The organism is Aureimonas sp. SK2 (assembly GCF_029813115.1).
Lineage (GTDB): Bacteria > Pseudomonadota > Alphaproteobacteria > Rhizobiales > Rhizobiaceae > Aureimonas.
In genome coordinates this window covers 56999-114052 of the sequence record NZ_JAPZDS010000005.1, presented here as the reverse complement: position 1 = coordinate 114052, position 57054 = coordinate 56999, and the positions used below count along the sequence as shown (strand labels likewise).

Sequence of the window (57054 nt, the reverse complement as noted above, 5' to 3'; positions counted from 1 at the left end):
CTGGAGTCCTGCGGCACCCGCGGGCGCGCGCCCTACGACGCCGTGCTGACGCACGGCTTCGTCATGGACGAGGAGGGACGCAAGATGTCGAAGTCCCTCGGCAACGTCGTGACGCCCCAGGAGGTCATCAACCAGTCCGGCGCCGACATCCTGCGCCTCTGGGTCGTGTCGTCGGACTATTCGGAGGATCTGCGTCTTGGCAAGACGATCCTCCAGACCAATGTCGACGCCTATCGCAAGCTGCGCAACACGATCCGCTGGATGCTCGGCACCCTGGCGCACGACCGGGGCGACGATGTCCCGCTCGCCGAGATGCCGGAGCTGGAGCGGCTGATGCTGCATCGCCTCGCCGAGATCGAGACTACGGTGCTCAAGAGCTACGACGCCTTCGACTTCAAGCGCATCGCCCGGACGCTCCTCGACTTCATGGTGGTGGAGCTTTCGGCCTTCTACTTCGACATCCGCAAGGACGCGCTCTATTGCGACGCGCCCTCGTCGGTGCGCCGCCGGGCGGCGCTGCAGGTCGTGCGCATCCTCTTCGACCGCTTGGTCACCTGGCTGGCGCCGCTCCTGCCCTTTACCATGGAGGAGGCCTGGCTCAGCCGCTACCAGCAGGCGCGCTCGGTGCATCTGGAGGCCTTCCGGCCCTGCGATCCGGCCTGGAAGGACGAGGCGCTCGCCGACCGCTGGCGGCAGATCCGGCGCGTGCGCCGGGTCGTCACCGGAGCGCTGGAAGAGGAGCGCCGCGCCAAGCGGATTGGCTCCTCGCTGGAGGCCGCGCCGGTGGTGCATGTGGAGGACGAGGCCCTTCGCGCGCTCCTCGGACAAATCGACCTGGCGGAGATCGCGATCACGAGCGACATCGCCCTGTCGGGCGAAGCCGCGCCGGAGGGAGCCTTCACCCTGCCGGACACGCCGGGCATCGCGGTGGTGCCGGCCAAGGCCGAGGGCCGGAAATGCGCGAGGTCCTGGAAGGTGTCGCCGCTGGTCGGCACCGACCCGGACTATCCCGACGTCACCCCGCGCGACGCCGACGCGTTGCGCGAGCTGAAGGCCGAGGCGCTCGCCGCCTGACGCGGCGGAGCGGGGAGGGGCGCTCGCCGCCCCTTCCCTGGCGCGGATGCGCCTCGCGTCAACCGAAACGTGACCGTTTCTGGACTCGAAGGCCGCTCTCGCCTAGAAGCTTTTCGTAAAATCGCCGGATTGTGCGGGATATGGCTGCGCGGATGACACCTGCGCGGCCGTTCGGAACGCTTGGCGGTGCACCAAAGGGGAATGGCCCGGCATGAAACACTCCACCGTTCGAGCGAGCCTTCGCACGTTGGCCATCGGCGGCGCGGCGCTGAGCCTGGCCGGCTGCATGGGGCCGACCTACGGCACGGGCACCAGCCAGGGCCAGCAGCTCTTCAACGACCTCGACGGCATCCTGACGCTCGGCTCCTCCAACAAGGCGCGCGTCGACTACGCGCCGCGCCCGGAGCTCGTGAAGTCGGAGAAGCGCGACGTGCTGCCGCCGCCGCGCGAGGCCGCCTCGGCGAGCGCCGACGCCAACTGGCCCGAAGCGCCCGAGCAGCGCCGCGCCCGCCTGCGCGCGGCCGCTCCCGACCGCGACGGCGCCCTGCCGGTCGGCTTCATGACGGCCGACAAGGAAGGCATGGAGCGCGAGACGCCGACCGTCGTCTCGACCGTCGGCAAGCGGGCCGAGATGGAGAACAGCTGGCTCTCGTCCAAGACCATGGCGGGCCAGCGCGTCGCCGCCAACGATCGCTCGCGCGTCGGCCGTCAGGGCGATCCCACGCAGCGTCGCTACCTGTCCGAGCCGCCGCTGGCCTACCGCCAGCCCGCCGCCACGGCGCCGGTCGGCGACCCGGGCGTGGACGAGGACGTCAAGCAGCGTCGCTCCGGCGGCACGGAATCGGTCGGCTCCAAGCTGAAGAGCCTCTGGCCGTTCTGATCTCGGCTCAATCGCGCCGAGACCGGAAGAAGTCGCGAAGGAGCGCGGCGGCTTCCGTCTCGCCAATGCCGGAATAGACCTCCGGCGCATGGTGGCAGGTCGGCTGCGCGTAGAAGCGTGGCCCATGCTCCACCGCGCCGCCCTTCGGATCGCCCGCCCCGAAATACAGGCGCCGGATGCGCGCGAAGGAGATCGCCGCCGCGCACATGGCGCACGGCTCCAAGGTCACGTAGAGGTCGGCCCCGACGAGCCGCTCCGATCCCACCGCCTCGCAGGCGCGCCGGATCGCCAGGATTTCGGCATGCGCGGTCGGGTCGAACAGCGCGCGGGTCTCGTTGCCGCCGCGCCCGACCACAGTGCCGTCGAGGACCACCACGGCGCCCACCGGCGTCTCGCCGCGCGAGGCCGCCGCCCGCGCCTCGGCGAGCGCCTCCTCCATCGAATTCAAGCGCGACATAGAAGGTCCCTCGTTTGATGGGCGGGAGTTTGCTATGCGTGCCGGAGAACACAAGGCATAGCGAAAAGATGAGCGACGAGAACCAGGGCGGCCGATCCGGCCGTGGCGGCGCGGGCCGGGGTCAGGGCGGCGGCAAGGGCGGCTCCGGGCCACGCGGGTCCAAAGGCGGCGGCTTCAAGGGCGGCTCCGGCGGCAAGCGGCCGGGTGGTCCGGGCGGCGGCGAGCGTCCGGTCCGTGCCTTCAAGCCTCGCGGCGAGCGCACCGAGGGCGGCGATCGTCCGCCGCGCGGCGACCGTCCGTTCCGTCCGCGCGAGGAAGGCGGCGGCGATCGTCCGGCACGTGCCTTCAAGCCCCGTGGCGAGCGCACCGAGGGCGGCGATCGTCCGCCGCGTGGCGACCGTCCGTTCCGTCCGCGCGAGGAAGGTGGTGGCGATCGTCCGGCCCGTGGTTTCAAGCCGTTCCGCGATCGGTCCGAGGCGGGCGATCGTCCGCCGCGCGAGCGCAGCGAAGGGGGCGAGCGTCCCGCGCGTGCCTTCAAGCCTCGTGCCGAAGGCGGCGAGCGCGGCGACAAGCCTTTCACGCCCCGTTCGCGCGGCATGTTCTCCCATGCCGGTGCGAAGCGCGACGGCGAGGGGGGCGAGCGTCCCCGGTCCTACGGCCGCCTCAGCCACGACGGTGCTGCCGCCGAGCGCCGTCCCCGTTCGCTCGGCGAGCGTCCGCGCAGCACCCGCCCCGAGGCGGAAGGCGAGGACGGCGCGTCCGGCACGATGCGCATCGCCAAGCGCCTCGCACGCGCCGGCATCGCCTCGCGCCGCGATGCGGAAGGCATGATCGCCGACGGCCGCGTCACGCTGAACGGCAAGCGCCTCGACAGCCCGGCGCAGGACGTGACGACGGCGGATCGCATCGAGATCGACGGCAAGCCGCTGCCGCCGATCGAGCGGACCCGGCTCTGGCTCTTCCACAAGCCGGCGGGCGTCGTCACCACCAATCGCGACCCCGAGGGGCGGCCGACCGTGTTCGACCGCCTGCCGGAGGACATGCCGCGGGTCCTCACCGTCGGGCGCCTCGACATCAACACCGAAGGCCTGCTGCTCCTGACCAACGACGGCGGCCTTGCGCGCATTCTGGAGCTGCCCTCGACCGGCTGGCTGCGGCGCTATCGCGTGCGCGCCCATGGCGAGATCGATCAGGCGAAGCTCGACGAGCTGCGCCAGGGCATCGCCGTCGACGGCGTCTTCTACGGCGCGATCGAGGCGACGCTCGACCGCACACAAGGCTCCAACGTCTGGCTCACCGTCGGCCTTCGCGAAGGCAAGAACCGCGAGGTCAAGCGGGTGCTCGGCCATCTCGGCCTCGACGTGAACCGCCTGATCCGCCTCTCCTTCGGGCCGTTCCAGCTCGGCGAGCTGGAGGAGGGCGCCGTGCAGGAGATCAAGGGCCGCATGCTGCGCGAGCAGCTCGGTCCGACCCTGATCGAGGAAGCGGGCGCCGACTTCGACGCGCCGATCGTCAACCCGTTCTCCAACAAGCCGGTGGTCGCCGAAAAGCGACGCGCCGACGAAGGCGAGGAGGCGCCGAAGCGTTCGGGTGCGGCCAAGAGCGAGTGGGTCAGCAACTCGCCCGACGCCCCGCGTCCCAACCGCAAGAAGTTCGGCATGGCCAAGCGCGAGGAAGCCCTCGGGCGCCTCGACACGCGCGCGCCGCGCGGCGAAGGCCGCTCCTTCGAGAAGCGCGGCGACAAGCCGGCGGGCGAGCGCAAGCCGCGCGCCTTCGGCGACAAGCCGCCGCGCGAGGGGGCGGAGGGAGCCGAGCGTCCGGCGCGCCGCCCGGCCTCGGCGCCCCGGCGCACGGCCAATGTCTGGATGGCCCCCGGCGCGCGTGCCGTCGGCGAGAAGACCAAGGCCGCCCGCGAGGAACGCGCCCGCAAGCGCGCCGAGGAGGACGAGGCGCGCGGCGCACGGCCGCCCCGGAGCGAGGGACGCGGCGGCGGCGACCGGCCGCGCATGGGCGACAAGCCGTTCCGTCCGAAGGGCGACGGCCCGCGCACCGGACCCCGCTCCGGCCCGCGCAAGGGCTGATCACGCGTGGCCATGCGCATCGTGGCGGGCGCCCTGAAGGGCCGCCCGCTCGCCACCCCCGCGGGCAGCGCCATCCGGCCGACCTCGGAGCGCCATCGCGGCGCCTTGTTCGACATCCTGGCCCACGGGCTCGGGGTCCGCTTCGAGGATGGGCGCGTGCTCGACCTCTTCGCCGGCACCGGAGCGCTCGGGCTGGAGGCGATGTCGCGCGGCTGCCGTTACGGCGTCTTCGTGGAGGAGAGCGCCGAGGGGCGCGGCCTGATCCGCACCAATATCGAGGCGTTCGGGCTCGGGGGGCGCACCAAGATCCTGCGGCGCGACGCGACGCGTCTGGGCGATGCCGGCACGATCGAGCCCTTCGGCCTCGTCCTGGCCGATCCGCCCTACGGCAGACGTCTGGGCGAGGCGGCGCTCGCCGGCGCTCTTGCCGGCGGCTGGCTAGCTCCGGGTGCCACCATCGTCCTGGAGGAGGCGCTGGACGCCCCCTTCGAGCCGGTGGCGGGTCTCGACCTCCTGGACGAGCGCCCGATGGGCGAGACGCGCCTGCGCTTCCTCAGGCCCGCGGGCTGACGGCCGCCCTTACAAAATCGTAATTGGTGCCTTTCCTCGCGCTCCGCCATATCCGGACCCAACCGGACCTCTGCGCCCAAGGATACCCGCCTCGATGAGCCTCTCGATCCGACGTGCCGGCATTTCCGCGATCGCGCTGGCGATCGCCCTGTCGACCCCTGTCTTTGCGCAGGGAACCCAAGCCCCGCCGGCGCCCGCCACCGCCGCCGCCAGCCCGGCGGGCGAAGCGGCCGCTGAGAAGGCCGAGGCGAAGCGCCCGGCGATCGAGAGCTTCACGCTCGACAACGGTCTCAAGGTCGTCGTGCTACCCGATCATCGCGCCCCGATCGCGACCCAGATGATCTGGTACAAGGTCGGCTCGGCCGACGAGCCGAAGGGCGTCTCGGGCATTGCCCACTTCCTCGAACACCTCATGTTCAAGGGCACCAAGACGCACAGCCAGGGCGAGTTCTCGGCCGCGGTCTCCGCCATCGGCGGCGAGGAGAACGCCTTCACCTCCTACGACTACACCGCCTACTTCCAGCAGGTGCCGGTCGAGGCGCTGCGCGAGATGATGGCGTTCGAGGCCGACCGGATGGAGAACCTCGTCCTCACCGACGAGGTCGTTCTTCCCGAGCGCGACGTGATCCTCGAGGAGCGCCGCATGCGGATCGACAACGAGCCGGGCGCCCAGCTCTCGGAAGCGGTCGATGCCGCGCTGTTCCAGAACCATCCCTACGGCACGCCGGTCATCGGCTGGCGCAACGAGATGGAGAAGCTGTCGAAGGAGGACGCCATCGCCTTCTACGACCGCTTCTATACGCCCAACAACGCGACGCTGCTGATCGCCGGCGACGTGACGCTGGAGCAGGTGAAGCAGTATGCCGAGGAAACCTACGGCAAGGTGCCGCGCCGCGCCGATCCGGGCGAGCGGGTGCGCCCGCAGGAGCCCGAGCCGCTGGCCGCCCGCACCGTGACCCTGACGGACGCCCGCGTCACCCAGCCGAGCGTCCAGACGACCTGGCTCGTGCCCTCCGACAACAACGGCAAGCCCGGCGAGTCCGAGGCGCTGGACCTTCTCGCCGACATCCTCGGCGGCGGAACGACGAGCCGGCTCTACCGCGCGCTGGTCGTGGACCAGGGGATCGCCGCCGGCACCGGCGCCTACTACCAGGGCACCGCGCTCGACGACGGTCAGTTCATGACCTACGGCACGCCGCGCGGGGACGCCACGCTCGATCAGGTCGAGAAGGCGGTGAACGCGGAAGTCGAGAAGATCGTCCGCGACGGGGTGACCGAGGCCGAGCTGGAAGCGGCCAAGAACCGCGTGCGCAAGGCGCTGATCTACCAGCGCGACAACCAGACCTCCATGGCCCGCCGCTACGGCGCGGCGCTCTCGACGGGCCGTTCGATCGAGGACGTGGAGTCCTGGCCCGACCGCATCGAGGCCGTGACCGTGGCGCAGGTGAACGCGGCAGCCAAGCAGTATCTCCAGCCGCCGCGCTCGGTGACCGGCTACCTCCTGCCGGCGGGGGCGCAGACCAGCGCCGACGCCAAGGCTCCCGAAGGGTCTCCCGAGGCGGCTGGCGCCGTCAGCCCGACTGACGGCGCCCCGGTCGCCGGCGACACCCGCTCCTGAATTCCAGCGACGACGGATCCCCGCTCATGAACGCGATGATTTCGACCTTCCGCCGCGCCAGCGCCGTCTTCGGCCTCGTCGCCGGCCTGTCCTGCAGCCTCGTCTCGCTGGCCCACGCCGTCGAGATCAAGGAGGTGACGAGCCCCGGCGGCATCCACGCCCTCCTGGTCGAGGACTACACCAACCCCTTGATCGCCATGCGCTTCGCCTTCAAGGGCGCTGGCTCGACGCAGGATGCGGCCGGCAAGGAGGGTACGGCCAATCTTCTGTCCGGCCTCCTCGACGAGGGCGCCGGCGACATCGACAGCGCCGCCTTCCAGAGCAAGCTCGACGAACTCGGCGTCTCGCTCTCGTTCGATTCCAGCTACGACAACTTCTCCGGCAACTTCCGCACCATCGTCGAGAACGAGGACGCGGCCTTCGACCTCCTGCGCCTTGCCGTCAACGAACCCCGCTTCGACCCGGAGCCCGTCGAGCGCATCCGTGGTCAGATCGCGGCCGGCATCGTCGCCAACGAGCAGGACCCGCGTACCCTTGCCGGCAAGGCCTTCCGCAACACGGTGTTCCCCGGCCATCCCTATGCACGCCCTGCCGAGGGCACGGTGGACACGCTGAAGACTGTCACCGCCGACGATCTGCGGGCCTTCCGCGAGAAGACCTTCGGCCGCGACAATCTGGTGGTCGGCGTCGTCGGCGCGATCGACGAAGCGACGCTGAAGACGCGTCTCGACGAAATCTTCCTGCCCCTTCGCGAGAAGGCCGAGCTGACCGAAGTGCCGGACATCCAGCCGGTGACCGGCCAGCGCGACGACGTGGCCCTGGCCTTGCCGCAGACGCAGATCCAGTTCGCCCTGCCGGGCGTGAAGCGCGACGCGCCCGAATTCTTCGCGGCCTATCTCGCCAACCACATTCTCGGCGGCGGCACGTTCGATTCGCGACTCTACAAGGAAATCCGCGAGAAGCGGGGCCTGGCCTACGGCGCGGGCTCGTATCTCACCAACTACGACCACGCCGCGATGCTGGCGGGCGCGACGGCCACGCGCGCCGACAAGGCCAAGGAAAGCATCGACATCATCCGCGCCGAGCTGAAGCGCATGGCCGAGGAAGGGCCGAGCCAGGAGGAGCTCGACCGCGCCAAGGCCTTCGTGAAGGGCTCCTATGCCGTGCAGAACCTGTCGTCCTCGCTGTCCATCGCCTCGACGCTGGTCGGCATCCAGCTCGCCGACCTCGGGACCGACTATATCGACCGGCGCCAGGGCCTGATCGACGCGGTGACGCTGGACGAGGTGAAGGCGGTGGCCAGGCGGCTGATGTCGGTGGAGCCGACGATCGTCACGGTCGGCCCAGCCGACGCCTGAGACCCCGACCGGAATGACCATGGACGAAGCCCGGCGGCCGCCCCACGAGGGCGGCCGACCTGCATCCGAACCTCATGTCGCTCTCGCTCTTGGCGGCGGCGGGGCGCGGGGACTTGCCCATCTCCATGTCCTCGCCGCCCTGGAGGATCTGGGGCTTCGTCCCGCGCGCATCGCCGGCGCCTCGATCGGCGCGATCGTCGGCGCGGGCGCGGCGAGCGGCTTCTCGGCCGCCGCGATCGAGGACCACGTCCTGTCGGTCCTGTCGACGCGCCGCCATGTCGCCGGCACGCTCTGGCGCACGCGCCCGCCGACCTTCGCCGAGTTCCGCGCCGAAGGCGGCTTCCGGCTCGGCCAGCTCAACGCCGAGCGGGTGGTCGCCGCCTTCCTGCCGCTCGGACTGCCCACCCGCTTCGAGGACCTCGCCATCCCGCTCACCGTGATGGCGACCGACTTCTACGGCGGGCGGGAATGCGCGCTCGATACGGGCGATCTCGTCAGCGCACTGGCCGCCTCGGCCGCCCTGCCGGCGATCTTCCGCCCGGTGTGCCGCGACGGACTGGTGCTGGTGGACGGCGGCATCACCAACCCCCTGCCGTTCGACGTGTTCGGCGCCCCGGCGGGGATCGTCGTCGCCTGCGACGTGACCGGCGGCCCGGAGCGGGGCGTGTTGCCGCTCCCCACCCCGATGGAGGCGATGTTCGGCGCCTCGCAGCTCATGATGTCGGCCGTGATCCGCGCCAAGCTCGCCTGCACGGCGCCCGACATCCTGGTGCAGCCACCGGTTTCCGCCTATCGCGTGCTGGATTTCCTTCGGGCGCGAACGATCCTCTTGGAAACGCGCGGCGTGCGGGAGGAGGTGAAGCGGCGGCTGGGCGCCCTCCTGGAAGCCGCTACTGCGTCGCGGTCTCTTCCAGAAAGCGCATGAGGCCGGTCTCGACTCGGCTGAGGCCCTCGCGCCCGCGACCCTTCATCAGGTCGGCCGGCAGGCGCTCCTCCTCGAAGGCGGCGACGATCTCGGGGTGCACATAGGAGGCGCGCGCCACCGTCGGCGTGTTGCGCAGGAGTTCGGCGACCGACTTCATCGCCTTGGCCACCGCCCGCTTGCGCTTCGGGGCCGTGTCGGCCTTTTCCGGCGGCACTTCCTCCAGAAGGAAGCGCAGCGCCTCGGCCGAGCCGTGGAAGGTCCGGAAGTCCTTAGCCGAGACCTTCTTTCCCGAGGATTCGCGCAAGTACTCGTTGAGGAGGTTGGCGGTCAGGTCCTTCCCCGCCGCAGCCCCCTTCTCGCGAAAGCGGAACAGGCGCTTGGCGCCGCGCTCGCGGCGCATCCGGTCGAGCGAGCGGACGAGCGCCGGCTCCTGGATCTCGATCACGTGCGCCTTGTTCGACTTGCCGACGAATTTCAGCACCGCCCGCTTCTTGGCGATCTTGAGGTTCTCGCGCCGGAGCGAGGCGACGCCCCGGCCCCCGTCCTTGGCGTACTTCTCGTGGCCGGGGCGCATGGCCGCGACGTCGATGAGGCGCGCGGCCACCGCCGCCGTGCCGCGCCGGTCCGTGCCCTGCCGCTTGAGGTCGCGGGCGATGCGCTTGCGCAGCTTCGGCAGCGCCCGCCCGAAACGCAGGAGCCGCTCCGTCTTCACCGCGTTGCGCACGTTCACCCAGTCGTCGTGGTAGCGATACTGGAGCCGGCCCTTCTCGTCCCGGCCCGTCGCCTGGATATGGCCGTTCTCCTCGACACAGATCTTCACGTCGCGCCAGGCGGGCGGCAGGACCAGCGCCTTGATCCGCGCCTTGAGCACCTTGTCGGTGATCGTCTCGCCGTTGGTGAAGCAGATGCGCTGCCCCCGCCCATGGGGATGGATCTCGACGCCGAACTCGGCCGGATCGACGATGGTGAGGCCGAACCGTTCGGCGTGGAAGTCGAGGCGCTTGTTCATGGGAGGGGCGTCTACCTGCGTCATCAGCCCTCGGAAACGCCGGGCCGATCCGGGCGGTTCCGGGTTGCCGAGGTGCGACCGAATGCCCGTGGACAAGGCGTGGCGCTGCGGAACGCTCTGCGCGCCCCGGCCCTTCACCGGTCACCGAAACGAATGAGCGGAGCGCAGACGATGAGCGGAGTTTCCAAGGGCGATACGGTCGAGTGGTCCTACGGCAAGGGCAAGGCGGAGGGCACGGTCGAGGCGCGCTTCACCAAGAAGGTGACCAAGACGATCAAGGGTAAGGAGATCACGCGCAACGCCTCCAAGGACGAGCCCGCCGTCCTCGTGAAGGCCAAGACCGGATCGAAGGCGCTGAAGAGCGAGAGCGAGGTCCACAAGAAGAAGGCGCACTGACGCGCCTTACGTCGGCGGATTGCCATCGGCGTTCGCCAGATGCGCGGGTGCCGCGCCGCGCGGCTGGCGCACCCGGGCGCCCTCCTTCGGCTTGGTGAGCGGCTCGGGCGACATGCGACCGCGCCCGAGCACCGTCGAGCCCGTACCGGCCGCCCGCGCGCCCTGCAGTGCCAGGCGTTCGGCATCGCGCCGTCGCACGTCCTCGACGATCCGCCGTGACTCGTCGCGTTCCACCCCCAGCGCCTCCAGCGTATGCCCGCCGAAGCGGAGCGCCGATTCCAGCGTCTCGCGCAGCTCGAAGGTCACACCGCGCTCGCGCAAGGAGAGCGAGTGGTTGCGGTCGTAGGAGCGGGCGAAGATCGACACGTTCGGGAACTCCGAATGGATGAGATCGACGATCGCGTTGGTGGTCTCCGGCTTGTTGGTGCAGACGGCCACGATCCTGACGTGCCGGATGCCCGCCGCCTCCAGGACGGAGCGGCGCAGCCCAGAGCCGAAATAGATGCGGAAGCCGAACCGCCCGGCGGCGCGGATGCGCTCTGCCGAGGAATCGATGATCGTCATCTCCAGCCCGCTCGACAGCATGACCTGCGCCGCCATCTGGCCGAAGCGCGAGAAGCCGATCATCAGGACGTCCGACTGTCCGGCGCCGGAGAAGTCCTCTTCCATCTCGTCCGGCCGCTCCTGATCGGGCGTCAGGCGGCGGGCGAGCCGGTCGGCGAGCGGGGTCAGCGCCATGGAGAGCGTGACGATCGACACAAGGATCGAACCCGTCGCGCCGTCGAGGATCGCCGAGGCGGTGGCCGCCGAGAACAGGACGAAGGCGAACTCGCCGCCCTGCGGCAGAACGAGTGCCGTGCGCAGCGAGTCGGCCCGGCTCTCGCCGAACAGGCGGCAGAGGGGGAAGATGATCGCGGCCTTCACCGCCATCAGCGCGGGGGCGCCCAGAAGCACGATCCAGGCGTTCGCGGCGATGACCGAAAGGTCGAGCGTCAGCCCGACCGCGATGAAGAACAGGCCGAGAAGCAGGCCGCGGAACGGGTCGATATTGGCTTCCAGCTCGTGGCGATAGGAGGATTCGGCGAGCAGCACGCCCGCGATGAAGGCGCCCATCGCCATGGAGAAGCCGGCGAGCCCCATCAGGAGGGCCGAGGCCAGGACCACGAAAAGGGCGGCCGCGATCATCACCTCGCGGGCGCCGGAATTGGCCAGAACGCGGAACAAGGGGTTGATGAGGTAGCGCCCGACCGCCACCAGCGCGATGAGGGCGGCGAGCGAGCGCGCCATGGCCCAGAGGTCGAAGGCCGCGCCGTTGTCCACCCCCGGCGCGAGCACCGGCAGGATCGCCAGAAGCGGCGCGATGGCGAGGTCCTGGAACAGGAGGATGGAGAAGGAGGTCTGGCCGAAGCGCAGGTTCATCTCTCCCGATTCCTCGAGGAGCTGCAGCGCGAAGGCGGTGGAGGAGAGCGCGAGGCCGAAGCCGATCACGACCGCCGCGTTCCAGCCGGGCAGGATCAGCGCGAGGCCCCCGGTAAGGATCGCGCCCGTGACCAGAACTTGCGCGAGCCCGAGCCCGAAGATCTGGCGGCGCAGCGCCCAGAGACGCGAGAGCTTCAGCTCCAGGCCGATGATGAACAGAAGGAACACGACGCCGAGTTCGCCGATGTGGAGGATCTCGTCCTGCCCATGTTGGACGAGGCGCAGGATCGGCCCCATCACGATGCCGGCGAAGAGATAGCCGAGGATGGTGCCGAGCCCGATCCGCTTGAACAGCGTCCCGGCCACGATGCCGCCGCCGAGGATCAGGAGGATCTCGAGAAACAGCGGGGCGGTCTCTTCCATGGACGTCTCCGGGGCGAGCCGGCGCCGCGCGCCCGGCGGCGCCGCTTGACGTCGGCTTGAAGGCAGCCAATGGCATAATAGATGGTGCGGATGCAAAAGGTTCGGCGGTTTCCCCATGAATGACGACATCGGACGGCTCGAAGACCTCGGCGCGCGCCTGATCGAGGCCGCAAGGCGCGCCGGGGCGGACGCCGCCGACGCCGCCGTGGTGCGCTCGCGCTCGCAGAGCGCGCAGGTGCGGCTCGGCAAGCTGGAGGAGCTGGAATCGTCGGAAAGCGACGACCTGTCCCTGCGCGTCTTCGTCAGCCGGCGGGTCGCCACCGTCTCGGCGGACCTTCGCGCGGACATGGACCGCCTCGCCGAGCGGGCCGTCGCCATGGCCCGCGTCTCGCCGGAGGACCGCTATGCCGGGCTCGCCGACCCGGCGCTCCTGTCCCGGGACGCTCCGGACCTCGATCTCTTCGATCCGACGGAAATCTCGGCCGAGAGCCTGATCGAGACGGCGCGCGCCCTGGAAGCGGCCGCGCTCGGCGTGCCCGGCGTCACCAACACCAACGGGGCCTCGGCCGGCTACGGCGTCACCGGCCTCGTCCTCGTCACCTCCACCGGCTTTTCCGGCTCGCGCCAGCGCTCCGGCTTCTCGCGGCAGGTGAGCGCGGTGGCGGGCGAGGGCACCGGCATGGAGCGGGACTACGACTTCGATTCGCGCATCCACGCCGCCGATCTCGAAGACGCCGCCACGATCGGCCGGCGGGCCGGCGAGCGCGCGGTGCGGCGCCTGAAGCCCGCCAAGGTCGACACCGGCCGCTATCCGATCGTGCTCGACCCGCGCGTCTCGCGGGGGCTGATCGGCAGCCTTCTCGGCGCCATCAACGGCGCCTCGATCGCGCGCGGCACGAGCTTCTTGAAGGACCGGATGGGCGCCCGTGTCCTGCCCGCCGGGCTCGACCTCGTGGACGAGCCGAGCCTCAAGCGCCGCGCCGGCTCGCGCCCCTTCGACGGCGAAGGCGTCGCGGGCGAGCGGCTGGCGCTGGTCGAGGACGGGTTCCTTCGCCACTGGCTGCTCGACAGCGCCACGGGCCGCGAGCTTGGCCTTCCCACCAACGGCCGGGCCTCGCGCTCCTCCTCGGGCGTTTCGCCGTCCTCCACCAACGTCACGCTGACGCCCGGTGCGCGCTCGGCGGACGAGCTGATCCGCGACACCCATTCCGGAATCTTCGTCACCGAGATGATCGGCTCGGGCGCCAATCTCGTGACGGGCGACTATTCGCGCGGCGCCTCCGGCTTCATGATCCGCGACGGGCAACTCGCCGAGGCGGTCTCCGAATTCACGGTCGCCGGCAACCTTGCCGACATGCTGCTCGCCATCGAGCCGGCCAACGACGGGGACGAGCGCTTCTCCGTGGTCGTGCCGACACTGCGGATCGGCGAGATGACGGTGGCGGGCCGCTGACCGTGGCGGAAGCGCCGGACGATCTCGCTCTCCTCCGGGAGGTCGCGGCCGAGGCGGGGCGGATCGCGCAAGCGTTCTGGCGCAAGGACCCACGCGTCTGGTGGAAGGGGCAGTCGCCCGTGTCCGAAGCCGACCTCGCGGTGGACGAATACTTGAGTTCCGCGCTTCTCACGGCTCGGCCGGGCTACGGCTGGGTCTCGGAGGAAACGGCGTCCCGCCCGGCGGAAGGCGGAGAGGAGCGCTTCTTCGTGGTGGACCCGATCGACGGCACGCGCGCCTTTCTGCGCGGCGAGCCGACCTGGTGCGTCTCCATCGCGGTGGTGGCGGCCGGGCGCCCGGTGGCCGGCGTCCTCGACGCGCCCTCGCTGGGGGAGGTCTTCACCGCCGCGGCCGGCGGCCCCGCGCTCCTCAACGGGGCGTCGATCGCGGTGCGCACGGGGCACGGGGCGGGCGAGACCCTGCATCTTGCCATGCCCGATCCGATGCGCCGCCGGCTCGCCGACGAGCCGGGCCACGCCATCGACTTCTCACCCAACATTCCCTCGCTCGCGCTGCGGCTCGCCATGGTGGCGAGCGGGCGCCTCGACGGCACGCTGGTCGGCGCGCGGGCCAACGATTGGGACATCGCGGCAGCCGACCTGATCCTGGAGCGGGCGGGCGGCCATCTTGCCGGGCTCGAGACCGGACCCCACCTTTACAATCCCGTCCCCAGAAGGCATGGCGTTCTGGTCGCCGGCGCGCCGGACATCGTGCAGCGCCTGCGCACCTACGCCGCCCTGGCGGCCTGACGTCCCCTCCCGGCGGAAGCCTCGCCGCCGCAACGATCGGATCCCTCCCATGGCCAGCGAAGCCGAGCCCCGCCAACTCCTTCATCTCGTCTTCGGCGGAGAGCTTTCCTCCCTCAAGGGCATCGATTTCCGCGACCTTTCGGCGCTCGACATCGTCGGCATCTTTCCGGACTACGCTTCGGCGCTCGCCGCCTGGCGCGGCAAGGCGCAGGCGACGGTGGACAACGCCTCCATGCGCTACTTCATCGTCCACCTCCATCGCCTGCTCGACCCCGAGACGGCCTGAGGAGGCGGGCGGGATTTCGGCGCGCGTGGACGAGATCGCGGGTTCGGCTGGGACCAAAGGCCCCCGCAAGCGGCTGCGCGTGCGCCTGCAGCGACGCTCCAAGGCCTGGCTGCGCTCGCCCGCGGCGGTCGGCCTCGGGGCCGGGCTGATCCACGGCGCGCTGCGCTTCATCCGCCGCACGCAGGCCCTCGCCGCCGGATCCAGCGATTACCGGGCGATCCTGACCCGCCACCATCCCGCGATCGTCGGCCTGTGGCACGGGCAGCACCTCCTCGCCCCCTTCTTCCGTCCCGAGGAGCTGCCCTATGTCGCGCTCCTGTCGCGGAGCGCCGATGCCGAGCTGAACGCGGCGGTCGTCGCGCGGTTCGGCATCGGAACGATCCGCGGCTCGGGCGGGCGCGTGCGCGAGGCGGTGCGCGAGAAGGGCGGGGCGCGGGCGCTGATCCAGCTGAAGCGCAGCCTCGATCGCGGCTCGGGCGTCTGCATGATCGCGGATGTCCCGAAGGGCACCCCGCGCGAGGCGGGCCTCGGCATCGTCACGCTGGCGCGGCTGTCCGGCCGGCCGATCATCCCGAGCGCCGCCGTCACCAGCCGGCGCCATGTGGTGGAGCGGAGCTGGGACCGGACGACCCTGCCCCTGCCGTTCGGCCGCATCGCGGTCGTCATGGGCGAGCCGATCACCGTGCCGCCCGACGCGGATCCCGCCGAGATGGAGCGCCTGCGCGCCGAGATCACCCGCGCCATCGAGGCGGCCAACGCGCAGGCGCTGCGGCTTGCCGACGGAGGCCGGCCATGAGCGACTTCTGGGCTCGCCGGGCGCTCGGCGCCTATCGCCTCGCCGGTTCGATCGCCTATCCCGTGATCGGCCCCTATGTCGCCTGGCGGGCGTCCAAGGGCAAGGAGGAGCGGCCGCGCCGCCGCGAGCGCTACGGCTTCGCCTCCGAGATCCGCCCGCACGACCGGCCGCTGGTCTGGATCCACGCGGCGAGCGTCGGCGAGAGCCTCGCCATCATGCCGCTGGCCCAGACCCTGGCCGGCGAGGGGATCGGCGTCCTGGTGACCACCGGCACCGTCACCTCGGCCACGATGATCGCCGAGCGGCTGGTGCCCGGCATGATCCACCAATACGTGCCGCTGGACCTTCGCCCCTGCGTGTCCCGCTTTCTCGACCATTGGCAGCCCGACCTCGCGCTGGTGGCGGAAAGCGAGATCTGGCCGGTGACCCTGAACGAGCTCGGCCTGCGCCGCATCCCCCAGGTGCTCGTCAACGCGCGCCTGTCGGACCGCTCATTCCGGCGCTGGCGTTCGGCGCCGCGGCTGGCCGAATCCATCATGGAGCGCTTCGCCCATGTGGCCGCGCAGTCGGAGGTGGATGCGGAGCGCTACCATCTCCTGGGCGCCCGCTCGGTCTCGACCGTCGGCAACCTCAAGGCCGACATCGCCGCACCGCCGGTCAATCGCGAGGACCTCGACGAGGCGCGCCGCATGATCGGCCTGCGCCCTGTCTGGGCCGCCGTCTCCACTCACGAGGGCGAGGAGGCGATGGCGGCCGACATCCACCTGCGCCTCTGCCAGGACCGGCCGCGTCTTCTCACCATCATCGTGCCCCGCCATGTGGAGCGCGCCGACGCGCTGCATCGCATGCTGTCGGCCAAGGGCCTTTCCGTCGCGCGCTGGAGCCGGGGCGAGCTGCCCGATCCGACGGCGGAGGTGCTGCTCGGCGACACGATCGGCGACATGGGCTTCTATCTCCGCCTCACCGACATCGCCTTCATCGGCAAGTCGATCCATGCCGAGGGCGGGCAGAACCCGCTGGAGGCCGCCCGGCTCAACACCGCGATCCTGTCGGGCCGGCTGGTGCAGAACTTCCGCGACATCTACGGCCGGCTGATCGAACGGGGCGGGGCGCGGATCGTGCCGGATGCGGCCGCCCTCGAAGCCTCCGTCGCCGAGCTCTTCGCCCATCCCGAGACGCGGCGGGCCATGGCCGCGGCGGCGCGCGACAGCGTCGAGGAAATGGGCGGCGCGCTGCGCCGCACGCTCAACGCGCTCGACCCCTATCTCCTGCCGCTCAGGCTCGCGGTCAGCATGGATCGGCAGGGGGGGGATCGGCAGGGCTCAGAGCGTCCGGGCGACCGCCGGAGCGAGGGACGATGATCCGGCCGCGCGCACCCGGCTTCTGGTTCGAGCCGGCCGGCTGGCAGACGGCGCTCCTGGCGCCCGCCGCCATGGCCTACGGCCGCGTCGCGGCGAAGCGCCTGGCCGAAGCGCCCCGCCGCCCGGCCGGCATGCCCCTGATCTGCATCGGCAACTTCACGCTCGGCGGCGGCGGCAAGACGCCGACCGCCATCGCCCTGGCCAAGGCCGCGCGCCGCCTCGGGCTCCGGCCCGGCTTCCTGACGCGCGGTCACGGCGGCGCGGCGCCTCTGCCGCTCCTGGTCGATCCCGAGCGCCACGGCGCAGGCCTTGTCGGCGACGAGGCCCTGCTTCTGGCCGACGAGGCGCCCACCGCCGTCACGCTCGTCCGGGCGGCCGGCGCGCTTCTCCTGCGCCATGCCGGCTGCGACCTGTTCCTGATGGACGACGGGTTCCAGAGCGCCCAGCTCCGGCCGGACGTCGCGCTGCTCGTCGTGGACGGCACCCGCGGGCTCGGCAACGGCCGGTGTTTCCCCGCCGGCCCCTTGCGCGCGCCCCTTTCCGCCCAATGGCCGCTGGCGGACGCCCTGCTCGTGGTCGGGCCGGGCGCGGCCGGCGACGCGGTTCTCCATCGGGCGAAAGCCGAGGGCAAATCGGCCCACCGCGCCCGACTGGCGATCGCGGACGATGCCGGCCTGTCCGGCGCACGCTGCCTCGCCTTTGCCGGCATCGCCGATCCGGCCAAGTTCCACCGCTCGCTGGAGGAGGCCGGGGCCGTCGTCGAGGTTCGACGCGACTTTCCCGACCATCATCCCTTCGGCGAGGCGGACGCCGCCGCGCTTCTGGCCGAAGCCGAGGCGAAGGGTCTCGTGCCCGTCACCACGGCCAAGGACCACGCGCGCCTGAGGGACGCCGGCCCGCGTGCCCGGGCGCTGGCGGAGGCCGCACGCGTCCTCCATGTCGAACTCCGCTTCGAGGAGGCGGGCACGCCCGATGCCGTCATCGCAGCGGCGCTGTCGGGCTTCGCGCGTCGCGGCGAAGGGTCCTATCCGCGCCCGCCGGCCGATGTCTCGGCGGCGAGCGAGGCCGCGGCGTCGGCATAGGGTTCCTGGCGCTCGACGCTCCAGTATTTCAGGAGATCGAGGGCGATGGCCTCGCCGGTCACCGCGCAGCGCACGAAGGCGCCGGGGCGGATCACCTCGAAGTCGCCGTCGCCATAGCGCAGCTTCGCCTCGCCGCCGCCGTCCATCCGGTTCATCATCGTCGGTCTTCTTTCGCAAATTCCCGGCCGTTGTTCGGACCAACGGCCCGGCTTGTCAACGCCGGCCGAACAGGCGCTCGATGTCGGCGAGCTTCAGTTCGATGAAGGTCGGGCGTCCGTGGTTGCACGTGGCGGAGGCCGGCACCTGTTCCATGCGGCGCAGCAGCGCGTTCATCTCGGGCGCCTGCAGCCGGCGCCCGGCCCGCACCGAGCCGTGGCAGGCCATGGTGGCGGCGACATGGTCGACCCTGCCGCCGAGTCCGGCGCCCGAGCCCGTCTCGGTCAGCTCGTCCGCGATCTCGCGAACGAGGGCCGGGGCGTCCACCTCGCCGAGGATCGCCGGCGTCTCGCGCACCATCACGGCGCCTGGCCCGAACCGCTCGATATGAAGCCCGAAGCGCTTCAACACCTCGTCCTCAGCGACCAGACGCTCGACCTCCGCCTCCGTGAGGTCCACGACCTCGGGGATCAGCAGCATCTGGGTCGGCAGGGGCTTGGCGTGAATCGCCTCCTTCAGGGCTTCGTAGACCAGGCGCTCGTGGGCGGCGTGCTGGTCGATGAGGACGAGGCTGTCCTCCGTCTCGGCGACGATGAAGGCCTTGCCGATCTGCGCGCGCGCGGCCCCCAGCGGAAACTCGGCGCGGATCGGCGCGGGCGCCGTCTCCTCGAACCGCTCGGCGCGGGCGGAGGGCTGAAAGGCGCCGAAGTCGGCGGGCCGGCCGTCCAGCGGGCGGGACGGCGAGCGCGCGGGATCGTAGGGCGCGGCGGGCCGCTCGGAAAAGGCGAAGGACGGGCGCGGGGCATGGGCCGGCGCCGGGGCGGCGGGCTCGCCCGCGCCGCCCGCCCGGAACCGCACCAGGAGGCCGTCCGCCCCTTCCGTCGAGCCGCGCAGCGACAGGCGCGCGAGCTCGGCCCGGATCGCGCCGACCACGAGTCCGCGCACGAGGCCGGGATCGCGGAACCGGACGTCGGCCTTGGCCGGGTGGACGTTGACGTCGACGTCGCGCGGATCGACCTGGAGGAACAGGACGCAGACCGGGTGCCGGTCGCGCGGCATCACGTCGGCATAGGCCCCGCGGATGGCCGAGAGGATCAACCGGTCGCGCACCGGCCGGCCGTTGACATAGACATACTGGTGCTGCGCCGTGCCGCGATGGAAGCTCGGCAGGCCCGCATGGCCGGCCAGGAACACGCCCTCGCGGCCGGCATCCAGCGCGAAGGCGTTGTCCGCGAAACTCTCGCCGACGATCGCCCCGATGCGCTCCATCGCTTGGGTTTCGTCCACCGCCGGCAGGACGAGCGGGCTCCGATCCTCGCCGGACAGCTCGAAACGCACGCCGGGAAAGGCGATGGCGATGCGGCGCACCACCTCGGTGATCGCGGCCGATTCCGCCCGGTCGCTTTTCAAGAACTTCAGCCGCGCGGGCACGGCATGGAAGAGGTCGCGCACCTCGATCACCGTGCCGGCGGACAGGGCGGCCGGGCGCGGCCCGTCCTGCCGGCCGCCATGGACCAGGATCTCGTGCGCGCCCGAAGCGCCGCGCGCCCGCGAGCGCAGCGACAGCCGCGCCACCGAGCCGATCGAGGGCAGGGCCTCGCCCCGGAAGCCCAGCGTCTCGATGCCCTGGAGCCCGCCCTCCATCTTGGAGGTGCAGTGGCGGCGCACGGCCAGCGGCAGCTCGGCTTCCGGAATGCCGCAGCCGTCGTCGGTGATGCGGATCAGGCTCTTGCCGCCGCCCGCCGTCGCGATCTCGATGCGCCGGGCGCCGGCGTCGAGCGCGTTCTCGACCAGTTCCTTCACGACGCTCGCCGGCCGCTCCACCACCTCGCCGGCGGCGATCTGGTCGATCAGGGTCTCGGAGAGCTGGCGGATCGGCATGCGCGGGCTTTCGGGGGGCGGGTCTGTCGCCGTCACATAGGCCTCATCCCGCCCGCGAGCAAACGGGCCGGCTTCAGCCTTCCCTGAGGATCGCGACGGAGCGGGGGCCGACATTGAGCGGCATGCCGGGGTCGAGCGGCGCCTCGGCCTCGTCCGGCCGATCCGAGGCGAGGGCGAGGCGATAGGCGCGGCCGGGCGGGGGAGGCGGCAGGTGCACGGCGAGCGCCTCGCGGCCGGCGTTCAGATAGACCAGCGCTGCCGAGCCGTCCGCCGCCAGCCGCGCGCCGAGCCAGTGCCGGCCACCGTCCGTCCACGCGCCGGGCGTCATCGCCGCGCCGTCGGTTCCGAGCCATGTGACGTCGGGCGCGCCGTCCACCGGGGCGCCGGTCAGGAAGGCAGGCGCATTGAGCGCGGGCGTCTCGGCTCGCAGTCGGGCAAGACGGGCGGTGAAGGCGATCAGCGCCTCGTCGGCGCCGCCCCAGTCCATCCAGACGGTCTCGTTGTCCTGCGCATAGGCGTTGTTGTTGCCGCCTTGGCTGCGGCCCATCTCGTCGCCCGCGACGATCATCGGGTTGCCGCGCGCGACGAAGAGGGTCGCGAGGAGGGCACGGATGTCCTGCCGGCGGGCCTCGATGATCGCAGGATTGTCCGTCGGCCCCTCCACCCCGTTGTTCCAGGAATGGTTCTCGTTGTGCCCGTCGCGGTTGCCCTCGCCGTTGGCCTCGTTGTGCTTCCCCTCGTATGCGACGAGGTCGTGGAGGGTGAACCCGTCATGGGCGGCGATGAAGTTGACGCCCGACGCCGCATCGCGGCCCGACGCGGCGAAGAGGTCGGGCGAGCCGGAAAGGCGCGTCGCCAGCCCTGACAGGAGTCCGTTCTCGCCGCGCCAGAAGCGCCGGATATCGTCGCGGAACCGGTCCTGCCATTCCAGGAACGGCGGCGGAAAGGCGCCGACCTGATAGCCGCCGGGGCCGATGTCCCAGGGCTCCATGACGTGGAGCCGGTCCTTCAGGACGGGATCGGCGGCAAGGCGCCGGAGAAAGGGCGCGTCGGGCCGGAAGCCCTGCGGCGTGCGCCCGAGCACCGTGCCGAGATCGTAGCGGAAGCCGTCGATCCCGCCGAACTCCACCCAGGCGCGCAGGGCGTCGATCCCGAGCCGCATCACGGGCTCGTGCCAGAAGGCGAAGGTGTTGCCGGTGCCCGTGTCGTTGACCAGTCGGTCGGGCTCGTTCGGGTCGGCGGCGTAGTAGCTGGCGTTGTCGAGCCCGCGGTAGGACAGGGTCGGCCCGCCGTGGTCGCTCTCGCCCGAATGGTTGAGGACCATGTCGAGAAGGACGCGGATGCCGCGCGCGTGGAGCGCCCCGGTGACCCGCCGCACCTCCGCCCAGCCGCCCGGCACGAGGCGCGGATCGGGCGCTATCTGGCAGACGGGATTGTAGCCCCAGGCGTTGGACAGGCCGAGATGGACGAGATGCCGCTCGTCGATCGCCGCCGTGAGCGGCATCAGCTCAACCGTCTCGACACGCAAGCGGGCGAGGTGGTCGAGGACGGCGGGCTCGGCCAGCGCGCCGAGCGTGCCGCGCAAGGGCTCGGGCACACCCTCGTGGCGCTGCGTATAGGCGCGCACCAGAAGCTCGTAGGTGAAGCCGGGCGCCCGCTTCGGCAGGACCTCGGCCCCGCCCTCCGGCCGGCAGACGACGGCCCGCGGCACGAGCGGCGCCGTGTCGAGCTGGCGCTCCGGGGGAGCGCCGAGCGCCGCGTGATAGACGAAGGGCCGGTCGAGCCGGAGCGCATAGGGGTCGACCAGGAGCTTGGCCGGATCGAACCGGTGGCTCCGCGACAGATCATAGGGTCCGTGCGCGCGCAGGCCGTAGAGCGCGCCCTCCCTCAGCCCCGGCACGAAACCAAAGTGAATGTCGCCGTCGCGCCCGGGCAGCGCGAGGCGCTCGCGCTCCACGATCCCGGCGGGATCGAACAGGCAAAGCTCGACCCGCTCCGCATGGGCGGAGAACACGGCGACATGGACGCCGTCCGCCGCAACGCTCGCTCCCAGCCGATCCGGACACCCGCGCTCCGCCGTGATCCCTGCCATCACTTCGCTCCCTTATAATCCGCCCTGCCAGTCGCGCACGGCCTGAACGGGGTAGAGGAGCATCAGGACGTTCAAGATGAGGTTGTCGCGGATCAGCCAGGCGGTCAGGATCTCGAAGACGACCGCGATCGCGACCGTGGCCCAGACCGGCAGGCGCGAAGCGAGCAGGAAGCCCGCGATCATGAAGCCGATGTCGGCGACCGAGTTGAGGACGCTGTCGCCGAAGTAGTCGAGCGCGATCGTCGCCTCGCGGTAGCGGTTGATCACGGCGTCGGTGTTCTCGGCGATCTCCCAGACCGCCTCGATGACGGTCGCGACCACCAGCCGGCCGCCGAGCGACCAGCGCCGCATCAGGAGATGCGTCAGACCGTAGAACAGGAAGCCGTGGATGAGGTGCGAGGGCGAGTACCAGTCCGACAGGTGCTGCGAGTTCTCCGAACTCACCACCTGCCCGTGCCAGAGCTTCACATAGCCGCATTCGCAGATGGGCACTCGGCCCATGGACAGGAGGATGACGGCCGTCGCGACCACGACCAGGGCGACGAGGAGGGAGGCGCGCGGCGAGATGCGCCGCGCCGGAGTGACGGTCACGGTGCTCAGGTGCGCACGTCCGGCTCGGCGCGGCCCGTGCGGGCCTTGATCTCGCCGATCGCGTCGGCCGTCTCGACCAGCTCCTTCAAGGCCACCTCGACCGGCAGGTCGTGGCGCGCCGGATCGGGCTCGAAGCGCTCGAGATAGACACGCAGCGTCGCGCCCACCGTGCCGGTGCCCGAGAGGCGGAAGACGATGCGCGAGCCGCCGGAAAAGACGATGCGCACGCCCTGACCGGTCGAGACCGAGCCGTCGATCGGGTCCTTGTAGGAGAAGTCGTCCGCCTCGGACACGACGAGCGTGCCGAAGCGCTGGCCGGCCATGGAGGCGAGGCGCCCGCGAAGCGAGTTCATCAACTCCTCGGCGGCTGCCTTGTCGACCTCCTCGTAGTCGTGGCGCTGGTAGTAGTTGCGGCCGAACTCGGCCCAGTGACCCTTGACGATCTCGGCCACCGACTGGCCGCGCTCGGCCAGGATGTTGAGCCACAGGAGGACGGCCCAGAGCCCGTCCTTCTCGCGAACGTGGTCGGAGCCGGTGCCGGCGCTCTCCTCGCCGCAGATCGTCACCTTGCCGGCGTCGAGGAGATTGCCGAAGAACTTCCAGCCGGTCGGCGTCTCGTAGATGCCGATGCCGCGCTTTTGCGCCACGCGGTCGGCGGCCTGGCTGGTCGGCATGGATCGGGCGATGCCGGCGATGCCCTTGGCGTAGCCGGGCGCCAGGTGCGCGTTGGCCGCGAGAACGGCGAGCGAGTCCGACGGGGTCACCACGATGCCGCGGCCAAGGATCATGTTGCGGTCGCCGTCGCCGTCCGACGCCGCGCCGAAGTCGGGCGCCGTCGGCCCCATCAGGAGATCGACGAGCGGCGCCGCCCAGACGACGTTGGGATCGGGATGGCCGCCGCCGAAATCCTCCGACGGTACGCCGTTCAGCACCGTGCCCTCCGGCGCGCCGAGGCGCCGCTCCAGGATCTCGGTGGCGTAGGGGCCGGTGACGGCGTGCATCGCGTCGAAGCGCAGCGTCAGGCCGCCCTGGATGGCGGCGCGGATCTTGCCGAAGTCGAACAGCGTCTCCATCAGTGCCGCGTAGTCGGCGACGGGGTCGACGATCTCGACCTCCATCTGCCCAAGCCGGCTCGTGCCGATCAGCGAGAGGTCGGGCGCCTCGCCGTCCCAGATCCGGTAGTCCTGGATCTCCTTCGTGCGGCGGTAGATCGCGTCGGTGACGCCCTCGGGCGCCGGGCCGCCGTTGGCGATGTTGTACTTGATGCCGAAGTCGCCGTCCGGCCCGCCGGGATTGTGCGAGGCCGAGAGCACGATGCCGCCGGCCGCCTTGCGCTGGCGGATGAGGTTGGAGGCGGCGGGCGTCGACAGGAGCCCGTTCTGGCCGACGATGACCTTGGCGACGCCGTTGGCGGCGGCCATGCGGATCGCCTTGCGGATCACGGTGGCGTTGAGATAGCGCCCGTCGCCGCCGATCACGACCGCCGAGCCCGCCGGGCGCTCCGTCGCGTCGAAGATCGCCTGGAGGAAGTTCTCGGCGTAGTTCTCCTGCGCGAAATGCGGGACCTTCTTGCGAAGTCCGGACGTGCCGGGCTTCTGGTCGTCGAAGGGCTTGGTCGCGACGGTGGAGATCATCAGGCTCGTTCCTGGAGAAGGCCGTTGTAGAGGTCGGCATAGCGTCGTGCGCTGGCGGTCCAGGACACGTCGCTCGTCATGGCGGTGCGCTGCATGTCGCGCCAGAGCGACGCGTCGGCATAGAGGGCGAGGAGGCGCTGCACGCCCTCCATCAGCGCCTCGCGCGTGACGGGGGCGAAGATGATGCCGGTCGCGACGCCCGCCGTCTGCGCGGCGAAGTTGGCGTCGATCACCGTATCGGCAAGGCCTCCGACGCGGGAGACAACGGGCAGGCAGCCGTAGCGCAGGGCATAGAGCTGGGTCAGGCCGCAGGGCTCGAAGCGGGACGGCACGAGCAGCGCGTCGGCGCCCGCCTGCACCTTGTGCGACAGGACCTCGTCGTAGCCGATCCGAACGCCCATCCGGCCGGAATGCCGCGCGGCGGCCGAGAGGAACGCGCCTTCCAGCATCCGGTCGCCCGAGCCGACGACGGCGAGCCGGCAGCCGGCCGCGACGATGTCGTCGCAGCTCTCGGCGAGGATATCGAGGCCCTTCTGCCAGGTCAGGCGGCTGACCACGGCCAGCAGCGGCGTGTCGTCCTCCTCCAGCGCGAACTCGGCCTCCAGCGCGCGCTTGTTGAGCGCGCGGCGGAACAGGGCGTCGCGGTCGAAATTCGCCGCGATATGGGGGTCGGCATTGGGGTCCCAGGTTTCGACGTCGATGCCGTTGACGATGCCCGACAAGCGATCCTCGCGGCCGCGCAGGAGGCCGTCGAGGCCCATGCCGCCTTCGGGCGTCAGGATCTCGCGCGCGTAGTTGGGGCTGACCGTGGTGATGCGGTCGGCGGCGCGCAGGCCGCCTTTGAGGAAGCCGACCGCGCCGTAGTATTCGACGCCGTCCACGCCCCAGGCCTCCACGGGCAGGCCGAGCTCGGAAAAGATCGTCTGCGGAAAGGCGCCCTGGAAGGCGAGGTTGTGGATGGTGATGACCGTCTTCGGCCGATCCTCGCCCATGTGCTCGAGATAGACGGGCGCCAGCGCTGCCTGCCAGTCGTGGACATGGACGATGTCGGGTCGGTAGCCGGGCACGAGGCCGGTGCCGATCAGCGCGCCCGCGCGGCCGAGCGCGGCGAAGCGCGCCCAGTTGTCCGGGTGGTCGTAGCCGGTCGCGCCGACATAGGGTCCGCCCGGCCGGTCGTAGAGATGCGGCGCGTCGAGGAAGAGCATCCTCAGGCCCGCGACCTCGGCGGCGAGAACGCGCGCCGGACCGCCGAAGAGCTCGTCGATCGCGGCGACCTCGCTCGCGCCCTCGACCTGCGGCAGGACGGACGGATAGGCCGGCATCAGGGTCGTCATGTCGACGCCGATGGCGCCCAGCGCCAGCGGCAGGGCGCCGGCGACGTCGGCCAGCCCGCCCGTCTTCACCAGCGGAAAGACCTCCGAGGCGACGGAGAGGACGGCGGTCATCCGTGGTTGAGCCGGTCGATCATGGACTGCGTCACGAGGCAGACGCCACCGGCCGAGCGGCGGAAGCGGCTCGCGTCGAGCTCCGGGTCCTCGCCGATCACGAGGCCGTCGGGGATCTGCACGCCCCGGTCGAGGATCGCCCTGGTGACGCGCGCGCCCCGGCCGATATGGCAATGCGGCAGGACCACGGCTTCGTTCAGCACCGAATAGGAGTTCTGCCGGACGCCGGTGAAGAGCAGCGAGCGGTGCAGCGAGCCGCCGGAGATGATGCAGTCGCCCGAGACCAGCGAGGAGATCGCCATGCCGCGCCGCCCGTCCTCGTCGTGGACGAACTTGGCCGGCGGGGTCACGTCGGCATAGGTCCAGATCGGCCAGTCGCGGTCGTAGATGTCGAGCTGGGGCACGACGTCGGTGAGGTCGATATTGGCCTGCCAGTAGGCGTCCACGGTGCCGACGTCCCGCCAGTAGGAGCCGTACTCGGCCTCCGAGCGCACGACGGAGGAGGAGAAGGTGTGGGCGTAGGCAGTGCCGTGCTTCACGACGTAGGGCACGATGTCGTGCCCGAAGTCGCGGCTGGAATTGGGGTCGGCGGCGTCGCGGCGAAGCTGGGCGGCGAGGAACTTGGTGTTGAAGACGTAGATGCCCATGGAGGCCAGCGCCGTGTCCGGGCGGCCGGGAATGGCCGGCGGGTCGGCCGGCTTCTCGACAAAGGCGGTGATCTGGTTCTTGTCGTCGACATGCATCACGCCGAAGGCGACCGCCTCCATGCGCGGCACTTCCAGGCAGCCGATCGTCACGTCCGCGCCCGTGTCGACATGCTGCTGGAGCATGATCTCGTAGTCCATCTTGTAGACGTGGTCGCCTGCGAGGATCACGATGTATTCGGGCGCGTAGGCCTCGATGATGTCGATGTTCTGGTACACGGCGTCGGCGGTGCCGGCATACCATTGGTCCTCCGACACGCGCTGCGAGGCGGGCAGGACGTCGAAGCTCTCGTTGCGGCCCGGACGCAGGAAGTTCCAGCCGCGGTTGAGGTGGCGGATCAGCGAATGGGCCTTGTACTGCGTGGCGACGCCGATACGGCGGATGCCGGAATTGATCGCGTTGGACAGGGCGAAGTCGATGATGCGGGACTTGCCGCCGAAATACACGGCGGGCTTGGCCCGGTCGTCGGTCAGCTCCATCAGGCGCGATCCGCGTCCGCCGGCCAGCACGTAGGCCATCGTATCACGCGCGATCGGCCCGGCACGCCGGTGATCTGCCATGCTTGTCTCCTCCTCCGCCGTCCGCCCCGGTCTTCCGGCATTGCCTGCCGGTTGTCAGTCTTCGGCGTTTCCACAGCTCAAAGATAGGCCCGGCGATCGCCGGGCAAGCCGCGCTCCACCCGGTTTGCACAGAGATTTTGCCCTCCTGCGGCATTCCCGCCCAAAGCGAAGGCCCCGGCGGTGGATCGCCGGGGCCTCCGCATGCCGGGAGGAAGCCGCACCCGTCAGGCGCCGGGGCCGGCCTTCCAGATGTGGCTTGCATATTCGCGGATGGAGCGGTCGGACGAGAACCAGGACATGCGCGCCGTGTTGCGGGCGGCGATCCGGTTCCAGGCGGCGCGGTCCTTCCAGAGGACGTCGAGCTGGCGCTGCGTGTCCCAGTAGGCGCGGAAGTCGGCCGCGATCATCCACCAGTCGCGGTCGCGGATGGAGTTCATCAGATTGGCGTAGCGGCCGGGATCGTCCTGGCAGAAGACGCCGGACGAGATGGAATCGATCGCCGAGCGCAGGAGCGGTTGGCTGTTGATCACGGCCTGACCGCCGTGCCCTTCGGCGCGCATGCGGGCGACCTCGTCGGCCTTCAGGCCGAAGATGAAGATGTTGTCCTCGCCGATATGCTCCAGCATCTCGACGTTCGCGCCGTCCAGCGTGCCGATGGTGAGCGCGCCGTTGAGGGCGAACTTCATGTTGCCGGTGCCCGACGCCTCGAGGCCGGCCGTGGAGATCTGCTCCGACAGGTCGGCCGCCGGCATGATGATCTCGGCGAGGCTGACGTTGTAGTTCGGGATGAAGACGACCTTCAGGAGCCCGCGCACGGTCGGGTCGGAGTTGACGACCCGCGCGACGTCGCCGGCGAGATGGATGATCTCCTTGGCCTGGACATAGGAGGGCGCCGCCTTGCCGGCGAAGATCTTGACCCGCGGCGTCCAGTCGAGATGGGGCAGCGAGCGGATCTGCTCGTAGAGCGCCACCGTCTCCAGGATGTTGAGAAGCTGGCGTTTGTACTCGTGGATGCGCTTGACCTGGATGTCGAACATGGCACCGGGATCGAGGTTGATCGCCAGCCGCTCCTGCACCAGCGTCGCCAGCCGCTCCTTGTTCTGGCGCTTGACGGCCGCGAAGCGCTCCTGGAACGCGGCGTCGTCGGCATGCGCGTCGAGCTCCGCGATCTTCTCGATATCGTCGCGGAAGCCGTTGCCGATCGTCTCCTCGATCAGCTGGGACAGGCCGGGATTGGCCTGGTGCAGCCAGCGGCGCGGGGTCACGCCGTTGGTCTTGTTCTCGATGCGGGTCGGGTAGAGCTTGTGCAGATCGTGGAACACGGTCTGCTTCATCAGCTCGGTGTGGAGCGCCGAGACGCCGTTCACCGCATGGCTGCCGACGAAGGCGAGCTGGCCCATGCGCACGCGCCGCCCGTTGCCCTCGTCGATCAGCGAGATCGCCGAGATGGTGCGGTCGTCGAAGCCCTGGCCCTGCGTGGCCTCGCGCAGCACGCCGGCGTTGATCTGGTAGATGATCTGCATCTGGCGCGGCAGCAGCCGCTCGAAGAGATGGATCGGCCAGGTCTCCAGCGCTTCCGGAAGGAGCGTGTGGTTGGTGTAGGAGAAGGTGGCCCGCGTGATCGTCCAGGCCTCTTCCCATTCCAGGCCGTGGACGTCGACCAGAAGGCGCATCAGCTCGGCGACCGACACGGCCGGGTGCGTGTCGTTGAGCTGGATCGCGACCTTGTCGGCGAGGTTGGTGAGGTCCTCGTACTGGGCGAGATGGCGGCGGATGATGTCCTGCAGAGAGGCCGAGGAGAAGAAGAACTCCTGGCGCAGCCGCAGTTCCTGGCCGGCCTGATGCGAATCGGCGGGATAGAGGACGCGGGTGATCGCCTCCGCCTTGTTGGATTCGAGCAGCGCGCCGATGTGGTCGCCCGCGTTGAAGGCGTCGAGCAGGATCGGGTCGAGCGACTGCGCGCTCCATAGGCGCAGCGTGTTGATGTGCTGGCCGCGCCAGCCGACGGCCGGCGTGTCGTAGGCGACGGCGAGGACGCGCTCGGCCGGGCGCCAGACGGAGCGGGTGCGCCCGCCCTCCTCGATCGTGGTGACCTTGCCGCCGAAGCCGATCTCGTAGGAACTCTCGCGCCGCTCGAACTCCCAGGGGTTGCCGTGCTTCAGCCAGGTCTCGGGCAGCTCGACCTGCGCGCCGTCCACGATCTCCTGGCGGAAGAACCCGTGGACGTAGCGGATGCCGTAGCCGTAGCCCGGCACGCCGGTGGAGGCCATGGACTCCATGAAGCAGGCGGCCAGCCGCCCGAGGCCGCCGTTGCCGAGCGCCGCGTCCGGCTCCAGGAGCTCCACGAGGTCGAGCTCGACCCCGTAGCGCGCGAGGGCCTCGCGGATCGGGTCGGTGAGGCCGAGATTGGAGATCGCGTCGCGCAGGAGGCGGCCGATCAGGAACTCCATCGACAGGTAGCAGACCCGCTTGGCCTGGCGGTTGTAGGTGTCGATCGTCGATTCGAACCAGTTGTCGATGATGCGGTCGCGCACCACCAGCGTCGTCGCCTCCAGCCAGTCGTGGAGGCGCGCCGCGCCGGTGGTCTTGCCGATCGAGTAGGTCAGCTTCTCCACGATTTCCTTAGCGATCGTGTCGGCGTCGTTGAGCCGGGGCTGCGACTTGTCGCCGGCTTCGATGGGCGCCTGTCGGGTGGCGAGGCTGGATGGCGTCATGGCGGGTCTCAGGTCCTCAGGGATGCGATGGCGGACACGAGGCCCGCGGTGGAGGAATCTCGGCCTTGCGTGGAGGCTTCGCCGCGAACCACGGGCAGGAGGCCGGTGGCCAGCTCCTTGCCGAGTTCGACGCCCCATTGGTCGAAGGCATTGATTCCGAAAAGCTGCGCCTCGACGAAGACGCGGTGCTCGTAGAGCGCGACGAGCCGGCCGAAGGCGAAAGGGGTGAGTTGCTTGTAGAGGATGGTGATCGACGGCCGGTCGCCGGAGAACTCGCGGTGCGGGGCGATGCGCTCGGCCTCGTCAGCCGGGCGGCCGGCGTCGAGAAGCTGTTGCCTGGCCTCCTCCAGCGTGCGGCCCTTCATCAGGGCTTCCGACTGGGCGAGGCAGTTGGCCAGAAGCAGGTCCTGGTGGACGCGCATGTCCGGGCTCGTCTCGTGCGACATGGCGCCGACGATGAACTCGACCGGGATGATGTCGGTGCCCTGGTGGAGAAGCTGGAAGAACGCGTGCTGGCCGTTGGTGCCGGGCTCGCCCCAGACGACCGGACCCGTCGCGGTTTCCACCCGCCGCCCGTCGAGGCCGACATGCTTGCCGTTGGATTCCATGTCCAGCTGCTGGAGATAGGCCGGCAGGCGCGCGAGGCGCTGGTCGTAGGGGATCACGGCGCGCGTGCGGTGCTTCTGCGGCACGCGGTGCCACCAGCCGACGAGGCCGAGGATCAGCGGCAGATTCTCTTCGGCCGGAGCGTCCTTGAAATGCCGGTCCATGTCGCGCGCGCCGGCCAGGAACTCGCGGAAGCGCTCCGGCCCGATCGCGATCATGAGGGGCAGGCCGATCGCCGACCAGACGGAGTAGCGCCCGCCGACCCAGTCCCAGAACCCGAAGGTGCGATCCTCGCCGATGCCGAAGGCGCCGACCTTGTCGAGCGCGGTCGAGACGGCACAGAAGTGGGCGCCGACCGCCGCTTCGCCGAGACGGCTCGCGACCCAGGCCCGCGCGGTCTGCGCGTTGGTCATGGTCTCGATCGTGGTGAAGGTCTTGGAGGCGACGATGAAGAGCGTCGTCTCGGCATCGAGGCCCTTCAGCGTGTCCGCCATGTGGGCGCCGTCGATGTTGGACACGAAATGCGCGCGCGGCCCGTCATGGTAGGGGCCGAGCGCGATGGCTGCCATCACGGGGCCGAGGTCCGAGCCGCCGATGCCGATATTGACGATATCGGTGATCGCCTTGCCCGTCGCGCCCTTGATCGTGCCACCGCGGATGCCTTCCGCAAAGCGCGACATGGCCTCCAGAACGCCCTCGACATCCCCACCAACCGCCTGGCCCTCGACGGCGAACCCGTCGTCGGGCCGGGCGCGCAGGGCGACGTGGAGAACGGCGCGGTTCTCCGTCGTGTTGATGCGTGCGCCCGCATACATCGCGTCGCGCCGCTCCAGAACGCCGACCTGGCGGGCATAGGCATGGAGAGCGGCGAGGTCGTCACCCGACAGGGCGCACTTCGACACGTCGAGAAGGAGATCGTCGTGCCGGAAGGAGAAGCGCCCGAAGCGATCGGGATCAGCGGCGAACAGGGCCTTGATGCCCGTCTGCGCCGCCGCCTCGCCCCGTGCCTTGATCTGGTCGAGAGAGATGTTCTTCGAGGTCGGGTCGGTCACGCAGCGGATCCATGGCTTCGTCGGCGAGCCGGCAGACTCGCGCAGGGGTGCCGAAGGATAGTGCGATTTACCGCAGTGCCCAACACTTTCCCGAAACGCTCCCGCCTGACCGTTCCGGCTCTCGGCCGGAGGGTGACCTTCTCAGTCGCAGAGGATTACGGAACGGTGCCGGTGCGAAGCTGGACGACCGGGTGGAGAACCTCAGGTCCTGAGGCCTGCCAGCTTCTCGATCGCGTGATCCAGCGTCTGCGACATCGGGTCGATGCCGTCGGCCCGGTTCTCCGCGTCCACGCGCCGCTTCCATTCGCCGAGGATCGAGCGCTTCTCGTGCGCGTCGAGGAAGCCGTCCTCGACCACGGCCATCGGCGAATCGAACGACGTGCCGTCATCGCGGTCGAACTTGGCGTGCTTGAGGGACTCGGTGCTCATGGTCGGAACTCCTGACAAGCCATCCTCGCGACGGGAGGATGCCTGGCAGAACGTCCGAACGGCGCGCCCGGTTGCGCCCCTCAATATTCCTTTTCGTAGAACACGCCGACCTCGCCGCCGCCATTGGCCGTCACCGCGGCGCGCGCCTTGATGTCGGCCCCGAGCTCGAGGTCGATCGACACGCGGCCGGTGGAATCGACGCCGACATAGGTGTTCTCGTTGAGATAGCGCCCGACGCCGACCGCCGCCTGTCCGTCCGCCGTGGTCCGAATGTCGATGTCGTCGACGCCGAGCTGCGAGCGCAGGTTCTCGAGGAGGCCCGTCGAGCCGCCGCCGACGCCGGACAGCTGCGCGGCGGCCGAGGCGAGCTGCGCGATCTGGAGCGGCGACAGGTCGCTCGTGCCCTGCCCGAAGATCAGGCGCGCCAGCACCTCGTCCTGCGGCAGGGCAGGGGAGGAGGTGAAGTTGAAGGCGGGATCGTTGGCGGGGCCGGTGATCGCGATATAGACCGTCACCTCGCCCGTGTCGGACGCGGCCAGAAGGTCCAGCGTCGGCACGAGGTTGCCGTCGAAGGTGAGGGTCGCGCGCTGGAAGTCGAGCCGGCGCGACAGGAGCTGGAAGCGCCCGCGCTGCAGCTCGAAGGCGCCGGCGATCCCGAGATTGGAGACCGGCCCGGTGATCCGGATCGTGCCGCCGAGTTCGAGGTCCAGCCCGCGGCCGCGCACGAAGACCCGGTTCGGCGCGTTCAGCGTCAAGTCGAGGCGGATGCCGCCGCTTGCTCCCCCTTCGCCGCCCGACCCCTGCGGGTCGATCTCGCGGATCTGCTGGAGGACGGCCGGCGGGGTGTTGCGGCGCTTGAGGTCGATCTGCGCGACCGAACTCGGCAGATTGTCGGGAACGAGGATCGCGATCTCGCGGGCGTCGACCGTGCCGGCGAGAAGGGCGTCGCCCGTCAGGGGACCGGTGAGGGTCAGCCCCGCGTCGAGGCGCACGGTGACGAGTTCGCCGTCGGCATAGCGACCGTCCGCCACCTGGATGCGCAGATCGGCCGGGAAGCCGGGGGTCAGGCCGATCGTGCCGGCGACGCTCACCGTCCCGCCGGCGCCAAGCTGGGCGGTGACGCTGGTCAGCGTCGCCGTCTGGCCGTTCAAGGCGACCTGGGCGTTGATGTTGTTGAGCGCGAGGTTGGCGCCCGTATCGACGAAGGACGCGCCCTGCGTCGAGATCGTGCCGGTCACGTTGGGCGCTGCGGCCGAGCCCTGGACCCGCGCATCGACCGCGACGGTTCCCTGCACCGAGCGCCCGCCTTCGGCGAGGATGCGGTTGGCGAGCGACAGCGGTGCCGTGCCGTTCAGTGCGAGGTCAAAGGTCGGCGTGCCGGAGACGCCGACCGAACCGTTTGCGGTGAAGGCGAGGCCAGAACCCGACAGCGAGCTGTCCACGCTCACGCGGTTGTCGGCGAAGGCGCCGCGCGCGGCGATGTCGAGCGGACCGACGCCGGCCTCGCGCGTCTGCGTGACGGAGAAGCCGGAGAGGCGCAGGTCGTAGTCCGCGCGCGGGGCGGAGAGGGTGCCCGTGGCGCGCGCCGTGCCGTTCAGGGTGCCCTGCGGGTCGATGCCGCTGGCCGCTGCGGCCGCCAGCGAAGCCGGAACGTTGTCGAAGGTGACGTTGAGGTCGAGCCGCTGGCCGACCGTACCGTTCGCCGTCACCGAACCGGTGCCGAGTTCGACGCGCGCCGTCTGGAGCTGGACGCTGCCGTTCGCGAAGGTGCCGGCGGCGGTGGCGTCGATCGCGGGCGCGCCGGCGGCGCGCGTCTGCGCCACCGAGACGTCGGTGGCCTGGAGGTCGAACGTCGCGTTCGGCGCCTGGAGCGTCCCCGTTGCGGCGAGGTTGCCGGACAGGGTGCCGCGCGCGTCGAGGCTCGGCTGGACGGCATTGGCCAGCGCCACGGGAAGGCGGTCGAGGACGAGGCGGAGGTCGAGGGCGCGCCCGGCGGTGCCGGTCAGCTCCAGCGAGCCCGTGCCGGTGTCCACGCGCGCCCTGTCGAAGCGGGCGGTGCCTTGCTCATAGGCTCCGGCGACATCCAGCGTCACGGTCTCGACGCCGGCCTGGCGCAAGGGCGCGGCAGAGAGATTGTTGCCGGCCAGCTCGAAGGTCGCTTGGGGATCGGCGATGGAGCCGGTCGCCGTCGCGCGCCCGTTGAGCACGCCGCGTGCGTCGAGGCCTGGCCGGAGGCCGTTGGCGAGCGCCAGCGGAAGGTCGACCACCTGGAGCTGGAGGTCCAGCGCGCGGCCGACCGATCCCGTCGCCTCGATCCGGCCCGTGCCGGCGGTGAGGAGCGCACGGTCGAGCTGCGCCGTGCCGCCGCGGTAGAGGCCGGCGAGATCGAGCGAGACCGGCTCGACGCCCGCTCGGCGGATCTCCGTCGCGGTGATGCCGCGCCCGGCGAGGTCGAAGGTCACGGCCGGGTTTTCCAGCGATCCCGTGGCCTGGGCCGTGCCGTTGATCGTACCCTCGGCGCCGAGACCGTCCACGAACCCGTTGGCGAGCGCGACGGGCAGATCGGTGATGTTGAGGTCCAGATCGAGCGACCGGCCGACCGTGCCGGTGGCCTCCACCGAGCCGGTTCCGAGATCGACGCGGGCGGCGCTCAACGTCGCCGTTCCGTCGCGATACTGGCCGGCGAGCGTGGCGTCGATCGCGTCGAGATTGGCGGCGCGTGTCTGCGATGTCGCGATGGCGTCGGCGCTGAGATCGAAGTCGAGGTCTGGCGCGGCGGCGAGACCGCCGACCGCCACGGTTCCGCTGGCACTGCCCGACGCATCGAGGCCGGCGACGAAGGGGTTCGCGATGGCGAGCGGAAAGCGGTCGAGCGCCAGATCGAGGTCGAGTTGGTCGCCCGCCGAGCCCGACAGGGTGAGCGAGCCCGGCCCAGCGTTGAGGCGAATTTCGCTCAGGGTCGTGCGCAGGCTTCCGAGCGTGACGGTGGCGGGAGCGGCCAGCGAAAGGGGCGCATCCGGAATCGCGGCGTCCAGCCGGCGCAGCTCGATCACCGTGCCGGCCTGCGTGAAGGCGAGGTCGCCGGACAGCTCGGTCGGCACGTCGTTGATTCGAGCCGAGGCGTTCAGCGCCGTGGCGTCGTTGATCTCCTCCAGCGTAGCGTCCAGCCGCTCGACGGTGAGGCCGCCGCTGGCGAAGGAGGCGGCGGCCACTGTGCCGGCGGCGCGGGGCGCGGCCAGGTAGTCGGTCGCGCGCAACTGGATGCGGGCGCCGCGAAGCGCCGTCTCGCTGCCATCGCGCGTGAGGGTCAGCGCGTTGCTGGTGAGGTCGAGATCGGCGACTGGCGTGCCGCCGTTGCCCACGGCCAGCCCGATCGTGCCCGAGAGGTCGCCCGAGCCGTCCTGGCCGGCGAGCGAGAGGAGCGTCGTCGCGTCGGCGATGGCGAGGTTCAGCGCGCCCGTCGCGCGGTTCTCGCCGTCCAGCGCCACGGCGCCCTCGATCCGGTTCTCGCCCTGGCGCAGGAGAAGGTTGTTCAGGCGCCGGACGTCGCCTTCGGTCGCGAGGTCCGCCGAGAGCGCCAGCGGCGCACCGTCGAACGTGCCGTTCAGCGCCACCGTGCCGCTCGGAGCTTGCGGCGCAAAGGTGCCCTGGATGCGGGCCTGGAGGTCGGTGAGCTGGCGGCCGACGACTTCGAGGTTGGAGGCTGTTGCCGTGAGGTCGATCGCGGGCGCGCTCGTCGTGCCCGATGCGCGGAGGTCGAACTGCGCTTGGCCGTTCAGGGCGGAGTCGGCGATCGCGGCCTGGTTGAGCTGGCCGGTGATGGCGGCCGCGATCTCCTCGCCGGTGAGGCTCGCCGAGCCCGACAGGTCCAGCGCGTCGCCGTCGACGCGCAGGTTGTCGACTCCGAACGAGCCGTCCGCAGCGCGGCGCACGTCTCCCGCGATCGCGACGCGCTCGCCGACATAGGGAACCGCGTCGGCCGACAGGGCGGCCGTCTCGAAGTCGCTGTCGATGCGGAGCTGGAAGGTGGAGAAGTTCAGCGCCGCGCTGCCCGAAAGGGCGAGGTTGGCCGCGCCCGTCGTCAGCCGCGCCGTGTTGAAGGCAAGACCCTCGGCCGTCAGCGCGCCGTCGGCGTCGAGCGCGATCGGGCCTTCGAGGACCCGCGTCGCGATGCCGTCCGGCACGGAAGCGGACTGCGCGTCGAGGTCGACCACGACGGGGCCGACGAGATTGTTGAGGTCGAAGCCGGTGCTCGACGCGTTCAGCGTCACCGCGTTGGCGACGTAGTCCTCGAAGCCGGCGGTCCGGGCCGCGGCCGCGATCCGGAGCGCTGCGGCGGACAGGCTGCCCTGCAGGCTGGCGTCGATCGACGAGATTTCGAGGGCCGTGCGCGCGCCCTGCGATCCGAAGGCGAGCGGCACGGGGTTGGCGGCGTCCGTGCGCAACGCGACCGTCAAGTCGTTGCCCGCCCCCGTCCGATCGAAGGTGCCGGTGGCCGAAAGGTCGAGCGGGCCGGACTGGAGGCGGCCGGCGTCGATGCCGATCACGCCGTCGGGCCGCAGCAGGACATTGGCGGCAAGCGCTAGGTTCTCGCCGACGACGCCCTGATAGGCGAGGGGCACGAAGGGAGCGGACAGGGCAGTGAGATCGACGCCGATGCGCCGGCCCTCGGCCCCGTTCTGCACGGTGGCGCGGAGCGTCGCGGCGCGCTCGGAGCCGAGATCGAGCGTGCCGTCGGCGGCGAAGTCGTCGAACGGACCCGTGCCGTTGACCGAAAGGCGCACGGGCGGCGTGCCCGGCAGCTTGAGAAGACCCGCCACGATGCCGCCCGCCGGCTCGCTGGCATTGATCGCGATCTCCAGGCGGTTGGCCGAGGGCTGGAAACCCACTTTCAGCGCGATGTCGCCGCCCTGGTCGAGGCGGCGGATCGTGGCGGCGGCGTCGAGTTGGGTCGGGTCGGGCTGGAGGTTGAGCGTGGCGTCGGCCGCCAGGCGCGCGGGAATGCCCGCGACGGCCTCGCCGAGCACGAACTCGGCGATGGAGATGCGGTTGATCCGCGCGGTGATGGACGGGAGGGAGAAGGGCTCGGTGCTCTCTTCCGTCGTCGGCGGGGCCGCGCGCGGCAGGCGGTCCATGACGATCTGCCCGGCGGTGAGGTTCTCGACCTCGACCGTCTTGCGCACCAGGGCGAGCGGCGACCAGTCGAGCGCGAGATCGCGCAAGGTCAGCCAGACGCCGTCGCGGTCGGAGACGGTCACCTCCTCGATCCGCACCTCGCCGCTGAAGGCTCCGCTGAGACCCTGAATCTTGACCTGCCGGTCCTCCGTCGACAGGAGGCTCTCGAGCTGCCCGGCCAGGAACTGGGCATGCGCCGGCTGGGCGGCCAGGAGCGTGGCCGCCACCAGGGCCGCGAGGCGCAGCTTGAGGAGGAGGGCGGAAAGGAGGCGCATCGCGATCATTCAGAAGGCCTGTCCGATGCCGGCATAGATCTGGAAGGATCCGTCGCGCGGGCCGGGATCCAGCGGGATGCCGACATCGACGCGGATCGGGCCGAAGCCCGTGAGGTAGCGAGCGCCGACGCCCGCGCCGATCTTCAGGTTTCCGAAATCGGGCGCGAAGTCGTCGCCGACCGTCCCGGCATCCACGAAGGGCACGATCTGGATCTTGTCGGTGACGTTGAAGCGCAGCTCGGCCGAGGCCTCGAACACCGACAGGCCGCCGGTCGGCGTGTTGACGAAGTCCGGGTCCGTGCCGGGAAAGGCGATCGGCGGATAATAGGGGCCGATCGACTGGAACACGTAGCCGCGCACCGAGCCGCCGCCGCCCGCGAAGAAACGGCGGTCGGTCGGCACGTCCTGAAGGTCCGCCCCTGCGATCACGCCGTAGCCGACGCGGCCGGCGATGATGAAGCGATCCCGTTCGTCGAGCGACAGGTAGGCCGACACGTCGCCGCGCGCCTTGATGAAGGGTGTGCCGTCCTCGAACTCGTAGGTCGGCTCGGCATAGAGCCTGGCGAGGAAGCCTTCCGTCGGGTTCAGCTCGTTGTCGCGCCCGTCATAGGTGTAGGTCACGGGCAGGGAGGCGAGAAGGAACTCGTCCTCGCCGAGATAGGTGCCGATCGTCTCGTATTCGGCGAGCAGGCTGACGGCGACGGTCTGGCGGCTGTCGATCCGGTACTCGACGCCGTTGCTGACGGCGATCGATTCCCGGTCGTAGGCGAGCGGCTGTTCGCGAAGGCCCGTGATCGAGCCGATATAGACCGAGTCCGGGCCGAGCACGCCGGGCTTCCGGAACACGGCGGAGGCCTTGTAGTCGAACCCGTCCGTCTCGCGGCCCGTGTCCGACAGCGTGTTGGCGCCGATGCGCGAGACCGAACCCTCGATGCGCAGGGATTCGGCCCGGCCGAACAGGTTGCGATGCTCCCAGTAGGCGTTGGCGCCCGCGCCTTCCGTGTTGGAGAAGGTAGCGCCCGCGCCGAAGACGCGGCGGGGGCGCTCGGCCACCGTCACCTGGATCGGCAGCGTGCCGTCGGGCGCCTGGGCGTCCGCCTCGCGGATCGTCGCAGTGGAGAAGACGTTGAGCTTGCGCAGGCGCTCGCGGGCCTTTTCGAGCGCCTCCGGCGAATAGGTCTCGCCCGGCCGGATGCCGGTCATGAAGGCGATGAAGCCGGGGTTCATCCGCTCGTTGCCGGTGACGAAGGTCTGGCCGAAGGGGATGGTCTCGCCGGGCGACAGGGTGATGGCGATGTCGATCCGGTCGGTGGCCGAATCCGCCACGACGTCGCGCTTCGTCACGGCCACGAAGGGGCGGCCCTCGTTGCGAAGGTCCTGGACGATGCGGTTCTCGATCTGGAGGATGCGCACCGAATCGGCCGAGGAGCCGGGCGTCAGCTCGTAGCGCGCGGGATCGATGGGCACGCCGTTGGCGTCGATGCGCACGGTGCCGATCTGGAACAGGGGACCCGGCGTGACGTCGATCGTCACCGGAACGGGGCGCGAGGTGTCGAAGGTGGCGTCGGGCTCGAGGGTCGCGATGTCCCGGCCCTCGATGCGGATCGTCACCAGGCCGTCGTAGCGGGAATTCTCGTAGAGCGCGCCGACGAGACGGCGTCGGTCGTTCTTCGCCTTGGCGAGGAGGCCGAGCGAGCCGGAGACGGGCTCGTCCTCGTCGGCCTTGAGCGAGGAGGCGGCCTCCATCGCATCCTGCAGATCGTCCTCGTCGGGCGAGACGTTGATCGTCACCTCGTAGCGGACGGGATCGGGCAGTTCGGCGGCGGCCTCTTCCGCCTCGGAGGGGCCGAACAGGTTGAACGGGTCGAGGAAGCCGAGATCGAGCGCGCGGGCGGACGGCGCGCCGAGCGTCAGCGCGAAGGCGAGGGCCAGCGGGGCGGTGACCGCCATCGGGCGGGCGAGGCGCTTCAATCCAGAAATCAACGCGGATGCTCTCTCGCCTCAAGCGGTCTTTTCGGGTTCGAAGACGATGGCGGTTCCGCGGCCGGCGGCCCGATCGGCAGCCCGTTCCCCCGTGATGAACCCGTGCCCGCCGTCCCCGAGCGACAAGGGTTCAAAATGCCGGACCGGGCCCAAATAACAACCGCTTGGTGAGCCCCGCGCAAGATTCGCACGAGGTTTTGTGGGAGTTGGGCCACAGTTGTTTTCCCGGCGCCCCGGTTGTCCGAGGCGAGTCCCGCGACCATGCGTCGCGCACGATGGGATCGGCCTTCCGACGGTGTGGAGCTCCGGGCCTGGAACCGTTCCAGAATTCGCTTGCGGCCCGGCTGTCCGCCGTTGCAGTCTCGTCTCGTCCGACACGAGAACGCGGCGGCGCCGGGAGCGCCTCACCAAGCTGCGCGGCGGGCGGCGCCTCGATGGGCGCGTGGGCAGGGTCGTCTCGGGAGGACGCGTATGACCGAAGTCTCCATGGTGGTGAACGGACGCAGGAAGACGGGCGCGGTCGAGGACCGGACGCTGCTCGTCCAGTTCCTGCGCGAGGACCTCGGCCTCACCGGAACCCATGTCGGGTGCGACACGTCGCAGTGCGGCGCCTGCGTGGTGCATGTGGACGGGCGGGCGGTGAAGTCCTGCTCGATCCCGGCCGTGCAGGCCTCGGGCTCCGAGGTCACCACGATCGAAGGCATCGCCGGGGCCGAGGATCTGCATCCCGTGCAGGCGGCCTTTCGCGAGCATCACGGGCTCCAGTGCGGCTACTGCACGCCGGGCATGATCATGACGGCGACCGACATGATCCGCCGCCACGGCACTTCGCTCGACGAGAAGACGGTGCGCGACGAGCTCGACGGCAATATCTGCCGCTGCACCGGCTACCACAACATCGTCAAGGCGATCCTGGCGGCTGCGGAAGCGATGGGCGCCTCCGCCGAGCCGCAGCGCCTGGCTGCCGAGTAAGGCCGTCCCGGCGCGTCGGGAGCGCGCCGGTCCAACCAGTTTCGATCTCGGGAGGATCACATGGGTGTCGAGGGCATCGGCGCGCGCGTCCTGCGCAAGGAAGACCGCCGCTTCATCACCGGTCGCGGCCGCTACACGGACGACATGGTCGTCCCCGGCATGAAGTTCGCCGCCTTCGTCCGCTCGCCGCACGCGCATGCGAGGATCCGGGGCATCGACGCCTCGGCCGCGCGCGAGATGCCGGGCGTCATCGACGTGCTCGACGGCGAGCAGCTCACGGGCGACGGCATCGGCAATCTCATCTGCGGCTGGGCCGTCACCTCCAAGGACGGCACAGGCATGAAGATGGGCGCCTGGCCGGCGCTCGCCGTCGGCACGGTCCGGCACGTGGGGCAGGCCGTCGCCGTCGTGGTGGCCGAGACCCGTCTGCAGGCGCGCGACGCCGCGGAAGCCGTCGAGGTCGACTACGAGCTGCTCGACGCCGTGGTGGACGGCGCCAAGGCGCTCGAAGCGGGGGCGCCGCAGCTCCACCCGGAGGCGGAAGGCAATCTCTGCTTCGACTGGGAACTCGGCGACAAGGCCGCGACGGAGGCCGCCTTTGCCCGAGCCGCGCATGTGACGCGCCTCGACATCGTCAACAACCGCCTCGTGCCCAACGCGATGGAGCCGCGCGCGGCGCTGGGCGTCTACGATCCGGCCGACGACCACTACACGGTCTGGACGACCTCGCAGAACCCGCATGTCGCCCGCCTCGTCATGAGCGCCTTCTACAACGTCGCGCCCGAGCACAAGCTGCGCGTCATCGCGCCCGATGTCGGCGGCGGCTTCGGCTCCAAGATCTACATCTACCCGGAGGAGATCGTCTGCCTCTGGGCCTCCAAGCGCACGGGCGTTCCCGTGAAGTGGACCTCGGACCGCTCGGAGGCCTTCCTCACGGACGCGCACGGGCGCGACCATCAGACCAAGGCGGAACTCGCGACCGACGAGAACGGCAAGATCATCGCGCTCCGGGTCGACACGATCGCCAACCTCGGCGCCTACATGTCGCTCTTCTCCTCGGCGACGCCGACCTACCTTTACGCGACGCTCCTGTCCGGCCAGTACGATATCCCCGCCATCTACGCCAACGTGAAGGCGGTCTACACCAACACGGTGCCGGTGGACGCCTATCGCGGCGCCGGGCGGCCGGAGGCGACCTATGTGGTGGAGCGCCTCGTCGAGACGGCGGCTCGCGAGCTCGGGCAGTCGCCGGCCGAGTTCCGGCGGAAGAACTTCATCACGTCCTTCCCGCACCAGACGCCCGTGATCATGAACTACGACACGGGCGACTTCTCCGCCTCGCTCGACGCGGGCATGAAGGCCGCCGACGTCGCGGGCTTCGAGGCCCGGCGCGAGAAGGCCAAGGCGGAGGGCAAGCTCCGGGGCCTCGGCATGAGCTGCTATATCGAAGCCTGCGGCATCGCGCCGTCCAAGGCCGTCGGCTCGCTCGGCGCGGGCGTCGGCTTGTGGGAATCGGCCGAGGTGCGGGTGAACCCGGTCGGCACGATCGAGATCCTCACCGGCTCGCACAGCCACGGCCAGGGCCACGAGACGACCTTCGCCCAGCTCGTCTCCCAGCGCCTCGGCCTGCCGGTGGACAACGTCCAGGTGATTCACGGCGACACCGACAAGGTCCAGTTCGGCATGGGCACCTACGGCTCGCGCTCGGGCGCGGTCGGCATGAGCGCCATCGCCAAGGCGCTCGACAAGGTGGAGGCCAAGGCCAAGAAGATCGCGGCGCACCTCCTGGAGGCCGCCGACGAGGACATCGTGATCGAGGGCGGCGAGGTGAAGGTCGCGGGCACCGACCGCAAGCTCGCCTGGCACGAGGTCGCGCTCGGCGCCTATACCGGCCACAACCTGCCGGACGGCATGGAGCCGGGCCTCAAGGAGGGTGCGTTCTACGACCCGCAGAACTTCACCTTCCCGGCCGGCTGCTACATCTGCGAGGTCGAGGTGGACCCCGAGACCGGCAAGACCGAGATCGTCCAGTTCGTCGCGGCCGACGACTTCGGCACCGTGGTCAACCCGATGATCGTCGAGGGCCAGGTCCATGGCGGCCTGGCGCAAGGCATCGGGCAGGCGCTCCTGGAAGGCGTCCATTACGACGACTCCGGCCAGCTCGTGACGGCCTCCTACAACGATTACGCCATGCCCCGCGCCTGGGACCTGCCGATGTTCCAGGTGCTGACCACCGAGACGCCCTGCACCACCAATCCGCTCGGCATCAAGGGCTGCGGCGAGGCGGGGGCGATCGGCTCGCCGCCGGCCGTCATCAACGCCATCACCGACGCGATCGGCAACAACGCCCTGACCATGCCGGCGACGCCGGAAAAGGTCTGGCGTGCGCTGAACGCCGTGTCGGCCAGGGCCTGAGGAGGGACGCCATGTACCAGACGCACTACAAGCGCCCGACGTCGCTCGCCGAGGCGGCCCAGCTGATCGGCGAGACCGGCGGCGAGGGCAAGTACCTGTCGGGCGGCATGACGCTGATCCCGACCATGAAGGCGCGGCTCGCCGCACCCTCTGCCCTCATCGACCTGCGCCATATCGCCGAGCTCAAGGGCATCTCGGTCGAGGGCCGGCGGGTGCGGATCGGCGGCGGGGTGACCCATGCCGAGGTCGCGGCTTCGGAGGAGATCGAGGCGGTCTGCCCGGCCTTCACGGAGCTCGCCAACCTCATCGGCGACCCGGCCGTGCGCCACATGGGCACGATCGGCGGCGTTGTCGCCAATTTCGACCCGGCGGCGGACTATCCGGCCGCGCTGCTCGCGCTCGGCGGCACGATCCACACCGACCGGCGCGAGATCGGGGCGGACGACTTCTTCCTCGGCCTCTTCGAGACCGCCCTGGAGGAGAACGAGATCGTCACCGGCGTCTCGTTCGAGGCGCCGGATGCGGCCGGCTGGGAGAAGTTCCGAAACCCGGCCTCGCGCTACGCCATGTGCGGCGTCTTCGTCGCCCGGCGCGGCGGGCAGGTGCGGGTCGCGGTGACGGGGGCGGGCTCCTCCGGCGCCTTCCGCTGGAGCGACGGCGAGGCGGCGCTGTCCGCCCGCTTCGAGCCGGAGGCGCTGGACGGCGCGTCGGTTTCGGAGGGCGAGATGATCGGCGACCTCCACGGCTCCTCGGCCTATCGCGCGGCCCTGGTCCCGGTCGTCACCAAGCGGGCGGTGCGCTCCGCCAAGGGCTGATGCCCGCCGATGGTGCCATTGAAAAGGGGGCGAGCCCATCGGACCCGCCCCCTTTTCCTTCCGACGTGTGCACCCGTCAGAGATTGCAGCGGCGCTCGTAGCCGTCGTAGCCGACATAGGTGTCGGTGCGCGGGTCGTAGGAGCGGTAGCGCGCGAGGCAGCGCTCGACATGGCTGCTGCGCGAATAGGTTCCGTAGTCGTCGTAGTAGCGGGCCTGCCGCGGCTGGCGATAGCGCGGCGGGGCGGGGATCGTGTCCTCGTAGGAGGGCGGCGCGACATAGACCGGGCGCGGCGGCGGCTCGTAGTAGCGCGGCGCCGGCGCGTAGTATTCGGGCTGCCGGGGCTGCGAAAGGGCAGAGCCCAGGAGCGCGCCCGCGGCCAGGCCCACGGCGCCGCCGAGCAGCACGTCGCCGGCATCCACGCCGCGATGGTGGCGCCGCCAGGGGTCCGCCTGGGCAGCCGGGACGGCTGCGGTCAGCGCCACGGCCGAGGTCACGAGAGCAAGAAGAGTCTTGCGCATGAAATCACTCCCATCCGGCACCGCCGGTTCGTTCGGAACGGGCACCCGCCCGCTTGTCGACGGCGATCAAGCACGAATTCACATGAACGAGAGCTGAACGTCAAAGGTTGCTGCGACGGCCGTCCGGACAGCCGAAAGGCGCCGGGGGGTGGCCGGCGCCTTCCGTCTCGTCATCCTTCTGGATCAAAGGTTGCAGTAGCGGCGCTCGCCGGCGCTGTTGGCGACATAGGTGTTGGTCGCCGGGTCATAGGTGCGGTAGCGCGCCGCACAGCGGGCGATCTGCGCGCGGCTCACGGGTGCGCTGCGATAGACCGGACCGCGATTGGCATTGGCTGCTGCGCCCACGGCCGCGCCGGCGGCGAAGCCGAAGATGGCGGCAGCGGCGGCGTCGCCGCGGTCCGGTCACGGTAGTTCTCGCGGTACCAGCGATTGTAGCGGCGATCGTCCCAGCGCCGATAGTCGCGGCGGAAGTCGCGGCAGTCGCGCGCGCCGGGGTTGCGTGCGCAGAAGCGCTCCACGAAGCGCTGGCGCTCGCGGAGACTCTGGGCCTCGGCCTGCGGCGCCGAGAAGGTGACGACGCCGGTGGCCAGCACCGCGGCAGCCATGAAGGACTGGAACAGCTTGCGCATGAAGGGCTTCTCCCAAAAAGGCGGAGTAACGCCGCGGCTGACGGCCGGGACGCGGACCGCAGGAACCGGCAACCTCGTGTCCGGTTCCATCCATGGTCCGTAAGGTGGACTGCGCAACCTGAACCCCGACTGAACGGGTGCGGCACTTGGGCGCCGGGATCGCCCGCCGGTGGATAAGCGCGCCCTGCGCATGGTCCGAACGAAGCGGGAACACTATATGTCTGATATGAGCAAACCGACCCTGATGCAGAAGCTGGCGATCCTCTCCGACGCCGCCAAGTACGATGCCTCCTGCGCTTCCAGCGGGACATCGAAGCGGGACTCGACGAAGACGAAGGGCATCGGCTCCACCGAAGGTTCCGGGATCTGCCACGCCTATGCGCCGGACGGGCGGTGCATCTCGCTGCTCAAGATCCTGATGACCAATTTCTGCATCTACGACTGCGTCTACTGCGTGAACCGCTCCTCCTCGAACGTGGCGCGCGCCCGCTTCTCGGTGGAGGAGGTCGTGAAGCTGACGATGGAGTTCTACAAGCGGAACTACATCGAGGGTCTGTTCCTCTCCTCCGGCATCATCCGCAACTCCGACTACACGATGGAGGAGATGGTTCGCATCGCTAGGCTGCTGCGGATGGAGGAGAACTTCGCGGGTTACATCCACCTCAAGACCATTCCCGACGCCTCGCCGAAGCTGATCGAGGAGGCCGGGCTCTTTGCCGACCGCCTGTCGATCAACATCGAGCTGCCGACGGACATCGCGCTGGAAGCGCTGGCGCCCGAAAAGAAGCCGCGCGACATCAAGCGTTCGATGGGCCATCTCCGCCTCAAGATCGACGAGCACAAGGGTGAGGCGAAGGACCGCGCCAAGCCGGCGAAGTTCGCGCCGGGCGGCCAGTCCACGCAGATGATCGTCGGGGCCGACGGGGCGAGCGACGACCTGATCCTCGGCCGTTCGGAAAACCTCTACGGCAACTACCGGCTGCGGCGCGTCTATTATTCGGCCTTCTCGCCGATCCCCGATTCCTCCTCGCGCCTGCCCGTGTCCAAGCCGCCGCTGATGCGCGAGCACCGGCTCTACCAGGCTGACTGGCTGATGCGCTTCTACGGCTTCGGGCGCGACGAGATCGTCTCGGGCGGCACGGACGGGATGCTGGACCTTGCGATCGACCCCAAGCTCGCCTGGGCGCTGAAGAACCGCGACCGGTTCCCGGTCGACGTCAACAAGGCCGACCGCGAGATGCTGCTCCGGGTGCCGGGCTTCGGCACCAAGGCGGTGGACCGCATCCTGTCCACCCGCCGCCACCGGTCGCTGCGCCTCGACGACGTCGCCCGCCTCTGTCACTCCGTGGAAAAGGTCCGCCCTTTCGTGCAGGCGCTGGACTGGACGCCGGGCGGGCTGACCGACCGGGAGAACCTGCGCGGGCTGGTGGCGCCCAAGGCCGAGCAGTTGAGCCTCTTCTGATGTTTCTGGCGCGCCTCGACCACCCGGCGGATTTCGACGGCTGGCGCGAGGCGGCCCGCACGGCGCTGGCGCTCGGCGTTCCGCCGGAAGGGATGGCCTTCGCGGTCGGCGAGGACCCCGTGCCGCTCTTTGCCGAACCGATCCCTGAGCGCCCCGCCGATGCCCCGCCGTTCAACGTGCCGAAAGCCTTTCCGGACGTCGCGCGCAAGCTGATCTGCCACGCCGACCCCGAACGCTTCGTCTTCGCCTATCGCCTCCTCTGGCGGTTGCAGGAGGAGAAGAAGCTCCTGGAGATCGTCTCCGACCCGGACACGCGCCGCGCCGTCGAGATGCAGAAGGCGGTCTATCGCGACAGCCACAAGATGAAGGCCTTCGTGCGCTTTCGCGAGATCGAGGACGCCGAGGGCCAGCGCCAGTACATCGCCTGGTTCGAGCCCTTCCATCACGTCGTCGAACTCACCGCCCCCTTCTTCATGCGCCGCTTTCCCGGCATGATCTGGAGCATCCTGACGCCCAAGCGCTCCGTCCATTGGGACGGCGTCGAGATGGTGTTCGCACCGGGCGCCGACCCGAGCCAGAAGCCCGCCGACGACGACATGGAGGCGCTTTGGCTCACCTATTACGCCTCGATCTTCAACCCCGCGCGGCTGAAGGTGAAGGCGATGCAGGCCGAGATGCCGAAGAAATACTGGCACAACCTGCCCGAAGCCACGCTGATCGAGCCCTTGATCCGGGGCGCGGAGGCGGCGCAGCGCCGCATGATCGAAACCCAGCCGACGCTTCCGAGTTTCCGCCACGAGAAACAGGCGGAGCGCAACGACATGGCACGCGCGGCATCGACGGTCCCGGTCTTCAACGGCTTCAACAAGCCGCCCGAGGACATCGAGGAGGCGCGCGAACAGGCGCGGCACTGCAAGGCCTGCCCGCTCTGGGAGCCCGCCACCCAGACCGTCTTCGGCAAGGGGCCGGCTGACGCGCCCGTGATCTTCGTCGGCGAGCAGCCGGGCGACCAGGAGGATCTGGCTGGCGAACCCTTCGTCGGCCCCGCCGGCAAGGTCTTCGACGAGGCGCTGGCGGCCGCCGGCATCGACCGGAGCCAGGCCTACGTCACCAATGCCGTGAAGCACTTCAAGTTCGAGCCGCGCGGCAAGCGCCGCATCCACGCCAAGCCCAACATGGGCGAGGTCAAGGTCTGCCGCTGGTGGCTGGAGCAGGAGCGGGAACTCATCAAGCCGAAGCTGATCGTGGCGCTCGGCGCCACCGCCGCCGCCTCGGTGCTCGGCAAGACCGTCACCATCCGCGACACCCGCTCCAGGCTCATCGACCTACCGGGCGGCGACACCAAGCTCCTTGTCACCGTCCACCCCGCCTACATCCTGCGCCTGCCCGACCCGGACGCCCAGGCCCGCGAGCGCGAAGCCTTCCACGCCGACATGGACCGCGCCAAGGCCTACGTGCCCGAGATCGCGCTGGGGTGAGGGCGCGGGCAGTGGAAGCAGGGGCGCTGCCCCTGCACCCCGCCAGGGAAATGATTTCCCTGGACCCTCCTCATTCGAGGAGTGTCCAAGATCCAGGAGGGCCGGTGGCCCTCCTGGATCTTGGAAAATCTCAAACGAAAAGAAGGGTTCGGGAATTCTTTCCCGAGCTGGGACCGGGGCGGCAGCCCCGCCATTCAGCCACCGCCCCTCTCGCCTCGGCGCGGTCTCGTGCTAGGGCTTCGGCGACGAGGCATGCCGGAGGAGGGCAGCATGAAGAGATCGCGGGTCAACGAGATCATCCGGCAGAGCGACGAGTTCATCCGTTCGTTCGGCTATGTGATGCCGCCCTTCGCCTATCTATCGCCGGCCGAGATGAAGGCGCGGCAGGCGGATCTGCAGGCCGTCGTGGATCGGCGCCTCGGCTGGGACATCACGGACTACGGGCGCGGCGACTTCGACAATCTCGGCCTCTTCCTGTTCACGACGCGCAACGGCGACAATGCCGATCTGAAGGCGGGTCGCGGCATGCTCTATGCCGAGAAGATCATGATCTCGCGCAAGGATCAGCTCTCGCCGATGCACCGGCACGACCTGAAGGCCGAGGACATCATCAACCGCGGCGGGGCGACGCTGGCGCTGAAGCTCTATACGGCCGGCCCGGACGGCGAGATCGACAAGTCGCTGCCCGTCAACGTGGTGACCGACGGCATGCGGCGCCAGATGAAGGGCGGCGACATCCTGCGTCTGTCGCCCGGCGAGAGCGTCACCCTGATGCCGCGCACCGACTGGCACGCCTTTTGGGGCGAGGGCGGGGATGTGCTGATCGGCGAGGTCTCCACCGTCAACGACGACCTGACGGACAACGTGTTCGCCGAGCCGATCGGGCGCTTCGCCGAGATCGAGGAGGACGAGGAGCCCTTGCATCTCCTCGTCTCGGACTACGACAAGTGGCTGGGCGGCCATCGATAAGCTGTGGACGCAGATGCGAGCGGGACTCCTGATCGGGGACCCGCTCCGCTAGGTTAAGGCTTCCACGACCATGAAGACCATCGGGTCCGCGTGTTCCACGCGCGGGGTCCGTTCGTAGTGCGGAGAACAGCCGTTTGACCAAGGTCGCCGTCGATCTCGGAACGACCGCCACGGGCGAGCCGGCGGAGATGGACCTGGAGGAGCTCCTGTCCACGCGCCTTCTGGTGCAGGGCAATTCCGGCTCGGGCAAGTCGCACCTCTTCCGCCGCATCCTGGAGCAGAGCGCCGGCTGGGTGCAGCAGGCGATCATCGACCCGGAAGGCGACTTCGTGTCCTTCTCCGACCGGTTCGGACACGTGGTCGTCGACGCCGACCGGACGCCCGCGGAACTCGCCCGCATCGCGACGCGCATCCGCCAGCATCGCGCGTCCGTCGTCCTCAACCTCGAAGGGCTCGACGCCGAGGTTCAGATGTCGTGCGCGGCGGCGTTTCTCAACGGCCTCTTCGACGCCGACCGGCACCACTGGTTCCCGATGCTGATCGCCGTGGACGAGGCGCAGATCTTCGCCCCGGCCATCGCGGGCGAAGTCGGCGACGAGGCGCGGCGCATCTCGCTCGGCGCGATGACCAACCTCATGTGCCGCGGCCGCAAGCGCGGGCTCGCCGGCATGATCGCGACCCAGCGCCTCGCCAAGCTCGCCAAGAACGTCGCGGCCGAAGCGTCGAACTTTCTGATGGGCCGCACCTTCCTCGACATCGACATGGCGCGCGCGGCCGATCTCCTCGGCCTCGACCGACGCCAGGCCGAGCGCTTCCGCGACCTCGAGCCCGGCCACTTCGTGGCGCTCGGCCCCGCCCTGTCGCGCCGTCCGATCCCGCTCCGAATCGGCCCGGTCGAGACGGCCGGTCGCTCCGGCCGGCCGGTGCTGATGGCGCTGCCCGAAGCGACGCCGGCCGAGATGGCGGACCTCATCTTCACCGCCGGCGCCGACGAGCCGGAGCCGCTGCCGGCTCCGGTGCGGCGCGAGCCGGCGGTGGCGACGCGCGAGCTTCTGGAGCGCGTGTCCGCGCCCCGCTTTGCCGCGCCGGCGCCGATGGAGGAGGAACCGGAGGAGGACGAGGCGACGATCGCCGAGCGGCAGGCCGGTCTCGACGCGATCTTCGCCGAGCTGATGGCCGACCCCGAGGCCGCCTTCCGTCCGGTCCAGACGCTCTACCAGGACTTCCTGACCCATTGCCGCCTGAAGCGCCTGTCGCCGGGCGCGCTGGATCTCGGCGCCTTCCGCCGCAAGCTGGCGCTGGCGCGCGCCGGTGTCGGAGCGGACGGCGAGGAGGACGAGGCTTGGGGCCAGGTCGTCGCGCGCTCGGAGGAACTGCCGGAGGATATGCAGGGCGTCTACCTCCTGCTCGCCAAGGCCGCGCGCGACGCCGAACCGTGCCCCGGGGACGAGGTGCTGGCGCGGGCCTACGGCAGCCATTCGCCCTCGCGCGGCCGCTTCCTTCTCACCTGGATGGCCGAGCGAGGTTACATTGCCGCCGAGACCGACTTCCGGGGCAACCGCGTCGTGACCATCGCCGGCAGCAACTGGCGCACCGGCGCGGGAACGGCCAAGCCGCGGGGAGCAAGCGCCCCGCCGCGCCTGCGCCGCGTGAAGTGATCCTCCTCCGCAACGCTGACTTGGGCTCGTGCCCGTCGCCGATCCGTGCCAGAAGGGCTCCATGTTTCCCGAGACGCTCTGGACCGAAGACCTGATCCTGCGACCCATCGCCCTCGGCGACACGGGCGCGATCTTCGACGAGTATGCGCAGGACCCCGAGGTCACGCGCTACCTGACCTGGGCGCCGCACACGTCCGTGCGTGAGACCGAGGACTATATCTCCCGCTGCATGGCGAGCGAGACCTCGCGCACCTTCACGCTGCTCGGCCGCCGCGACCGGCAGCTGCGCGGCGCGCTGACGATCCGGCGCGACGTGCCGGGGCGCATCGGCTTCGGCTACGTCCTGTCCCGCCGCTCCTGGAACCAGGGCCTGATGACCGAGGCGCTGACCGAGGTGGTGGCCTGGGCCATGAAGCAGCGCGACGTCTGGCGCGTCGGCGCGACCTGCGACGTCGACAACGTCGCGTCCGCGCGCGTGATGGAAAAGGCGGGCCTCCTGCGCGAGGGGCTGCTCAAGCGCTGGATGGTGCATCCCAATGTCGAGGACGCGCCGCGCGACTGCTGGATCTTCGCCCGGACGCGCTGAGCGTCAGACGGGGGGGACGGGCACGCCGAGAAGGCGGAGCGTACCGAGCACGAAGCCGTCGCGGATCGCCAGCGCGATGGCGAGTTCCAGAACGAGGACGAGGGCGACGGTGCCCTTGAGCGGCAGCGCGCGCGCGGCCAGAAAGCCGAGCGCCACGAACACCGTGTCGCCCAAGGCGTTGAGGACGCTGTCGCCGTGATAGTCCGGCGCGCCGACCGCCGATCCGAACATGGCGATGATCCAAGGCGAATTCTCCATGATCTCCCAGATCGCGCTGGAGGCGAGGGTCGTCAGGAAGAGCCGGCTGGTCGGCCAGTGCGGGCGCAGCCGGTGGAGGACCAGGAAAAGCCCGACGCCGAAGATGACGTGAAGGGCCGAATACCAGTCCGCGAACTGCTGCGAGGAACCCGGCGAGTGCGGGTCGCCGTCCCAGAGCCGGATGGTGCCGCAGTCGCATGTGAGCGGCCGCCCCATCAGATCGAGCACGGCGGCCATGACGAGGACGATCGCGGCCCCGGCGACCACCTGTCCGCCCCGGCTGCCGAGAAAGGTGCTGTGCGCGGGGCGGGGGGCCATGTCTGTCATGGCGGTTGAACGCGCTTGGGGCGTTCCGGGTTGCCCCGGGGCCAGGAGCCATCCACAGGCTTGTGCGTCGCCGTTGCGCCGTGTCACGCTATGTCTTTGCGTGTCGCCCGCACCAACCCCGGCATCCCTTTGCATTTCGGCCTCGTCTGCCCTCCGTTTCCAAGCCATGTGCGCGTCTTCGAGGCCCTGGCTCTGGCGCTCGTCGCGCGCGGGCACCGCGCGACCTTCGTCGTGAACTCGGGGGCGGGCGAACTCGTTCGGGCCGGGCCGTGGGACCTCAGCGAAGTCGGGCTCGCGCCGCCCCTGCGAGGAGGGCCGGCCGGGTCCACCGGCCTGTTCGGCATCCTGCGCACCGTGGCCGAGGCCGCGCGGCGGACGGAGGGACTGGCGGCCGAGGGCGCTGCGGCGCTTCGCGCGGCCGGCGTCGACGCGCTCCTGGGCGACCAGATGGAGCCGGCGTCGGGGCTCCTCGCCACGCATCTCGGCCTGCCCTTCGTTTCCGTCGCCTCGGCGCTCGCGATCGATCCCAACGTCGCCGCGCCGCCGCCCTACCTCGATTGGCCGTTCGACGACAGCGCCGACGGGTTGAAGCGCAATCGCGGCGGGCGGAGCGTCGCCCGCCTCCTTCTGCGCCGGCAGGCCGAGACGATCCGCCGCTGCGCCGTCGCGCTGGGGCTTCCCCCGCTCGGCACGATGGAGGACTGGCTGTCCCCGCTCGGCAGCGTCTCGCAGACGCCGCCCGAGTTCGACTTCCCCTATGCCGGGCGGCGCCGGATCCTCGGGGTCGGCCCCTTGCGCGCGCCTGGCGAAGGGGAGGAGCCGCTGCCCTTCGAGCCCGACCCGGCGCGCCCCCTCGTCTTCGCCTCGCTCGGCACGCTCCAGGGCCACCGCCTCGGCCTGTTCCGGGCGATCGCCGAGGCCTGCCGCCGGCTTGATCTCGATCTTGCCGTGGCCCATTGCGGACGCCTGAGCGCGCAGGAGGCGGCCCTGATCGACGCACGAATCGTCACCGACTTTCTGCCCCAGCGCGCGGTGCTGCGAGCGGCCAGCGCATGCGTGTCCCATGCCGGGCTCAACACGGTGCTGGACGCGATGGAGGCCGGCGTGCCGACGCTCGCCGTTCCCATCGCCTACGACCAGCCCGGCGTCGCCGCCCGCCTCGTCCATCACGGCGCGGGACTGAAGCTTTCGCGCCGGCGCCTGACGCCCGACGCCGTGGAGGCAGCCTTGACGCAGCTCCTTTCCGAGCCGCGCTTCGCCGCCAACGCGAAGGTGGTCGGCGCGGGCATCGACCGTGCGGGCGGCGCCCCCCGGGCTGCGCTCGCGATCGAGGAGTGGATCGCGCAGGCGCGTGCCGCCTCGCGGCCCCTGCGTGTCGTGGAGCCGGCATGACGCCCGATGCCGATGTCATCCTTCTCGGCGGCGGCCTCGCCAACGGGTTGATCGCCCACCGACTGGCCGCCCGCCGGCCGGAGCTCGCCCTTCTCGTGATCGAGGGCGGCGAGGCGCTCGGCGGCAACCACACCTGGAGCTTCCACGACGGCGACCTCAGCCCCGCCGAGCAGGACTGGATCGCGCCTTTCGTGGCGGCCCGCTGGTCCGACTACGACGTGCGCTTTCCCCGCCGCCAGCGCCGCTTCGCGACGGGCTACGCCTCCGTCTCCTCCGAGCGCTTCCGCGAGCTCCTGACCCGGCAGCTCGGCACCCGCGTCCTGACGGGCGCGCCGGCCGTCGAGGCGACGCGCAACGCCGTGACGCTCGCCGACGGGCGAACCCTGACCGCCCGCGTCGTGATCGACGGGCGCGGCGCGCGGCCGAGCCCGCATCTCGACCTCGGCTTCCAGAAGTTCCTCGGCGAGGAATGGGAGTTCGACCGGCCGCACGGCGTCCGCCGGCCGGTCATCATGGACGCCACCGTGCCGCAGCGCGACGGCTACCGCTTCGTCTACGTCCTGCCCTTCTCGGACACGCGGCTCCTGGTCGAGGACACCTACTATGCCGACGGCGGCGACCTCGACATCGCCGTCCTGCACGGCCACCTGTCCGACTACCGGACCAGGGCGGGCTGGGGCGAGGGGCGCCTCCTGCGCGAGGAGCACGGCATCCTGCCGATCGCGCTCGGCGGCGACATCGACGCCCTGATCGCCTCGGCCGGCGGCATGCCGACGGTCGGCCTCGCCCATGCGCTGTTTCATCCGACCACCGGCTATTCGCTGCCCGACGCGGTGCATGTCGCCGATCTCGTCTCGCGCGCGCCGGACGTCTCGCCGGACGGCCTGTCGCGACTTCTCGACGCGCATGCCCGCAACATCTGGGCCGACCGCGCCTATTTCCGGATGCTCAACCGCCTTCTGTTCCAGGCCGGCCGGCCGGAGGACCGGTATCGCATCCTCGAACACTTCCACCGCCTGCCGGACGATCTCGTGGCGCGGTTCTATGCCGCACGCCTGGACTTCGGCGACAAGCTGCGCATTCTCGCCGGCAGGCCCCCGGTCTCGGTGTTCAGCGCCCTTCGGGTGCTCGCCGCCTCCCGCCGTCCGAAGGAAACCGCATGAAGCACGTTCCCCCGCCCGCCCGCACCGCGATCGTCATCGGTTCGGGCTTCGGCGGACTGGCCCTGGCGATCCGGCTGCAGGCGGCCGGTATCCAGACGGTGCTCCTCGAGAAGCGCGATAAGCCGGGCGGCCGGGCCTATGTCTACGAGGACGGGGGCTTCGTCTTCGATGCCGGGCCGACCGTGATCACCGATCCGTCGGCGCTGGAGGAGCTGTTCGAGGCGGCGGGCAAAAAGCTGTCGGACTATGTGACGCTCCTGCCCGTCAGCCCGTTCTACCGGCTCTGCTGGGAGGACGGCTATTCCTTCGACTACGCCAACGACCAGGCCGAGCTGGACCGGCAGATCGGCGCCAAGAACCCGAAGGATGTCGAGGGCTATCGCCGGTTTCTGGCCTATTCGCGCGCCGTCTTCGAGGAGGGGTACCTCAAGCTCGGCACCGTCCCGTTCCTCCAGTTCCGCGACATGGTGCGCGCCGGACCGCAGCTCGCCAAGCTCCAGGCCTGGCGCTCGGTCTATGCCAAGGTTTCCGAGTTCATCGAGGACGACCAGCTCCGCCAGGCCTTCTCGTTCCATTCGCTGCTGGTCGGCGGCAACCCGTTCGCGACCTCGTCGATCTATGCCCTGATCCATGCTTTGGAGCGCGAATGGGGCGTCTGGTTTCCGAAAGGGGGCACCGGCGCGCTGATCAAGGGCATGGTCCAGCTCTTCACCGACATCGGCGGGCGGATCGAGCTGAATGCCGAGGTGGCGGCGATCCCGGTGGACGGTCGCCGCGCCACGGGTGTCACGACCCTCGACGGGCGCACGTTCGAGGCCGACCTCGTCGCCTCCAACGCCGATGTCGTCCACACCTATGACAAGCTTCTGAAGGGCACGACGCGCGGCGCTTCGCAGGCCGCCAAACTCAAGAAGAAGCGCTTCTCCATGTCGCTCTTCGTGCTCTATTTCGGCCTGAAGAAGCACCAGACGCAGCTCCAGCACCACACCGTCTTGTTCGGCGCGCGCTACAGGGCGCTGATCGACGAGATCTTCAAGGGCAAGGAGCTGGCCGGCGACTTCTCGCTCTACCTCCACAGCCCCTGCGCCACCGATTCCTCGCTCGCCCCGCCGGGCATGGGGAGCTACTACGTCCTGTCCCCGGTGCCCCATCTCGGCAACGCCCCGATCGACTGGTCGGTCGAGGGGCCGCGCTACGCCGACCGCATCTTCGACTATCTCGAAGCGCGCTACATGCCGGGCCTGCGCGCCGACCTCGTCACCCATCGCATCTTCACGCCGAACGACTTCCAGTCCGAACTCAACGCCCACCACGGCTCGGCCTTCTCGCTCGATCCGGTGCTGACCCAGTCCGCCTGGTTCCGGGCGCACAATCGCGACGACTGGATCCCGAACCTCTACTTCGTCGGGGCGGGAACGCATCCGGGCGCCGGGGTTCCGGGCGTCGTCGGATCGGCCAAGGCGACGGCGAGCCTGATCCTCGGGCATGAACGGGTCTGATCTCGCGGCCTTCTCGGCCGCATCGATCGCCAAGGGATCCAAGAGCTTCGCCGCAGCCTCCCGCCTGTTCGACGAGGAGACGCGGCAGAGCGTCGTCATGCTCTACGCCTGGTGCCGGCACTGCGACGACGTGGTGGACGGGCAGGAGGCCGGGTCCGCCCTGCGCGAGGCCGACGAGCGCCCGCCGCTGGAGCGGATCGCCGGGCTGCGCCGCGACACGGAGGCCGCCTTCGAGGGGCGGACCGACGGGCTGCACCCCGCCTTCGCGGCGCTCGCGGAGGTCGTGCGCCGCCACGATCTGCGGCGGGCGGACGCGGCCGAGCATCTGGCGGGCTTCGCCATGGATGTCGAGGAGGAGCGCTACCGGACGCTGGACGATCTCCTTCTCTACTGCTGGCGCGTAGCCGGCGTCGTCGGCGTGATGATGGCGCGCATCATGGGCGTGCGGGACGAGGCGGTGCTCGACCGGGCGAGCGATCTCGGGCTCGCCTTCCAACTCACCAACATCGCGCGCGACGTCGTGGACGACGCCGTGGCGGGACGTGTCTACCTTCCCGCCGAATGGCTGGAACAGGAGGGCATGACCGCCCGCGACCTCACCGACCCGCTTCGGGCCGACGCGGTGTTCCGGCTGCGGCACCGGCTGGTGGAGGCGGCCGAGCCCTACTACGCCTCGGCGCGGATCGGCGTCGACGCCCTGCCGCGCCGCTCCGCCTGGGCGGTCGGCACGGCGCTCGGCATCTATCGGCTGATCGGGCTGAAGCTCGTGGAGCGCGGGCCGCAGGCCTTTGCCGAACGGATCTCCACCACCAAGGGCGAGAAGATCGCCGCCATCGGCCGAGGCGCCGCGATGGCCGTCGCACGGGGCGGGGGGCTGGGGGCACGCTCGTCCCTCCTCTGGACGCGCCCGCGCTGAAGCGGTCGGCGCCTCAGGCGCCGAGCCCGATCGACCGAGTCTCCCCGATCGGGTTCGGCATGGCGCTGCCGAAGAGGTAGCCCTGGACCGCGTTGCATCCGGCGCGGCGCAGAAGATCCCGTTGCTCCGGCGTCTCGAAGCCTTCGCCGACGGTGGAGATGCGCAGGTCGTGCCCCCGTCCCATGATCGCCTTCAGGACCGCCAGCGAGTCTCGCCCCGGTCAGCAGCGCACGCCTTCCGGTTCCATCGCCGGCGCAGGGGAGCCGGCATCTTTGCGAGCGGCCGTCGCCAGCGCGTCGATCAAAGCGTCGAGGCGCGAGCCGACGCCGAACACGGTCTCAAGATGCGCGCGCGCCGCACCGATATGCCGCTCCACCAGCCGCCGCGTGCGCTCGACGCCGACCAGCGCGACCACGGTCGATTTCCCGGCGTCGCGTCCGACGTCCTTGCCGATGGCGGCCGGATCGGCAGTGAGGTCGAGAAGGTCGTCGAGGAGCTGGAAGGCGAGGCCGAGTTCGGCCGCGAAGGCGCAGAGATTGGCGCGCTGGCCGGGCGTCGCGCCCGCCACGATGGCGCCGAGTTCCACCGCCGACAGGAACAGGGCGCCGGTCTTGCGCCCGTTGGCATCCGACATGTCCTGGGCCGAGCGCGGACCGCGGCCGCCGCGAAGGTCCTGGTACTGGCCGCCGACGAGCCCCAGCGAGCCGACCGCCGAGGCGAG

General features: G+C 70.4%; 47 protein-coding genes (2 of these 47 only partly in view). 26 read left to right on the top strand and 21 right to left on the bottom strand.

Going from position 1 to position 57054, the window contains the following annotated elements; all coding sequences use genetic code 11:
• On the top strand, positions 1-1074 hold the final stretch of the coding sequence (gene ileS, locus O5O54_RS08260; RefSeq protein ID WP_279480566.1) for an isoleucine--tRNA ligase. The gene continues 1971 nt to the left of window position 1, outside the view; 1074 of the gene's 3045 nt are visible here — the last part of the coding sequence; its start codon lies beyond the left edge, outside the window; the stop codon is at positions 1072-1074.
• Between the two features lie 211 nt (positions 1075-1285).
• Complete coding sequence (locus O5O54_RS08255; RefSeq protein ID WP_279480564.1) at positions 1286-1954, top strand: hypothetical protein; 669 nt, start codon at positions 1286-1288, stop codon at positions 1952-1954.
• Positions 1955-1961: 7 nt separating this feature from the next.
• Here the strand turns inward: O5O54_RS08255 and O5O54_RS08250 are convergent, their stop codons facing one another.
• Positions 1962-2411: a nucleoside deaminase gene (locus O5O54_RS08250; RefSeq protein WP_279480562.1), complete on the bottom strand. Its 450-nt coding sequence runs from the start codon at positions 2409-2411 to the stop codon at positions 1962-1964.
• A 68-nt stretch (positions 2412-2479) separates the two neighbouring features.
• On the opposite strand from O5O54_RS08250, the gene O5O54_RS08245 reads away from it, so the two are divergent.
• The 5 genes from O5O54_RS08245 (at position 2480) to O5O54_RS08225 (ending at position 8963) form a co-directional block, all read left to right on the top strand.
• Positions 2480-4492, top strand: a complete 2013-nt coding sequence (locus O5O54_RS08245; RefSeq protein WP_279480560.1) for a pseudouridine synthase — start codon at positions 2480-2482, stop codon at positions 4490-4492.
• Positions 4493-4504: 12 nt separating this feature from the next.
• Positions 4505-5062 carry an RsmD family RNA methyltransferase gene (locus O5O54_RS08240; RefSeq protein WP_279480793.1) on the top strand — a complete coding sequence of 186 codons (558 nt, stop codon included), beginning with the start codon at positions 4505-4507 and terminating at the stop codon, positions 5060-5062.
• A gap of 94 nt (positions 5063-5156) precedes the next feature.
• Positions 5157-6680 carry a pitrilysin family protein gene (locus tag O5O54_RS08235; protein ID WP_279480558.1) on the top strand — a complete coding sequence of 508 codons (1524 nt, stop codon included), beginning with the start codon at positions 5157-5159 and terminating at the stop codon, positions 6678-6680.
• Positions 6681-6706: 26 nt separating this feature from the next.
• Positions 6707-8038, top strand: a complete 1332-nt coding sequence (locus tag O5O54_RS08230) for a pitrilysin family protein (RefSeq protein ID WP_279480556.1) — start codon at positions 6707-6709, stop codon at positions 8036-8038.
• A gap of 19 nt (positions 8039-8057) precedes the next feature.
• Positions 8058-8963, top strand: a complete 906-nt coding sequence (locus O5O54_RS08225; RefSeq protein ID WP_279480555.1) for a patatin-like phospholipase family protein — start codon at positions 8058-8060, stop codon at positions 8961-8963.
• Here O5O54_RS08225 and O5O54_RS08220 read toward each other — a convergent pair.
• A complete protein-coding gene (locus O5O54_RS08220) occupies positions 8929-9972 on the bottom strand; it encodes a DNA topoisomerase IB (protein WP_279480553.1) in 1044 nt (347 codons plus the stop codon). The two genes, O5O54_RS08225 and O5O54_RS08220, sit on opposite strands and share 35 nt — an antisense overlap.
• Positions 9973-10143: 171 nt before the next feature.
• On the opposite strand from O5O54_RS08220, the gene O5O54_RS08215 reads away from it, so the two are divergent.
• Positions 10144-10368: a DUF2945 domain-containing protein gene (locus O5O54_RS08215; protein ID WP_279480550.1), complete on the top strand. Its 225-nt coding sequence runs from the start codon at positions 10144-10146 to the stop codon at positions 10366-10368.
• Positions 10369-10374: 6 nt separating this feature from the next.
• Here O5O54_RS08215 and O5O54_RS08210 read toward each other — a convergent pair whose 3' ends face one another.
• The gene (locus O5O54_RS08210) at positions 10375-12210 is read right to left on the bottom strand and encodes a monovalent cation:proton antiporter-2 (CPA2) family protein (RefSeq protein ID WP_279480549.1); all 1836 of its coding nucleotides are present in this window, start codon (positions 12208-12210) and stop codon (positions 10375-10377) included.
• A 115-nt stretch (positions 12211-12325) separates the two neighbouring features.
• Between O5O54_RS08210 and O5O54_RS08205 the strand changes: the two genes are divergently transcribed.
• From O5O54_RS08205 to lpxK, 6 genes are read left to right on the top strand one after another with little or no spacing between them, the layout of a single operon-like run.
• The gene (locus O5O54_RS08205; RefSeq protein ID WP_279480547.1) at positions 12326-13663 is read left to right on the top strand and encodes a TldD/PmbA family protein; all 1338 of its coding nucleotides are present in this window, start codon (positions 12326-12328) and stop codon (positions 13661-13663) included.
• A gap of 2 nt (positions 13664-13665) precedes the next feature.
• A complete protein-coding gene (locus tag O5O54_RS08200) occupies positions 13666-14451 on the top strand; it encodes a 3'(2'),5'-bisphosphate nucleotidase CysQ (RefSeq protein ID WP_279480545.1) in 786 nt (261 codons plus the stop codon).
• A gap of 49 nt (positions 14452-14500) precedes the next feature.
• Positions 14501-14737, top strand: a complete 237-nt coding sequence (locus O5O54_RS08195) for a DUF4170 domain-containing protein (RefSeq protein WP_279480544.1) — start codon at positions 14501-14503, stop codon at positions 14735-14737.
• A 25-nt stretch (positions 14738-14762) separates the two neighbouring features.
• Positions 14763-15533 carry a lysophospholipid acyltransferase family protein gene (locus O5O54_RS08190; RefSeq protein ID WP_279480543.1) on the top strand — a complete coding sequence of 257 codons (771 nt, stop codon included), beginning with the start codon at positions 14763-14765 and terminating at the stop codon, positions 15531-15533.
• Positions 15530-16894: a 3-deoxy-D-manno-octulosonic acid transferase gene (locus O5O54_RS08185; RefSeq protein WP_279480542.1), complete on the top strand. Its 1365-nt coding sequence runs from the start codon at positions 15530-15532 to the stop codon at positions 16892-16894. Before O5O54_RS08190 ends, O5O54_RS08185 begins: the two co-directional genes overlap by 4 nt.
• Positions 16891-17976, top strand: coding sequence for a tetraacyldisaccharide 4'-kinase (gene lpxK, locus O5O54_RS08180; protein ID WP_279480540.1), 1086 nt, complete (start codon positions 16891-16893; stop codon positions 17974-17976). The genes O5O54_RS08185 and lpxK overlap by 4 nt, the downstream gene beginning before the upstream one ends.
• On the opposite strand, the gene O5O54_RS08175 is transcribed toward lpxK, so the two are convergent.
• From O5O54_RS08175 to O5O54_RS08120, 12 genes are all read right to left on the bottom strand, one after another.
• Entirely contained in the window at positions 17919-18134 is a 216-nt protein-coding gene (locus O5O54_RS08175) for a DUF2093 domain-containing protein (protein WP_279480539.1), read from the bottom strand. The two genes, lpxK and O5O54_RS08175, sit on opposite strands and share 58 nt — an antisense overlap.
• A 55-nt stretch (positions 18135-18189) precedes the next feature.
• The gene (gene mutL / locus O5O54_RS08170) at positions 18190-20013 is read right to left on the bottom strand and encodes a DNA mismatch repair endonuclease MutL (RefSeq protein WP_279480791.1); all 1824 of its coding nucleotides are present in this window, start codon (positions 20011-20013) and stop codon (positions 18190-18192) included.
• Positions 20014-20086: 73 nt separating this feature from the next.
• Complete coding sequence (gene glgX / locus O5O54_RS08165; protein WP_279480537.1) at positions 20087-22105, bottom strand: glycogen debranching protein GlgX; 2019 nt, start codon at positions 22103-22105, stop codon at positions 20087-20089.
• 12 nt (positions 22106-22117) lie between these two features.
• Positions 22118-22705, bottom strand: coding sequence for a DUF2585 domain-containing protein (locus O5O54_RS08160; RefSeq protein ID WP_407061678.1), 588 nt, complete (start codon positions 22703-22705; stop codon positions 22118-22120).
• Positions 22702-24330: an alpha-D-glucose phosphate-specific phosphoglucomutase gene (locus O5O54_RS08155; RefSeq protein WP_407061673.1), complete on the bottom strand. Its 1629-nt coding sequence runs from the start codon at positions 24328-24330 to the stop codon at positions 22702-22704. The genes O5O54_RS08160 and O5O54_RS08155 overlap by 4 nt, the downstream gene beginning before the upstream one ends.
• Positions 24330-25775, bottom strand: coding sequence for a glycogen synthase GlgA (gene glgA / locus O5O54_RS08150; protein WP_279480533.1), 1446 nt, complete (start codon positions 25773-25775; stop codon positions 24330-24332). Before glgA ends, O5O54_RS08155 begins: the two co-directional genes overlap by 1 nt.
• Positions 25772-27040, bottom strand: coding sequence for a glucose-1-phosphate adenylyltransferase (gene glgC / locus O5O54_RS08145; protein WP_279480532.1), 1269 nt, complete (start codon positions 27038-27040; stop codon positions 25772-25774). Before glgC ends, glgA begins: the two co-directional genes overlap by 4 nt.
• Before the next feature lie 224 nt (positions 27041-27264).
• Complete coding sequence (locus O5O54_RS08140) at positions 27265-29754, bottom strand: glycogen/starch/alpha-glucan phosphorylase (RefSeq protein WP_279480530.1); 2490 nt, start codon at positions 29752-29754, stop codon at positions 27265-27267.
• 8 nt (positions 29755-29762) lie between these two features.
• The gene (pgi, locus tag O5O54_RS08135; protein WP_407061672.1) at positions 29763-31412 is read right to left on the bottom strand and encodes a glucose-6-phosphate isomerase; all 1650 of its coding nucleotides are present in this window, start codon (positions 31410-31412) and stop codon (positions 29763-29765) included.
• A gap of 201 nt (positions 31413-31613) precedes the next feature.
• Complete coding sequence (locus O5O54_RS08130) at positions 31614-31841, bottom strand: hypothetical protein (protein WP_279480528.1); 228 nt, start codon at positions 31839-31841, stop codon at positions 31614-31616.
• Between the two features lie 80 nt (positions 31842-31921).
• Positions 31922-37300, bottom strand: a complete 5379-nt coding sequence (locus O5O54_RS08125) for a translocation/assembly module TamB domain-containing protein (protein ID WP_279480526.1) — start codon at positions 37298-37300, stop codon at positions 31922-31924.
• Positions 37301-39274 (bottom strand): autotransporter assembly complex protein TamA, encoded by a 1974-nt coding sequence (locus tag O5O54_RS08120; RefSeq protein WP_279480524.1) that lies wholly within the window; start codon positions 39272-39274, stop codon positions 37301-37303. It abuts the gene before it with no gap.
• 471 nt (positions 39275-39745) lie between these two features.
• Between O5O54_RS08120 and O5O54_RS08115 the strand changes: the two genes are divergently transcribed.
• Genes O5O54_RS08115 through O5O54_RS08105 form a run of 3 tightly spaced genes read left to right on the top strand, consistent with a single transcriptional unit; the run spans position 39746 to position 43476 of the window.
• Positions 39746-40246, top strand: coding sequence for a (2Fe-2S)-binding protein (locus tag O5O54_RS08115; RefSeq protein ID WP_279480522.1), 501 nt, complete (start codon positions 39746-39748; stop codon positions 40244-40246).
• A gap of 60 nt (positions 40247-40306) precedes the next feature.
• A complete protein-coding gene (locus O5O54_RS08110; RefSeq protein WP_279480520.1) occupies positions 40307-42661 on the top strand; it encodes a xanthine dehydrogenase family protein molybdopterin-binding subunit in 2355 nt (784 codons plus the stop codon).
• 11 nt (positions 42662-42672) lie between these two features.
• Positions 42673-43476 carry a xanthine dehydrogenase family protein subunit M gene (locus O5O54_RS08105; protein WP_279480518.1) on the top strand — a complete coding sequence of 268 codons (804 nt, stop codon included), beginning with the start codon at positions 42673-42675 and terminating at the stop codon, positions 43474-43476.
• Positions 43477-43552: 76 nt separating this feature from the next.
• Here O5O54_RS08105 and O5O54_RS08100 read toward each other — a convergent pair whose 3' ends face one another.
• From O5O54_RS08100 to O5O54_RS08090, 3 genes are all read right to left on the bottom strand, one after another.
• On the bottom strand, positions 43553-43996 hold the full coding sequence (locus O5O54_RS08100; protein ID WP_279480517.1) for a BA14K family protein: 444 nt from the start codon (positions 43994-43996) through the stop codon (positions 43553-43555).
• A gap of 183 nt (positions 43997-44179) precedes the next feature.
• Complete coding sequence (locus O5O54_RS08095; RefSeq protein ID WP_279480515.1) at positions 44180-44290, bottom strand: BA14K family protein; 111 nt, start codon at positions 44288-44290, stop codon at positions 44180-44182.
• On the bottom strand, positions 44287-44625 hold the full coding sequence (locus O5O54_RS08090; protein WP_279480514.1) for a hypothetical protein: 339 nt from the start codon (positions 44623-44625) through the stop codon (positions 44287-44289). The genes O5O54_RS08095 and O5O54_RS08090 overlap by 4 nt, the downstream gene beginning before the upstream one ends.
• Positions 44626-44851: 226 nt before the next feature.
• Between O5O54_RS08090 and O5O54_RS08085 the strand changes: the two genes are divergently transcribed.
• The 5 genes from O5O54_RS08085 (at position 44852) to O5O54_RS08065 (ending at position 50778) form a co-directional block, all read left to right on the top strand.
• Positions 44852-46087: a putative DNA modification/repair radical SAM protein gene (locus O5O54_RS08085; protein ID WP_279480788.1), complete on the top strand. Its 1236-nt coding sequence runs from the start codon at positions 44852-44854 to the stop codon at positions 46085-46087.
• Positions 46087-47565, top strand: coding sequence for a UdgX family uracil-DNA binding protein (locus O5O54_RS08080; RefSeq protein WP_279480513.1), 1479 nt, complete (start codon positions 46087-46089; stop codon positions 47563-47565). The genes O5O54_RS08085 and O5O54_RS08080 overlap by 1 nt, the downstream gene beginning before the upstream one ends.
• A 270-nt stretch (positions 47566-47835) precedes the next feature.
• Positions 47836-48534, top strand: coding sequence for a D-lyxose/D-mannose family sugar isomerase (locus tag O5O54_RS08075; protein ID WP_279480511.1), 699 nt, complete (start codon positions 47836-47838; stop codon positions 48532-48534).
• Positions 48535-48668: 134 nt separating this feature from the next.
• Positions 48669-50192 (top strand): ATP-binding protein, encoded by a 1524-nt coding sequence (locus O5O54_RS08070; RefSeq protein WP_279480510.1) that lies wholly within the window; start codon positions 48669-48671, stop codon positions 50190-50192.
• Between the two features lie 61 nt (positions 50193-50253).
• Positions 50254-50778, top strand: coding sequence for a GNAT family N-acetyltransferase (locus O5O54_RS08065; RefSeq protein ID WP_279480508.1), 525 nt, complete (start codon positions 50254-50256; stop codon positions 50776-50778).
• Between the two features lie 3 nt (positions 50779-50781).
• Here O5O54_RS08065 and O5O54_RS08060 read toward each other — a convergent pair whose 3' ends face one another.
• Positions 50782-51354: a DUF2585 family protein gene (locus O5O54_RS08060; protein WP_279480507.1), complete on the bottom strand. Its 573-nt coding sequence runs from the start codon at positions 51352-51354 to the stop codon at positions 50782-50784.
• A 99-nt stretch (positions 51355-51453) separates the two neighbouring features.
• Here O5O54_RS08060 and O5O54_RS08055 point away from each other — a divergent pair, with 99 nt between their 5' ends.
• From O5O54_RS08055 to O5O54_RS08040, 4 genes are read left to right on the top strand one after another with little or no spacing between them, the layout of a single operon-like run.
• Complete coding sequence (locus O5O54_RS08055; protein ID WP_279480505.1) at positions 51454-52755, top strand: glycosyltransferase; 1302 nt, start codon at positions 51454-51456, stop codon at positions 52753-52755.
• Positions 52752-53918 carry a lycopene beta-cyclase CrtY gene (crtY, locus tag O5O54_RS08050; protein ID WP_279480503.1) on the top strand — a complete coding sequence of 389 codons (1167 nt, stop codon included), beginning with the start codon at positions 52752-52754 and terminating at the stop codon, positions 53916-53918. The genes O5O54_RS08055 and crtY overlap by 4 nt, the downstream gene beginning before the upstream one ends.
• Positions 53915-55417, top strand: coding sequence for a phytoene desaturase (locus O5O54_RS08045; protein ID WP_279480501.1), 1503 nt, complete (start codon positions 53915-53917; stop codon positions 55415-55417). The genes crtY and O5O54_RS08045 overlap by 4 nt, the downstream gene beginning before the upstream one ends.
• Entirely contained in the window at positions 55404-56333 is a 930-nt protein-coding gene (locus O5O54_RS08040) for a phytoene/squalene synthase family protein (RefSeq protein WP_279480499.1), read from the top strand. The genes O5O54_RS08045 and O5O54_RS08040 overlap by 14 nt, the downstream gene beginning before the upstream one ends.
• A 13-nt stretch (positions 56334-56346) precedes the next feature.
• On the opposite strand, the gene O5O54_RS08035 is transcribed toward O5O54_RS08040, so the two are convergent.
• The gene (locus tag O5O54_RS08035; RefSeq protein ID WP_279480787.1) at positions 56347-56529 is read right to left on the bottom strand and encodes an EAL domain-containing protein; all 183 of its coding nucleotides are present in this window, start codon (positions 56527-56529) and stop codon (positions 56347-56349) included.
• Positions 56530-56553: 24 nt separating this feature from the next.
• Positions 56554-57054, bottom strand: the 3' portion of a protein-coding gene (locus O5O54_RS08030; protein ID WP_279480497.1) for a polyprenyl synthetase family protein. The gene runs 432 nt beyond the window's last position; 501 of the gene's 933 nt are visible here — the last part of the coding sequence; the start codon falls outside the window, past its right edge; its stop codon occupies positions 56554-56556.

What these genes read in the sequence shown, in the direction of transcription:
- O5O54_RS08055 (WP_279480505.1), top strand. Translation starts at nt 51,454, where the DNA reads ATGTCTTTGCGTGTCGCCCGCACCAACCCCGGCATCCCTTTGCATTTC.
- O5O54_RS08130 (WP_279480528.1), bottom strand. Translation starts at nt 31,841, where the DNA reads ATGAGCACCGAGTCCCTCAAGCACGCCAAGTTCGACCGCGATGACGGC.
- glgX (WP_279480537.1), bottom strand. Translation starts at nt 22,105, where the DNA reads ATGGCAGGGATCACGGCGGAGCGCGGGTGTCCGGATCGGCTGGGAGCG.
- O5O54_RS08110 (WP_279480520.1), top strand. Translation starts at nt 40,307, where the DNA reads ATGGGTGTCGAGGGCATCGGCGCGCGCGTCCTGCGCAAGGAAGACCGC.
- O5O54_RS08075 (WP_279480511.1), top strand. Translation starts at nt 47,836, where the DNA reads ATGAAGAGATCGCGGGTCAACGAGATCATCCGGCAGAGCGACGAGTTC.
- O5O54_RS08090 (WP_279480514.1), bottom strand. Translation starts at nt 44,625, where the DNA reads ATGCGCAAGCTGTTCCAGTCCTTCATGGCTGCCGCGGTGCTGGCCACC.
- O5O54_RS08140 (WP_279480530.1), bottom strand. Translation starts at nt 29,754, where the DNA reads ATGACGCCATCCAGCCTCGCCACCCGACAGGCGCCCATCGAAGCCGGC.
- O5O54_RS08080 (WP_279480513.1), top strand. Translation starts at nt 46,087, where the DNA reads ATGTTTCTGGCGCGCCTCGACCACCCGGCGGATTTCGACGGCTGGCGC.
- O5O54_RS08065 (WP_279480508.1), top strand. Translation starts at nt 50,254, where the DNA reads ATGTTTCCCGAGACGCTCTGGACCGAAGACCTGATCCTGCGACCCATC.
- O5O54_RS08155 (WP_407061673.1), bottom strand. Translation starts at nt 24,330, where the DNA reads ATGATCTCCACCGTCGCGACCAAGCCCTTCGACGACCAGAAGCCCGGC.
- O5O54_RS08115 (WP_279480522.1), top strand. Translation starts at nt 39,746, where the DNA reads ATGACCGAAGTCTCCATGGTGGTGAACGGACGCAGGAAGACGGGCGCG.
- crtY (WP_279480503.1), top strand. Translation starts at nt 52,752, where the DNA reads ATGACGCCCGATGCCGATGTCATCCTTCTCGGCGGCGGCCTCGCCAAC.
- O5O54_RS08210 (WP_279480549.1), bottom strand. Translation starts at nt 12,210, where the DNA reads ATGGAAGAGACCGCCCCGCTGTTTCTCGAGATCCTCCTGATCCTCGGC.
- O5O54_RS08250 (WP_279480562.1), bottom strand. Translation starts at nt 2,411, where the DNA reads ATGTCGCGCTTGAATTCGATGGAGGAGGCGCTCGCCGAGGCGCGGGCG.
- O5O54_RS08185 (WP_279480542.1), top strand. Translation starts at nt 15,530, where the DNA reads ATGAGCGACTTCTGGGCTCGCCGGGCGCTCGGCGCCTATCGCCTCGCC.
- O5O54_RS08040 (WP_279480499.1), top strand. Translation starts at nt 55,404, where the DNA reads ATGAACGGGTCTGATCTCGCGGCCTTCTCGGCCGCATCGATCGCCAAG.
- O5O54_RS08230 (WP_279480556.1), top strand. Translation starts at nt 6,707, where the DNA reads ATGAACGCGATGATTTCGACCTTCCGCCGCGCCAGCGCCGTCTTCGGC.
- glgC (WP_279480532.1), bottom strand. Translation starts at nt 27,040, where the DNA reads ATGGCAGATCACCGGCGTGCCGGGCCGATCGCGCGTGATACGATGGCC.
- O5O54_RS08085 (WP_279480788.1), top strand. Translation starts at nt 44,852, where the DNA reads ATGAGCAAACCGACCCTGATGCAGAAGCTGGCGATCCTCTCCGACGCC.
- O5O54_RS08235 (WP_279480558.1), top strand. Translation starts at nt 5,157, where the DNA reads ATGAGCCTCTCGATCCGACGTGCCGGCATTTCCGCGATCGCGCTGGCG.
- O5O54_RS08225 (WP_279480555.1), top strand. Translation starts at nt 8,058, where the DNA reads ATGGACGAAGCCCGGCGGCCGCCCCACGAGGGCGGCCGACCTGCATCC.
- O5O54_RS08060 (WP_279480507.1), bottom strand. Translation starts at nt 51,354, where the DNA reads ATGGCCCCCCGCCCCGCGCACAGCACCTTTCTCGGCAGCCGGGGCGGA.
- O5O54_RS08255 (WP_279480564.1), top strand. Translation starts at nt 1,286, where the DNA reads ATGAAACACTCCACCGTTCGAGCGAGCCTTCGCACGTTGGCCATCGGC.
- O5O54_RS08220 (WP_279480553.1), bottom strand. Translation starts at nt 9,972, where the DNA reads ATGAACAAGCGCCTCGACTTCCACGCCGAACGGTTCGGCCTCACCATC.
- mutL (WP_279480791.1), bottom strand. Translation starts at nt 20,013, where the DNA reads ATGCCGATCCGCCAGCTCTCCGAGACCCTGATCGACCAGATCGCCGCC.
- O5O54_RS08205 (WP_279480547.1), top strand. Translation starts at nt 12,326, where the DNA reads ATGAATGACGACATCGGACGGCTCGAAGACCTCGGCGCGCGCCTGATC.
- O5O54_RS08175 (WP_279480539.1), bottom strand. Translation starts at nt 18,134, where the DNA reads ATGATGAACCGGATGGACGGCGGCGGCGAGGCGAAGCTGCGCTATGGC.
- glgA (WP_279480533.1), bottom strand. Translation starts at nt 25,775, where the DNA reads ATGACCGCCGTCCTCTCCGTCGCCTCGGAGGTCTTTCCGCTGGTGAAG.
- O5O54_RS08105 (WP_279480518.1), top strand. Translation starts at nt 42,673, where the DNA reads ATGTACCAGACGCACTACAAGCGCCCGACGTCGCTCGCCGAGGCGGCC.
- O5O54_RS08045 (WP_279480501.1), top strand. Translation starts at nt 53,915, where the DNA reads ATGAAGCACGTTCCCCCGCCCGCCCGCACCGCGATCGTCATCGGTTCG.
- lpxK (WP_279480540.1), top strand. Translation starts at nt 16,891, where the DNA reads ATGATCCGGCCGCGCGCACCCGGCTTCTGGTTCGAGCCGGCCGGCTGG.
- O5O54_RS08240 (WP_279480793.1), top strand. Translation starts at nt 4,505, where the DNA reads ATGCGCATCGTGGCGGGCGCCCTGAAGGGCCGCCCGCTCGCCACCCCC.
- O5O54_RS08245 (WP_279480560.1), top strand. Translation starts at nt 2,480, where the DNA reads ATGAGCGACGAGAACCAGGGCGGCCGATCCGGCCGTGGCGGCGCGGGC.
- O5O54_RS08195 (WP_279480544.1), top strand. Translation starts at nt 14,501, where the DNA reads ATGGCCAGCGAAGCCGAGCCCCGCCAACTCCTTCATCTCGTCTTCGGC.
- O5O54_RS08100 (WP_279480517.1), bottom strand. Translation starts at nt 43,996, where the DNA reads ATGCGCAAGACTCTTCTTGCTCTCGTGACCTCGGCCGTGGCGCTGACC.
- O5O54_RS08215 (WP_279480550.1), top strand. Translation starts at nt 10,144, where the DNA reads ATGAGCGGAGTTTCCAAGGGCGATACGGTCGAGTGGTCCTACGGCAAG.
- O5O54_RS08125 (WP_279480526.1), bottom strand. Translation starts at nt 37,300, where the DNA reads ATGATCGCGATGCGCCTCCTTTCCGCCCTCCTCCTCAAGCTGCGCCTC.